The 55834-nt window shown below is 57.2% G+C and carries 63 protein-coding genes and 1 tRNA gene (1 of these 64 cut by a window edge); 34 read left to right on the top strand and 30 right to left on the bottom strand.

What is annotated here, in order from left to right; genetic code table 11:
* Positions 1-325: the 5' end (the start) of an amidohydrolase family protein gene (locus VMW85_00320; protein HUT26480.1), read on the bottom strand. It extends 737 nt beyond the left edge of the window; 325 of the gene's 1062 nt are visible here — the first part of the coding sequence; the start codon lies at positions 323-325; its stop codon lies beyond the left edge, outside the window.
* Between the two features lie 87 nt (positions 326-412).
* Between VMW85_00320 and VMW85_00315 the strand changes: the two genes are divergently transcribed.
* From VMW85_00315 to VMW85_00305, 3 genes are all read left to right on the top strand, one after another.
* Entirely contained in the window at positions 413-1534 is a 1122-nt protein-coding gene (locus VMW85_00315) for a cation:proton antiporter (GenBank protein ID HUT26479.1), read from the top strand.
* Positions 1516-1941, top strand: coding sequence for a universal stress protein (locus VMW85_00310; GenBank protein ID HUT26478.1), 426 nt, complete (start codon positions 1516-1518; stop codon positions 1939-1941). Before VMW85_00315 ends, VMW85_00310 begins: the two co-directional genes overlap by 19 nt.
* A gap of 70 nt (positions 1942-2011) precedes the next feature.
* The gene (locus VMW85_00305) at positions 2012-2179 is read left to right on the top strand and encodes a 4Fe-4S binding protein (protein ID HUT26477.1); all 168 of its coding nucleotides are present in this window, start codon (positions 2012-2014) and stop codon (positions 2177-2179) included.
* Positions 2180-2374: 195 nt separating this feature from the next.
* Here the strand turns inward: VMW85_00305 and VMW85_00300 are convergent, their stop codons facing one another.
* Genes VMW85_00300 through VMW85_00275 form a run of 6 tightly spaced genes read right to left on the bottom strand, consistent with a single transcriptional unit; the run spans position 2375 to position 8813 of the window.
* Positions 2375-2890, bottom strand: a complete 516-nt coding sequence (locus VMW85_00300; protein HUT26476.1) for a hydrogenase maturation protease — start codon at positions 2888-2890, stop codon at positions 2375-2377.
* A gap of 36 nt (positions 2891-2926) precedes the next feature.
* Positions 2927-4378 carry a Ni/Fe hydrogenase subunit alpha gene (locus VMW85_00295; GenBank protein HUT26475.1) on the bottom strand — a complete coding sequence of 484 codons (1452 nt, stop codon included), beginning with the start codon at positions 4376-4378 and terminating at the stop codon, positions 2927-2929.
* Positions 4375-5334: an oxidoreductase gene (locus VMW85_00290; protein HUT26474.1), complete on the bottom strand. Its 960-nt coding sequence runs from the start codon at positions 5332-5334 to the stop codon at positions 4375-4377. Before VMW85_00290 ends, VMW85_00295 begins: the two co-directional genes overlap by 4 nt.
* Positions 5335-5336: 2 nt before the next feature.
* A complete protein-coding gene (gene gltA / locus VMW85_00285) occupies positions 5337-6782 on the bottom strand; it encodes an NADPH-dependent glutamate synthase (GenBank protein HUT26473.1) in 1446 nt (481 codons plus the stop codon).
* Positions 6769-7608, bottom strand: a complete 840-nt coding sequence (locus tag VMW85_00280) for a sulfide/dihydroorotate dehydrogenase-like FAD/NAD-binding protein (GenBank protein HUT26472.1) — start codon at positions 7606-7608, stop codon at positions 6769-6771. Before VMW85_00280 ends, gltA begins: the two co-directional genes overlap by 14 nt.
* The gene (locus VMW85_00275) at positions 7608-8813 is read right to left on the bottom strand and encodes a hydrogenase iron-sulfur subunit (GenBank protein ID HUT26471.1); all 1206 of its coding nucleotides are present in this window, start codon (positions 8811-8813) and stop codon (positions 7608-7610) included. Before VMW85_00275 ends, VMW85_00280 begins: the two co-directional genes overlap by 1 nt.
* 322 nt (positions 8814-9135) lie before the next feature.
* Here VMW85_00275 and VMW85_00270 point away from each other — a divergent pair, with 322 nt between their 5' ends.
* Both VMW85_00270 and thpR read left to right on the top strand, forming a co-directional pair.
* A complete protein-coding gene (locus VMW85_00270; protein ID HUT26470.1) occupies positions 9136-9705 on the top strand; it encodes a flavodoxin family protein in 570 nt (189 codons plus the stop codon).
* On the top strand, positions 9702-10250 hold the full coding sequence (gene thpR, locus VMW85_00265; protein HUT26469.1) for an RNA 2',3'-cyclic phosphodiesterase: 549 nt from the start codon (positions 9702-9704) through the stop codon (positions 10248-10250). Before VMW85_00270 ends, thpR begins: the two co-directional genes overlap by 4 nt.
* Here thpR and VMW85_00260 read toward each other — a convergent pair.
* Complete coding sequence (locus tag VMW85_00260) at positions 10247-11638, bottom strand: biotin carboxylase N-terminal domain-containing protein (GenBank protein ID HUT26468.1); 1392 nt, start codon at positions 11636-11638, stop codon at positions 10247-10249. The genes thpR and VMW85_00260 overlap by 4 nt on opposite strands.
* Before the next feature lie 254 nt (positions 11639-11892).
* Between VMW85_00260 and VMW85_00255 the strand changes: the two genes are divergently transcribed.
* The 3 genes from VMW85_00255 to VMW85_00245 are packed head-to-tail and all read left to right on the top strand — an operon-like array spanning position 11893 to position 13260.
* Complete coding sequence (locus tag VMW85_00255; GenBank protein HUT26467.1) at positions 11893-12372, top strand: carboxypeptidase-like regulatory domain-containing protein; 480 nt, start codon at positions 11893-11895, stop codon at positions 12370-12372.
* 4 nt (positions 12373-12376) lie between these two features.
* Complete coding sequence (locus tag VMW85_00250) at positions 12377-12823, top strand: hypothetical protein (GenBank protein ID HUT26466.1); 447 nt, start codon at positions 12377-12379, stop codon at positions 12821-12823.
* Positions 12820-13260: a hypothetical protein gene (locus VMW85_00245; GenBank protein HUT26465.1), complete on the top strand. Its 441-nt coding sequence runs from the start codon at positions 12820-12822 to the stop codon at positions 13258-13260. Before VMW85_00250 ends, VMW85_00245 begins: the two co-directional genes overlap by 4 nt.
* Here VMW85_00245 and VMW85_00240 read toward each other — a convergent pair.
* Entirely contained in the window at positions 13229-14446 is a 1218-nt protein-coding gene (locus tag VMW85_00240; protein HUT26464.1) for a cysteine desulfurase, read from the bottom strand. The two genes, VMW85_00245 and VMW85_00240, sit on opposite strands and share 32 nt — an antisense overlap.
* Before the next feature lie 59 nt (positions 14447-14505).
* Positions 14506-14706, bottom strand: coding sequence for a hypothetical protein (locus VMW85_00235; protein ID HUT26463.1), 201 nt, complete (start codon positions 14704-14706; stop codon positions 14506-14508).
* Between the two features lie 88 nt (positions 14707-14794).
* Here VMW85_00235 and VMW85_00230 point away from each other — a divergent pair, with 88 nt between their 5' ends.
* From VMW85_00230 to VMW85_00220, 3 genes are read left to right on the top strand one after another with little or no spacing between them, the layout of a single operon-like run.
* Positions 14795-15427: a class I SAM-dependent methyltransferase gene (locus tag VMW85_00230; protein ID HUT26462.1), complete on the top strand. Its 633-nt coding sequence runs from the start codon at positions 14795-14797 to the stop codon at positions 15425-15427.
* Positions 15385-16362 carry a dihydroorotate dehydrogenase gene (locus tag VMW85_00225; GenBank protein ID HUT26461.1) on the top strand — a complete coding sequence of 326 codons (978 nt, stop codon included), beginning with the start codon at positions 15385-15387 and terminating at the stop codon, positions 16360-16362. Before VMW85_00230 ends, VMW85_00225 begins: the two co-directional genes overlap by 43 nt.
* A complete protein-coding gene (locus tag VMW85_00220) occupies positions 16355-17143 on the top strand; it encodes a dihydroorotate dehydrogenase electron transfer subunit (protein HUT26460.1) in 789 nt (262 codons plus the stop codon). Before VMW85_00225 ends, VMW85_00220 begins: the two co-directional genes overlap by 8 nt.
* On the opposite strand, the gene VMW85_00215 is transcribed toward VMW85_00220, so the two are convergent.
* Positions 17133-18344, bottom strand: a complete 1212-nt coding sequence (locus VMW85_00215; GenBank protein HUT26459.1) for a homocitrate synthase family protein — start codon at positions 18342-18344, stop codon at positions 17133-17135. The two genes, VMW85_00220 and VMW85_00215, sit on opposite strands and share 11 nt — an antisense overlap.
* 69 nt (positions 18345-18413) lie before the next feature.
* On the opposite strand from VMW85_00215, the gene VMW85_00210 reads away from it, so the two are divergent.
* Positions 18414-18863, top strand: coding sequence for a tetratricopeptide repeat protein (locus VMW85_00210; protein ID HUT26458.1), 450 nt, complete (start codon positions 18414-18416; stop codon positions 18861-18863).
* Positions 18864-18865: 2 nt separating this feature from the next.
* Here VMW85_00210 and VMW85_00205 read toward each other — a convergent pair whose 3' ends face one another.
* Positions 18866-19720 carry a hypothetical protein gene (locus tag VMW85_00205; protein HUT26457.1) on the bottom strand — a complete coding sequence of 285 codons (855 nt, stop codon included), beginning with the start codon at positions 19718-19720 and terminating at the stop codon, positions 18866-18868.
* Positions 19721-19859: 139 nt separating this feature from the next.
* Between VMW85_00205 and VMW85_00200 the strand changes: the two genes are divergently transcribed.
* Positions 19860-19947 (top strand) — tRNA-Cys (locus VMW85_00200).
* 36 nt (positions 19948-19983) lie between these two features.
* On the opposite strand, the gene VMW85_00195 is transcribed toward VMW85_00200, so the two are convergent.
* Positions 19984-21021, bottom strand: a complete 1038-nt coding sequence (locus VMW85_00195; protein ID HUT26456.1) for a uroporphyrinogen decarboxylase family protein — start codon at positions 21019-21021, stop codon at positions 19984-19986.
* Between the two features lie 158 nt (positions 21022-21179).
* Here VMW85_00195 and VMW85_00190 point away from each other — a divergent pair, with 158 nt between their 5' ends.
* The 3 genes from VMW85_00190 (at position 21180) to VMW85_00180 (ending at position 23300) form a co-directional block, all read left to right on the top strand.
* Positions 21180-21413, top strand: a complete 234-nt coding sequence (locus VMW85_00190) for a ribbon-helix-helix domain-containing protein (GenBank protein HUT26455.1) — start codon at positions 21180-21182, stop codon at positions 21411-21413.
* Positions 21414-21507: 94 nt separating this feature from the next.
* A complete protein-coding gene (locus VMW85_00185) occupies positions 21508-22104 on the top strand; it encodes a hypothetical protein (protein HUT26454.1) in 597 nt (198 codons plus the stop codon).
* 170 nt (positions 22105-22274) lie between these two features.
* A complete protein-coding gene (locus tag VMW85_00180) occupies positions 22275-23300 on the top strand; it encodes a uroporphyrinogen decarboxylase family protein (protein ID HUT26453.1) in 1026 nt (341 codons plus the stop codon).
* 233 nt (positions 23301-23533) lie between these two features.
* On the opposite strand, the gene VMW85_00175 is transcribed toward VMW85_00180, so the two are convergent.
* Positions 23534-24079 (bottom strand): nitroreductase family protein, encoded by a 546-nt coding sequence (locus VMW85_00175; protein HUT26452.1) that lies wholly within the window; start codon positions 24077-24079, stop codon positions 23534-23536.
* 98 nt (positions 24080-24177) lie between these two features.
* Here VMW85_00175 and cysK point away from each other — a divergent pair, with 98 nt between their 5' ends.
* The 7 genes from cysK to VMW85_00140 all read left to right on the top strand — a co-directional run bounded on the left by cysK (position 24178) and on the right by VMW85_00140 (position 31530).
* Positions 24178-25086, top strand: coding sequence for a cysteine synthase A (cysK, locus tag VMW85_00170; GenBank protein ID HUT26451.1), 909 nt, complete (start codon positions 24178-24180; stop codon positions 25084-25086).
* A gap of 4 nt (positions 25087-25090) precedes the next feature.
* Entirely contained in the window at positions 25091-25744 is a 654-nt protein-coding gene (cysE, locus tag VMW85_00165) for a serine O-acetyltransferase (GenBank protein HUT26450.1), read from the top strand.
* Positions 25745-25755: 11 nt separating this feature from the next.
* Positions 25756-27147: a cysteine--tRNA ligase gene (gene cysS, locus VMW85_00160; protein HUT26449.1), complete on the top strand. Its 1392-nt coding sequence runs from the start codon at positions 25756-25758 to the stop codon at positions 27145-27147.
* Positions 27132-28166: a radical SAM protein gene (locus VMW85_00155; GenBank protein ID HUT26448.1), complete on the top strand. Its 1035-nt coding sequence runs from the start codon at positions 27132-27134 to the stop codon at positions 28164-28166. Before cysS ends, VMW85_00155 begins: the two co-directional genes overlap by 16 nt.
* 89 nt (positions 28167-28255) lie before the next feature.
* A complete protein-coding gene (locus VMW85_00150; GenBank protein ID HUT26447.1) occupies positions 28256-28954 on the top strand; it encodes a metal-dependent transcriptional regulator in 699 nt (232 codons plus the stop codon).
* Between the two features lie 6 nt (positions 28955-28960).
* Entirely contained in the window at positions 28961-30871 is a 1911-nt protein-coding gene (feoB, locus tag VMW85_00145) for a ferrous iron transport protein B (protein HUT26446.1), read from the top strand.
* 38 nt (positions 30872-30909) lie between these two features.
* Positions 30910-31530, top strand: a complete 621-nt coding sequence (locus VMW85_00140) for a LysE family transporter (protein HUT26445.1) — start codon at positions 30910-30912, stop codon at positions 31528-31530.
* Here VMW85_00140 and VMW85_00135 read toward each other — a convergent pair whose 3' ends face one another.
* Positions 31531-33216 carry a glutamate--tRNA ligase gene (locus tag VMW85_00135; GenBank protein HUT26444.1) on the bottom strand — a complete coding sequence of 562 codons (1686 nt, stop codon included), beginning with the start codon at positions 33214-33216 and terminating at the stop codon, positions 31531-31533. It lies immediately after the preceding gene.
* A gap of 87 nt (positions 33217-33303) precedes the next feature.
* Here VMW85_00135 and VMW85_00130 point away from each other — a divergent pair, with 87 nt between their 5' ends.
* Positions 33304-34572: a UbiD family decarboxylase gene (locus tag VMW85_00130; GenBank protein ID HUT26443.1), complete on the top strand. Its 1269-nt coding sequence runs from the start codon at positions 33304-33306 to the stop codon at positions 34570-34572.
* 20 nt (positions 34573-34592) lie between these two features.
* On the opposite strand, the gene VMW85_00125 is transcribed toward VMW85_00130, so the two are convergent.
* Positions 34593-35396 (bottom strand): methyltransferase domain-containing protein, encoded by an 804-nt coding sequence (locus VMW85_00125; protein HUT26442.1) that lies wholly within the window; start codon positions 35394-35396, stop codon positions 34593-34595.
* A 148-nt stretch (positions 35397-35544) separates the two neighbouring features.
* Between VMW85_00125 and VMW85_00120 the strand changes: the two genes are divergently transcribed.
* Positions 35545-36171, top strand: a complete 627-nt coding sequence (locus VMW85_00120) for a hypothetical protein (protein ID HUT26441.1) — start codon at positions 35545-35547, stop codon at positions 36169-36171.
* Between the two features lie 498 nt (positions 36172-36669).
* Here VMW85_00120 and VMW85_00115 read toward each other — a convergent pair whose 3' ends face one another.
* Positions 36670-37959: an adenylosuccinate synthase gene (locus VMW85_00115; GenBank protein ID HUT26440.1), complete on the bottom strand. Its 1290-nt coding sequence runs from the start codon at positions 37957-37959 to the stop codon at positions 36670-36672.
* Between the two features lie 183 nt (positions 37960-38142).
* On the opposite strand from VMW85_00115, the gene VMW85_00110 reads away from it, so the two are divergent.
* Complete coding sequence (locus VMW85_00110; GenBank protein HUT26439.1) at positions 38143-38559, top strand: hypothetical protein; 417 nt, start codon at positions 38143-38145, stop codon at positions 38557-38559.
* Positions 38560-38562: 3 nt separating this feature from the next.
* Here VMW85_00110 and VMW85_00105 read toward each other — a convergent pair whose 3' ends face one another.
* The 3 genes from VMW85_00105 to VMW85_00095 form a co-directional block, all read right to left on the bottom strand.
* Positions 38563-39645 carry a tRNA (guanine(26)-N(2))-dimethyltransferase gene (locus VMW85_00105; GenBank protein ID HUT26438.1) on the bottom strand — a complete coding sequence of 361 codons (1083 nt, stop codon included), beginning with the start codon at positions 39643-39645 and terminating at the stop codon, positions 38563-38565.
* Entirely contained in the window at positions 39642-40184 is a 543-nt protein-coding gene (locus VMW85_00100) for an NTPase (GenBank protein ID HUT26437.1), read from the bottom strand. The genes VMW85_00105 and VMW85_00100 overlap by 4 nt, the downstream gene beginning before the upstream one ends.
* A 147-nt stretch (positions 40185-40331) precedes the next feature.
* Positions 40332-40712, bottom strand: a complete 381-nt coding sequence (locus VMW85_00095) for a dihydroneopterin aldolase family protein (GenBank protein HUT26436.1) — start codon at positions 40710-40712, stop codon at positions 40332-40334.
* A 96-nt stretch (positions 40713-40808) separates the two neighbouring features.
* On the opposite strand from VMW85_00095, the gene VMW85_00090 reads away from it, so the two are divergent.
* A complete protein-coding gene (locus VMW85_00090) occupies positions 40809-41420 on the top strand; it encodes a superoxide dismutase (GenBank protein HUT26435.1) in 612 nt (203 codons plus the stop codon).
* Here the strand turns inward: VMW85_00090 and VMW85_00085 are convergent, their stop codons facing one another.
* The gene (locus tag VMW85_00085; protein HUT26434.1) at positions 41421-42380 is read right to left on the bottom strand and encodes a hypothetical protein; all 960 of its coding nucleotides are present in this window, start codon (positions 42378-42380) and stop codon (positions 41421-41423) included.
* Between the two features lie 103 nt (positions 42381-42483).
* Here VMW85_00085 and nadA point away from each other — a divergent pair, with 103 nt between their 5' ends.
* On the top strand, positions 42484-43392 hold the full coding sequence (nadA, locus tag VMW85_00080; GenBank protein HUT26433.1) for a quinolinate synthase NadA: 909 nt from the start codon (positions 42484-42486) through the stop codon (positions 43390-43392).
* Between the two features lie 172 nt (positions 43393-43564).
* Here nadA and VMW85_00075 read toward each other — a convergent pair whose 3' ends face one another.
* A complete protein-coding gene (locus VMW85_00075) occupies positions 43565-45037 on the bottom strand; it encodes a hypothetical protein (protein HUT26432.1) in 1473 nt (490 codons plus the stop codon).
* Between the two features lie 114 nt (positions 45038-45151).
* Here VMW85_00075 and VMW85_00070 point away from each other — a divergent pair, with 114 nt between their 5' ends.
* Entirely contained in the window at positions 45152-45991 is an 840-nt protein-coding gene (locus tag VMW85_00070) for a hypothetical protein (protein ID HUT26431.1), read from the top strand.
* Here the strand turns inward: VMW85_00070 and VMW85_00065 are convergent.
* The 7 genes from VMW85_00065 to aspS form a co-directional block, all read right to left on the bottom strand.
* The gene (locus VMW85_00065; protein HUT26430.1) at positions 45964-46356 is read right to left on the bottom strand and encodes a hypothetical protein; all 393 of its coding nucleotides are present in this window, start codon (positions 46354-46356) and stop codon (positions 45964-45966) included. The two genes, VMW85_00070 and VMW85_00065, sit on opposite strands and share 28 nt — an antisense overlap.
* Before the next feature lie 44 nt (positions 46357-46400).
* Positions 46401-47027: a LysE family transporter gene (locus VMW85_00060; protein HUT26429.1), complete on the bottom strand. Its 627-nt coding sequence runs from the start codon at positions 47025-47027 to the stop codon at positions 46401-46403.
* 9 nt (positions 47028-47036) lie between these two features.
* Positions 47037-47672: a hypothetical protein gene (locus VMW85_00055; protein ID HUT26428.1), complete on the bottom strand. Its 636-nt coding sequence runs from the start codon at positions 47670-47672 to the stop codon at positions 47037-47039.
* 37 nt (positions 47673-47709) lie between these two features.
* On the bottom strand, positions 47710-47949 hold the full coding sequence (locus tag VMW85_00050; protein HUT26427.1) for an Lrp/AsnC ligand binding domain-containing protein: 240 nt from the start codon (positions 47947-47949) through the stop codon (positions 47710-47712).
* A 75-nt stretch (positions 47950-48024) separates the two neighbouring features.
* Entirely contained in the window at positions 48025-48186 is a 162-nt protein-coding gene (locus VMW85_00045; GenBank protein HUT26426.1) for a hypothetical protein, read from the bottom strand.
* A gap of 270 nt (positions 48187-48456) precedes the next feature.
* Positions 48457-48978 (bottom strand): RusA family crossover junction endodeoxyribonuclease, encoded by a 522-nt coding sequence (locus VMW85_00040; protein ID HUT26425.1) that lies wholly within the window; start codon positions 48976-48978, stop codon positions 48457-48459.
* An 85-nt stretch (positions 48979-49063) separates the two neighbouring features.
* On the bottom strand, positions 49064-50368 hold the full coding sequence (aspS, locus tag VMW85_00035) for an aspartate--tRNA(Asn) ligase (GenBank protein ID HUT26424.1): 1305 nt from the start codon (positions 50366-50368) through the stop codon (positions 49064-49066).
* Between the two features lie 132 nt (positions 50369-50500).
* Between aspS and VMW85_00030 the strand changes: the two genes are divergently transcribed.
* From VMW85_00030 to VMW85_00010, 5 genes are all read left to right on the top strand, one after another.
* A complete protein-coding gene (locus tag VMW85_00030) occupies positions 50501-50725 on the top strand; it encodes a ferredoxin (protein ID HUT26423.1) in 225 nt (74 codons plus the stop codon).
* Between the two features lie 123 nt (positions 50726-50848).
* Entirely contained in the window at positions 50849-51991 is a 1143-nt protein-coding gene (locus tag VMW85_00025; protein HUT26422.1) for a fructose-1,6-bisphosphatase, read from the top strand.
* A complete protein-coding gene (gene tpiA / locus VMW85_00020; GenBank protein HUT26421.1) occupies positions 51984-52661 on the top strand; it encodes a triose-phosphate isomerase in 678 nt (225 codons plus the stop codon). The genes VMW85_00025 and tpiA overlap by 8 nt, the downstream gene beginning before the upstream one ends.
* 51 nt (positions 52662-52712) lie before the next feature.
* Entirely contained in the window at positions 52713-54677 is a 1965-nt protein-coding gene (locus tag VMW85_00015; protein HUT26420.1) for a phospholipase D-like domain-containing protein, read from the top strand.
* Positions 54678-54702: 25 nt separating this feature from the next.
* Positions 54703-55137, top strand: coding sequence for an N-acetyltransferase (locus VMW85_00010; protein ID HUT26419.1), 435 nt, complete (start codon positions 54703-54705; stop codon positions 55135-55137).
* Here VMW85_00010 and VMW85_00005 read toward each other — a convergent pair.
* The coding region (locus VMW85_00005) for an ATP-binding protein (GenBank protein HUT26418.1) at positions 55134-55834 on the bottom strand (701 nt) is incomplete at its 5' end. The two genes, VMW85_00010 and VMW85_00005, sit on opposite strands and share 4 nt — an antisense overlap.

The following is a 55834-nucleotide window of genomic DNA, read 5'->3' as shown; positions in this document are numbered from 1 at the left end:
AATGGGAGACGCCTCTTCTCGCCATGAAGTTCTTCATCTCCCGCATGGAGCCGATGAGCTCCTCAGAGGAGGCGTTGTTCAGGCAGCGGTGCTTCAACCCGTCGGGCGGGGCCACCAGCTCCTCCAACGAGAGCGACGGGTCCACCGGCACCAGGTAATCGGCGATGTGAGTATGTGCGTTCACGAACGTCGGAACGATGAGGCCCTTGGCCTCGGCGTCGGGGCGTTCCCCCCGCCCCACTTCCATTATGGTGCCGCCCTCAAAGCCCACGTGCCCGGGGAAAAAGCCGTTCTGGCCGAGCACTAGGCCTGAGACGTAACGCATGATCACCTAATCAGGCTGAGAATATTTTAAGCGCGTGGTGGTAAAGACCAAATGTTCCCTCGGCGTTGAACCCCCGGAAGTGCGCCATTGAACGATCTGCTGACCTTAGCGCTATTGTTGTTCCTGGCGGTCACGGCCCAAATGGTGGCGGCGCGCTTCGGCCTTTCCGCGGCCATCTTCGAGATACTGCTGGGGCTGGCCATCGGCGAGGTCCTGGGCATAAGATCGTCGGAGATCCCCTGGTTCGCCTTCCTGGCGGTGCTGGCCGGTATCGGCCTGACCTTCCTGGCAGGAACGGAGATGGAGATCCAGAGGGTGAAGGCGCAATGGAGGAGCAGCCTCCCCCTGGCCCTGGCATCCTTCCTATCCGTGTTTTTAATATTGCCGCCGTTGCTGCACCTCTTCGCCGGATGGTCCTGGGATTCGTCATTGCTCGCGGGCGTCGCTCTCTCGGAAACATCGGTCGCCATCGTCTACGTGGTCCTGGTGGAAGGGGGGAAGGCCCGGACGGAGGTGGGATCGCTGGTGCTTGCCGCGTGCTTCCTGACCAATCTGCTGGCCTCCGTCGCCCTGGCGGTGCTCTTCGCCCCGCCGGGCAACGAGGTGCTGATATTGGTCCTCGTTTCCCTGCTGGTCATCCCGCTGAGCGCTAGATATCTCGGGCGAGCGCTGGACCGTTTCAAAGGCCGCCCCGGCGAACCGGAGGTGAAGATCATGCTGCTGCCGTTGCTGTTGCTTGGCGGTCTAGCTTCCCTCGCCGGCGTCGCCGCGGTGCTCCCCGCCTACCTTTTGGGATTCGCCTGCTCCTCCACCTTGGCCAAGCGGCAGGAGGCCTGGTCCAAGGTCCGCACGGTGTTCCTGGGTTTCATGGTCTCCCTGTTCTTCATCGCCGCCGGTTCCAACGTTTCCATGGAGGCCCTGTACGCCGGCATAGGCATCATACTGCTGCTTTCCCTGGCCCGCATATGCTTGAAGGTGGCCGCGGTGCTGCCGGTGACCTTTCTGACCATCAGGAAGGACCATGCCTACGTCTCCCTGCTAATGGCCACCTCGCTCACGTTCGGACTCGTTTTCCTGCAGTTCGGCGCCGATCAGGGATTGATCGATCAAGCGCAATTCTCAATATTGGTGGGAACAATCATCATAGGGGCATTGGCGCCTACGTTAGTTGCACAAAGGTGGTTCGACCCATGGAAGGACAGAAGCTGAGATTACTGGTGGCGGTGGACGGATCGGTCCACGGGGAAAAAGCGTTGCGGAAGGCGGCCTTGCTGGCGCTGGCCGCTCCGGCCTACGAGATCGCCGTCGTTTTCGTCGTGGAGGTCCGGGAGTACGCTTCATTGATGGCCGAGGTCACCACCAAGGAGATGGAGGTCCAGGGGAGCAAGGTCCTGCAGGAATCGCTGGAGATACTGGTCTCGGAAGGGGTCCAGGCGACCCCGCATATGCTGCACGGACCGCCGGTGAGCAAGATACTGGAGTTCGCCGAGGAGTTCCGTCCCGATATGATCGTCACCGGCAGCCGAGGCATGGGCGCCACCAAGGGAACGCTCATCGGCAGCGTGTCGGCCTCACTTTCCAAGAGGGCCAACACCTCGGTGCTCATCGTTAGGTGACCAACTGTCCAGATTTGGTAAAACATAAATACCATATCTTTTCTTCCACCCTCCCAAAGGTGCTTTACCAATGGTTGTAAAGGTTAACGCGGACGAGTGTGTTGGTTGCGGAGCTTGCGAGGATTCCTGCCCCAGTGGGGCCATTTCCGTCGACGATATAGCTGTCGTCGACGCTGCGAAGTGCACGGACTGTGGCACTTGCGTAGAAGAGTGTCCCAGCAGCGCCTTGGCCTTGTAAAGAAAGGGTGGTCCACGACCCCCATTAAAACCACTTTCCTCTTTGGTTCTCAAATTTTTTGTTCCGAGGGACAAAGGTCCCGAAGGAAACTGAACGGCCGCATCTGTTCCGTTATGGTCTTTGGATACCATCATGCGAACGTTCACCGCACCGAGGCAACGTTCCGTTCCCCTTAAGGTCCGTTGAACACCAGGCTCAAGGCAGATGGTCCTGAAGGGCGGCCTCTACCCTGGACGCGGCCGCTTCGATCTCAGGGGTCAGTCCCTCGCCGAAGTCCGTGTCCTTCGGTTCGATGAGCAGCAGGGCGATCCTCGCTCCCGTCAGCTTCACGACATACTCGCAGAACACCCTCAGCGGCAGAGTGTGCGTGGAGATGGTAGAGACGTTCATCACTTCCTCGGCGTCGTACAGGTGGGCCGTCCCCGGTCTCAATCCCAGAACGGCGGCGTCGACGAGCAGCACGTGGGAGGGACAGACCTCGATGATCTCGTCCACGAAGCTCTCCGGTACCGTCTCGCACTCGATGAGATGCACCTTCTCCGACACCTTGCCGTGCAGGTCCTCCACCACTCTTACCCCGATATAATCGTCCAGGCGGATGGCGTTCCCCACTCCGGCCACGACGACGCTGGTCGCGTCCCCCAGCCAGGTCCGCAGTTCATCTTCCAATTCCCGGGTGTGCTCTTTCAATTGGTGCGACCGCCTGAACATGATATGCGAACCAAGGAAAAAAGGTTGGCTATCCGCCTAGCGTGACGTCCTGCTAAGCAAATTTTCGTTCTTATCATAGACCAATACTTCCAGGGGCATCTGACCGACCGCGAAGTGGGTGGCGCAGCCGAAGCATGGGTCGTAGGCCCGGAAGGCCATCTCCACCTTGTTCAGTATCGCTTCGTCGACCTTTCCCTCATGGATCAGGCCTTTGGCGGCGTCGCGTATGCTCATGCAGATGGAGGGGTAGTTGTTGGTGGTGGCCACGATCATGTTGACGTTCTTGACCAGCGCGTTCTGGTCCAGTTTGTAATGGTGGAACAGCGTCCCTCTGGCCGCCTCTACGATGCCCACGCCCTCGCCCGGCTTCCCTGGCATGTTGCGAACGTCAGTGCTGGTTATCTCCGGATCGCTGGCCAGCTCCACCGCGCGCTCGGCGGCGTAGAGCAGTTCGATCAACCGCGCCCAATGGAACACCAGGGTGCCGTGGGCCGGCTTGCCCAGCATACCGAACATCCTCTCGTACTCCGCCTGGGCCAGAGGCGTGGCCATCCCGTCCGCGGCGTTGAGCCGCCCCAGGGGACCTACCCTGTAGATACCGTTGCCAGCTCCGTCGGTGAAACCCTTCCAGCCGATCTTCTTCAGGAAGGGGAACTTGGAGTATGTCCATTCCTCCGACCTTTCCTCGATGTGCTGGGCATAGTCCTCCGCCCTGAACTTGACGAACTCCTTCCCCGAAGGATCGACCACTCGGACCTCGCCGTCAAAGAAGTTGACCCGGTTCCTGGCGTCCACCATGCCCATATAATAGGTCCTCTGGGTGAAGGCCTCGCTCTTGATCATCTCCAGGTACTTGGAATTGTCAAGCACCAGGTCGTTGAAGAGCTGCAGGGAGAACTGGGCGAACTTGACCAAAGATCTCGACATCTCCAGGATGGAGACCCGGTCCTCCTCGCCGAGAGGCTTGCTCACTCCGCCCGGCAATCCGCTGACCGGATGGGTGGCCTTGCCCCCGATGATCTCGGTTATCTTTTGCCCGTAGGCGCGGTGCTTGATAACCTCCTTCGCCACGTCCAGACCCGCTTTCTCGATGACGCCCAGGATGTTCCGCTTCTCCGGCGGGGCGTCCGGACCCACGATGAAGTCCGGTCCCCCCAGATAATAGAAGTGCAGGGTGTGGTCATAGGAGATATAGCCCATGTACTGCAGCTCCCGCAGCTTCTTCGCCGCTGAAGGGGGTTCGACCTGGAAGGCCGCGTCCAAGGCCTTCACCGAAGCGTAATGATGGGCCACCGGGCATACCCCGCAGATACGGGTGGTGAGGATGGGCATAAGTTCGGCCGGGCGTCCGACGCAGAAGGCCTCGAAGCCTCTCAGCTCAGGGACCTTGAGGTAGGCGTTCTCCACCTCGCCTTGGTCATTGAGGAAGATGGACACGCTGCCGTGCCCTTCCAGTCTGGTGATAGGGTCGATCTTGATCTCCTTCATTTCTTCATCACCTTTCTTTGCAGGATGGACGACGGCAGGCTGTACATGTAGAAGATGCCCACCGGGTCCTTGATCTGCGATATGAGGTCCACCACTTCCTCTTCGGTGTAGGACCCCGGTTCCTTGTCCAGGTTCAATATGGAGGCCAGGGCCGTGATCATTCCCGTGCCCATGTCCGATTGGTTGGGTGTAGCCCCGCCGCAGCCGGTGCAGGGCATGTTCACCTTGAGGCATTGCGCTCCGCATCCGCTGCGGGTGGCCATCCCCATGCAGATGATCCCCTGCTCCATCAGGCAGCGCTCCGGGTCCGGGACCACCTCGTGCACGCGGTGGATGGTGGTGATCTTCTTGTTCTCCCGCTTGCGCGGGCATTCATCGCACACCGCCGGCAATGGCGCCAGGACGGAACCTTTGGGGGGCAGCTCGCCCTTCACGATAGCTTCCAATGCTTTGTTTATCAGGGAGACCGGCGGCGGGCAGCCAGGTAGGTAATAATCTACCTCCACGGTCTGAGCCAACGTTCTGACGGTGTCATAGAAGGTCGGTATGCTCAGTACCCCTTCCTTCACCTTCGATTCCGGTCTGGGAATGACCTTGTCCTTCGTTCCCTCTCCCAGGTCCTGGTAGACGAGCTTCAGTATGCTGTCAGCGTCACTCAGGTTCGCCAGCCCGGGTATGGAACCCTCGTTGGCGCATGAACCGAAGGCGATCAGGGTCCGGGATTTGGCGCGGAGGAGCTTGGCCATATGCTCCTGTTCGCTGTTGCGGATCGAGCCGTTGAAGAAGGTGACGTCGATGTGGCCGTCAGGCATCGCCTCGACGTCGTCATACTTGATGTCCATGGCCACCGGCCAGAAGACGATGTCCGCGTGCTCCACAAGATCGAGTATCTTCTCGTTCACGTCCAGAACGGCGATCTCGCAGCCGCCGCAGCTGGCGGCCCAGTAGAAAGCGATCCTCAGTTTCCGGTCGATGGTCGCTCCCCCCTCGGTCCTTCGTTCATGAGATACTCGTGCATGGCCTTAGCGGCACGTTTTCCGGCCCCCATGGCGCTGATGACCGTGGCCGCCCCGGTGGCCACGTCTCCGCCGGCGAACACTCCGTCCAGGTTGGTCCGTCCGTCCTCGTCGACGATGATGGTCCCGTTCCGGGGATCGGTCTTCAACCCGGCGGTGGTGCGCTGGATGATGGGATTGGGCGTCTGTCCGATGGCCACGATGATGGTGTCGGCATCCACCTCGAAATCGGAACAGGCGATGGGCTTGACCCCCTGTCGTCCTTTTTCATCCGATTCGGTCAGCTCCATGCAGGTGCACCTCATGGACCTGACCCAGCCCTTCTCGTCACCATAGAACTCGGCGGGGGCGTTGAGGAAGTTGCACATCAGCCCCTCCTCCTCGGCGTTCTCGATCTCCTCGCGCCTGGCCGGCAGCTCCGTCCGGGAGCGCCGGTAGTTCAAGCAGACCTTGGCCCCCAACCTCATCGAGATGCGGGCGCAGTCCATGGCCACGTTCCCTCCGCCGATGACCACGACGTGCTTGCCTATGCGGATGGGCGTGTCCTGCTCCGGGAAATTGTACGCTTTCATTAAATTGACCCGTATCAGGAACTCGTTGGCCGAGTAGATGCCGCCCAGGTTCTCGCCCGGGCAGCCGGTCCACTGCGGCAGCCCTGCCCCGCTGCTGATGAAGATGGCATGGTAGCCCTGTTCCATAAGCTCGGGTATGGTGTGGATCCGGCCGATGAGATTGCCCAGCCGAAGGTCCACGCCCAGCTTCTGGACGTACTCGATCTCCTTCTGCACGATGTCCTTGGGCAAACGGAACTCCGGTATGCCGTAGCTGAGAACGCCTCCGGCCACGTGCAGCGCTTCGAACAGGGTCACCGCATGACCCATTTTCACCAGGTCGGCAGCGGCCGTCAATCCCGCTGGACCTCCGCCGATCACCGCTATCTTCTTGCCGGTGGAAGGGGTTCTCTCCGGTATCTGGGCCCCATGTTCCCGCTCCCAATCCGCCAGGAACCGCTCCAATCGGCCGATGTTGACCGGGTCGCCCTTCTTGCCCCGGACGCAGTTCATCTGACACTGCCCTTCCTGGGGGCATACTCGCCCGCAAACGGCCGGCAGTGAGTTCTTGGTCTTGATGACAGCTATGCCCTCGGCATACTTGCCCTGTAAGATGCAGTCTATGAAACTGGGGATCGGTACGTCCACCGGACAGCCCTTTATGCACGGGGGGTTCTTGCACTGCATGCACCGCCGGGCCTCCTGGATCGCCATCTCTTCCGTGTAGCCCAGAGCGACCTCCTTGAAGTTCTTGACCCGTTCCTTGGGCCTCTGCCTGGGCATCTCCACGTCCACGTTCATGGGGTTGGATGCGGTCTTCTCCTCAGTTCCTTCCACACTTGCACCTCCCTTTGTTTTCCCAGAGGATGGAGCTCAATCGCTCCTCCGGGAGCATGGTGCGCTGGCGTTTGATGAGCTCGTCGAAGTTCGTCAGGTGTCCGTCGAACTCCGGGCCGTCCACGCAGCCGAACAGCATGTTCCCGCCCACCGTCACCCGGCAGACGCCGCACATGCCCATGCCGTCTATCATGATGGGGGTCAAGGACACTATGGTCGGTAGATTGAACGGTCTGGTGATCTCGCTCACCATCTTCATCATTACGACCGGTCCCATGACCACGCAGCGGTCGAACCTCTCCTTCTTCAGCAGGTCCGTCAGGAACTCCAATCCCTTCTCGCCCACCGAGCCATCGTCCGTGGCCAGGTGGACCTCGTCGCTTAATGACGCGGCCTTCTCCCTCATGAACAGGAACTCCTCGCTGCGGGAGCCCAGCACGGTCGTCACGTGGTTCCCGGCCGCCTTCATGGCCTTGGCCTGCAGCAGGACCGGAGCGATCATTATGCCTCCGCCCACGCACAGCACGCGCCCATATTTTCCGATCTGGGATGGATTGCCCAGCGGTCCGGTGACGTTGAAGAGGCGGTCGCCCTTCTCGAACGTCCCCAGCTCCTTGGTGGTCTTGCCCACCTCATGGAAGGCGAAGGACACCGTCCCCTTGTCCGCCTCATAATCACAGATGGTGAGGGGCACCCTCTCGCCTCCCTCGGTCGGGATGACGATCAGGAACTGCCCTGGCTGAGCTTTTGCCGCAATTTCCGGGGCCTCGACCTCGAACAGCGTCTGCTTGTGCGCCAGCCGTTCCTTGGACACTATCCGGTACATCACTGGACCTCCTTCGGGGACCCAGCGGCTGGCGTCATCGCGGCGATCTTCTGGCAGAACGCCTCGAACTTCACGGTGAACTCGCCCTCGCATCTCGGTGACAGTTCGTGGATCTCGAACCGATCGAGCAATCCTAGCTTCTTCAGGGCCACTTGTAGAACATCCAGCTGCCTTTCCGCGGTGTCCCTTCCGTTCTTTAGCTTGCAATCATCGGCCGAACATACCACGGCCATGACCCCATCGAACCCCTGTTGAAAGGCGTTGATCACGTGCACCGGGTCCATGCCCTTGAAGCAGGGGACCTCCAGGATCAAGGCGTTCTTGCCCTTGAGCAGCATCTCAGGGTTGTCCAGAGCGGAGAACTCCGACCATTGGCAGCTGAAGACCAGTAAGGTTGGCCGATCGCTTCGGGCCTTCAGTTTTACCGCCGTCTCACCGTAGGCGGCGAGCACGGTCTCGAACTCGTATCCCTTTACCTGGATGGCGTGCTGCGGACAGACCATCTGACACGCCCCGCAGCCCACGCATTTCTCGACGTCCACGGTGGGCGAGGAGAACGGTTCCGCTGTGATGGCGTCGTAGGGGCAGATGAAGACGCATTTGCCGCATCCGACGCAATCCTTGCTGATCCAGACGGCCTTCCGGGAATACTTCACCACCTTGAGCGAATCCTCCGGATAACCGAGCTGTCGCAGGACCGCCATGCCGAGAAGCATGCGCCTGGTCTCGATCATGGTCCCCTCCTTCATGCGGCAGAACCCGTCCTGGCATTGGATGGAGACGATGTGCTTTATGCCCGATCGCAGGGCGTTGAAGACGAAGTCGGTAGGCACCCGTCCGGCGCAGGGGATGCGCATGGAGATATGGTCCTCGGCGCTAAGTCCGTGGCTGGCAAGTATGTCCTCCACCTCACCGCTGCTAGGTGAGTTGCCCCTGCACATCATGACCAGCGTTTCCGCGTTAGCGTTCGTGGTGCGGGCAAGGTCCAGCAGACCCTCGTAATCGTAGTACGCCATCTCGATGGCCGTCACCGGACAGGCGCTGTAGCATATCCCGCAGACCTGGCACTTCTGAATGTCGATGCTCACCTGGCCGCCATCGGGCTGACGGTCGATGGCATCGAACGGACAGATGGAGTAACACACCCCGCATCGGCTGCATAGGTCCTGGTCAATTTTCACGGCGGCGAGGCATTTATCGTTCATCAATGATCCCCCAGGGTCCTAGGTGTCTACTGATCGGGTCATTCTCCTCAACATTTTTTTATATATGTTTTGCAGACGATGACGATCTTCATGGACCCTAGATGGCTTGCGTCTTTGACGCATTTGATTGCATAATAGGTGAATTATTTAATGCATATGGTCGATAGTTCGTAAGCCAACCGAGCACGATGACCCGACCAGATGAAAATCCTCATCGAGAACGGCGAGCTTTTCACACCTTCCCCAAACCAGCCATCCCAGACTGGCACTGGCCAATCTATTTATTTTCGTAGTTTCTCTGTGGTTCACCAGGTGAGACAAGATGAGGATATTGGCTTTGAACGGCAGTCCGCGCAAGGATGGGAACACCGCGAAGTTCCTGAAGGAACTGACCAAGGAACACAAGGACGTCGACCTGGATTACTTCGACCTGGGCGATCTGAAGATCAAGGACTGCATCAGTTGCTTCTATTGCAAGAAGAACGAGGGCTGTGCCATCAAGGATGACATGACCATGCTCTACCACAAGATACAGCGCGCCGAGGCATTGGTCATCGGCTCCCCGGTGTATTTCGGAGCCGAGACCGCCCCGACGAAAGCGTTCCTCGACCGCATGTACGCCATGCTGAACTTCGGCAGCGGACCGGGGATATACACGTCCAAGATCAAAGGCACCAAGAAGGCCATCATCGTGTTCACCTGCGGCAATGGCAAGGGGAACGAGCTCTACGCCAACCTCAAGGACCGCATGTACTCCGCCTACGGAACGCTGGGATTCACCGAGGTGCATCCCTACATCATTCCCGGGGTGAGACCAACGATCGACATCCTGGAACTGGAGGCGTCGCAGAAAGTGCTCCAGGAATGCCATGTGACCCTGGGTGAGGAATGAGCTTTCGAGCGTTCATAGCAGTGGACGTCCGATGCGGCGAGGAGCTTCGAAAGGCGATAGAAGAACTGAGGGGATACGGCAGGCCGCTGAAACCGGTCTCGCCCGACATCGTCCACATCACGCTGAAGTTCCTGGGGGATACGGATGAGAGGATCGTGCCTGAGATCGAGGCGGTCATGCGTCAGGCGGTCGCCGACGCTCCACCGTTCCATATAGGTCTGGTCGGCACCGGGGTGTTCCCGAACGCACGCAGCCCCCGGGTCATCTGGGCGGGGATGCAGGGGGCGGAACCGCTGGTCAAGCTGGCATCTTCATTGGACGAGGGATGTGGAACGCTCGGCTTCCCCCGGGAGAAGCGGGCCTTCTCTCCCCATCTTACATTGGCAAGGGTGCGTGAAGGCCACAAGCCGGACCTTTTAGGATTTCTGCAGGACCACCAGGGCAAGGAGTTCGGTTCCTTCACCGTGGACAGGATAAAACTGAAGAAGAGCGTGCTGACGCCCTCCGGACCGATATACTCCGACGTGATCGAGGCCGCCCTTTAACGTCCGATGCTCTCGAACAGGGAGAACTCGTTCATCTTCAGCAGGTCCGCCGGTGCGTGGTCCTTGACGTAATCGATGCTGTAGTTCCCGACGCGGAAGTCGGCGTTGCGGACGACCAGGCGGTGGTACGGTATGGTGGTCTTGATGCCGGTGACCGTATACCGGTCCAAGGCATCATGCGCCCGCCTGAGCACCTCTTCCCGGTTACGTCCGGAGATTATGAGCTTGGCCAGCAGGTTATCGAATTCCGTGGGGACCACGTATCCTTCATAGGCGTGGGAATCGACCCGCACGCCCTCGCCTGCCGGTTCCATGTACTTCTCTATGCGCCCGGGGGCTGGGAAGAAGTTATTGAAGGGGTTCTCCGCATTGATCCTGAACTCCATGGCGTGCCCTTTCGGCTTCAGGTCGGTGAGCTCCTCCTCCACCTCGCGGTCGGAACCTATCTTGAGCTGCAGTTCCACCAGGTCCAGCCCGGTCACCGATTCGGTTATGGGGTGCTCCACCTGAATACGGGTGTTCGCTTCCAGGAAGAACAGTTCTCCCTCGGCGCTCATGAGGAACTCGAACGTTCCCAGTGAGGTGTAGTTGGCCCTTTTTACCGCCGCCACGCACAGCTCGGACATCTTTTCCCTGAGCTCCGGGGAAACGGCGCAGGACGGCGTCTCCTCGATGATCTTCTGGTGCCGGCGCTGTACCGAGCATTCCCTCTCTCCCAGGCAATAGGCGTTCCCTCGGGAATCGCCCACCACCTGGAACTCGATGTGGCGCGCTTTCAGTAAGGCCCTTTCCAGATAGATGGTCGGGTTCTTGAAGGCCTTGTCCGCCTCGTTCTTAGCGGACGCAAGGGCGTTCTCCATCTCGTCGTCATTGTTCACCAATCGCATTCCCCGGCCGCCGCCGCCTCCGGAGGCCTTGAGCAGAACGGGGTAACCGATCTTGTTGGCGTGCTTGATCGCATCGTCAGGGGTCTCCAGCGCCTCGAGCGTCCCCGGCATGATGGGCACTCCCACCTTGGACATGAACTCTCGGGCCGAGAGCTTGCTTCCCAGCAGTTTCATGGCCCTTGGGCTGGGGCCCAGGAAGGCGATGCCCTCCTCTTCGCATCTCTCGGAAAATTCCGATTTCTCGGAAAGGAAACCGTAGCCAGGATGGATGGCGTCCACCCTCATCCGGTTGGCCACGTCGATGATCGCGTCGATGTCCAGATATCCGATGCCGGTGCCGTCGGTCTGAAGCTCCACACTTTTATCGGCCAGATGCACGTGCTTGCATTGTTTGTCCGATGGGGTGTAGATACCTACGGTGAGCACTCCGAGTCTTTTGCAGGTGTTGATCACCCGGATGGCGATCTCCCCTCTGTTTGCTATGAGCACTTTGTTGAACATCTTCAACCCTCAGACACATATGGAACAGGCATGTGACTGCGTGGCAGGGAATGTTCCAGGTTTTTATAATAATTTCGCCTGCGTTTGGCTAACGATTTCACTTGATTTCGAATGGAATATCCGATTTATGATAAGAATCAAGCGATATATCTTATAAAATCGTTTTTCGAATGCTAATTGCATTCCATGGAGTTAGTCTCATTGTAAACACGAACGCCTTGACCCCTTTCGTCCCTGGTCCTTTTGGAGATATCATGAGGTTCGTAAAGAGATCGATAAGTGGGGACAGGAAGGGTGGCATCGAGGGATTGCCGCTGCAACTGATGATAATGGTGCTGGTGGCCGGGCTCGGCACAGCAGTGCTCGTGGGATGGATGGGCGGTCTTTCAGCGCCTAGCGCGATCGCCACGGTGAACGGCGATCCGTCGGAGATAATGATCACCGATGGCAACATGGACGGCACCTTCGAGAACGATGCGGTCTCGATCACCATATTCGTCCGGGACCAGAACGGAGATGCGGTTCCCGGTGCCTCTGTGGTGTTGGACGGGTGTAACGTCTGTAATGCCGACGGTTCGGTCGTTTACGGTTCGACCGACGCTGAAGGGAAGGTTCGGTTCGATTCTCTCAGCGTCTCACGCTACGGGACGGGCATAGGCTTCGTCCAAGTGACGGTGGCCAAGGGCGGCATGGGGACCGATTCTTCGCTTCAGGTGCCGGTGATCTCCCGGTGAGGATATGAGGAATGACAAGAGGGGGATCGAGGGACTGCCGCTGCGTCTCATGCTGGTGGCGCTCCTCATCTCTTTGACCTTGCCGGCGGTCCTCTCCTCCCTGGGGCAGATGACCTCGGAGGTCGACGGTAATAGGTTGGCGGTTGCCGCCGAGGAGATCGCCCGCACCGTGGAGGAGATGGCCTCCGACGGTCCAGGCAACGTGAGGATAGTGAGGCTGCCCCTGGACCTCTCCGTTGACGGCGACATCCGGATGGGAGGTTCGGAAGGATCGGTGGAGAGCCTCAAACTGACCTGGAGCTCCGGGGGAAGGGAGATGGGGTGCCGGTATCTGAACGATGTCGCCGTTATCACCAGTGAAGGGGTGCCATTGACGCTGACCATGGGGGCGACTCTGCGGTTGAGCTCCCCGGACGGCGTCTGGGGGGAAGTGAGGGCGGAGATACTATGATGGAGTTCTTTCTTTCCAAGGTGTGGGTCTTCCTGGTGGGCATAGTTCTTTTGGGAGTGCTGTTGCAAGGGATGCAGTTGCAGACCCAGGCGGAACGTTCCTCCTCCCTGAAGGAAGTGGCCGAAAGCATTCAGGAGCTTCTGATGTCCATGGAGAGGATCGGTGACGGACTTGAAAGGGTGGTCGAACTTCAGGACGTACTGCCGAGCTCAGCGACGCTGACGATAAACGATAGCTACATGGTCCTGGAGGACCTGCACGACAGGCTCCTGCTGGAGATACCTTCGATGCGGATGTTCGAGAGGAACGATCAAGGACAGATGCAGGCTCTCAGTTCGATCGTCCTGCACCCCGGGGACATAATAAAGGTGATCGCCCGCGAGGGTGGACTAACCATCTACACCGTCAGTTCGCGAACTTCTCCGCCAGGTATCTGACGCCCTCGGCGAACTTCCTGACCTCTTCATCGGTGTTGTACAGGTAGAACGAGGCGCGGGCACACCCTTCCAATCCCAGGCTGGTGAAGTAGGGATGCACGCAATGCATGCCGGAGCGGATGAGGAACATGCCGATCTCGTCCAAGATCATGGCCACATCATGAGGCAGCATCCCTTTCAGATTAAAGGAGAAGATATCCCCTCTCCTGATGGGGTCCGCTGGTCCCAGCAAAGACAGCTGGGGAAGGCCGGACAGCTCCTTCGTGAGGAGCGTGTTCAAGTGCTGCTCGTGCTGCGCGATCTCCTCCATGCCTATCTGCTCCAGATATCGCACCGCCGCCCCGCTGCCGAGCATCCCGGCGTAGTTCTGCAGTCCGGACTCGAACTTGTCCGGTATCGGCAATATCTCCGCCTTATCGTAGGAGGTTATGGAGACGCCGCCGCCTCCGGTGATCAGCGGCTCGATCTGTTCCAGGACCTCCCGTTTCCCGTACAAAATGCCGGCGCCGGACGGACCGAGCATCTTGTGCATGGACCAGGCGTAGAGGTCCACGTCCAGCTTCTTCAGGTCCGTGGGGTTGTGCGGCACCCTCTGGCATCCGTCGGCCATGACCAATGCGCCATGGTCGTGGGCGATCTCCACCACGTCCTTCAAGGGTATGGAGCATCCGTCCACGTTGTTGGTGTGCACCACGCTGACCAGGCGGACGCCCTTCTCCACCGCCTCCTTCAGAGGCTCCAGATCTCCCGATTCCATTGCTTTGAAAGAGATGAACCCACGTTTCAGTCCGATCTTCTTTGAGAGCCGCAGCCAAGGGACATGGTTGCTGTTATGCTCCATATCGGTGGTGACCACCTTGTCACCTTTCATGAAGGGGAATCCCCTGGCCACCAGGTTCATCGCCTCGGTGGCGCTCTTGGTGAAGATTATGCATTCCGGGTCGGGGGCGCCGACGAACGAGGCGATGCCCTCCCGGGCCTGGTCTATGCGGATGGACACTTCCGTAGCCATTCTATGAACGCTGCGGCCGCTGCAGGCCGGAAAATCGTAATAATATTCGTTCATGGCCTCGACGACCTGCTTTGGGCGCAGGCTCTGACAGGCGCTGTCCAAGTAGATCGGCGGCTTCTCCTGCTGATACAGAGGGAAGTCCTTACGTAATTTTTGAACGTCCATTCCAGTCATGCTGGGAACGAAATAACGATTATTAACGCCTTTGGTACGAAGAAAAAATTTGGGAGAGGTCAGGCCATCATGACCTTGTCGATGTACCTCTCCACTTCCTTAACTAAGGCTGTAGACGCCTTCCCTCCGCCGAAGGCCTCCCTGTAATCCAGGAAATGACGTAGGACCTTCTTCTTGATATCCGTCTTCTTACCTGGATCCATGCTAAGGTTGGCCCTGACAGAGCGAGCTATCATTGCTTTTCCATCCTCGGTCAACAAGTTTCGAACCCCTGTCATTACTATTGTTGCAGCCTCTTATTAATGGTTCGTAAGGACATAAGGTATAACGTCCAGTCGAGGCATGAAAATGAATTTCTATGGTCAGGTTCGGAGACCGGCGGGGGTGCAGGGGATCATGATGGCGAGACGCATGAACCAGAACCACCGAGGGATGATGAAATGGGCCATGGGGCGAATGGACATCTCCTCCGTTGAAAGAATGCTCGACCTGGGCTGCGGCGGGGGCGGCCCGTTGTCCATGCTGAGCAAGCAGGCACCCGACGCCAAGTACGTGGCCCTGGACCTTTCCCGGGACATGCTGCGTATGACCTGCAAGGTGAACTGCGATCTCAATAAAGAACGGAGGCTGAGCCCGCTCCGGGGTTCGGTATCCTCCCTGCCGTTCAAGGACGGTTCTTTCGATGCGGTGCTCGCGTGCGAGACCACCTACTTCTGGCCGGACCTCGGTCAGGACCTCAAGGAATGCCGGCGCGTCCTCAGTGACGACGGCAGACTGTTCCTGGTCCAAGAGACCTGGGATGCGCCGCAGTGGCAGAAAAGGAACGAATCATGGCAGAAAGGGTTCAGGATGACCTTCCACAGCCTGGAAGGATACCAGGAGCTGCTGGTCAAGGCCGGCTTTCATGGCATAAGGACCTTTACAGAGGAGGACGAGGGATGGTTCGTGATGATCGCCTCGCCGAACGAGAGAGGAAATTAATAAGGATGGATGGCATGCGCTCGGTGATGACTTCCTTGAAGGTGGTCCTGGCCGGAATTGAGCTGAACAACCCTACCATGCTGGCATCCGGTATCATGGGTGAAACAGGAGGTTCCCTATTGGCCATGGCCAAGGGAGGGGCCGGAGCCCTGGTGACCAAGTCCATCGGCAGCGTTCCGCGGCAGGGGCACAAGAACCCCACACTGGTCGAGCTGGAGCACGGCTACATGAACGCCATGGGATTGCCCAACCCGGGCATAGATGCCTTCGGAGAGGAGATGGCCGAAGCGCTCAAAGGGGGTGTGCCCATCATCGGCAGCATCTTCGGTTCGTCAGCTGAGGAGTTCGCCTCCCTGGCCAAGAAGATGGAGGAATACGGCGCCAGAGCGGTGGAGCTCAACCTCAGCTGTCCCCACGCCAAAGGATACGGCATGGAGATGGGCGTCGACCCGGAGATCGTGGCCGGGATCATCAAGGCGGTGAAATGCGAGGTGAACGTACCGGTCTTCGCAAAACTGACCCCTAACACTCACAGGCTGATCGACGTGGCCATTTCCGCAGAGGAAGCCGGCGCCGACGCCATCGTGGCCATCAACACCTTGAAGGCGATGAAGATCGACGTGGACGTGAGGCGGCCGGTACTGTCGAACCGCTATGGCGGACTCTCCGGTCCGGCCATCCGCGCCGTGGGCGTCCGCTGCATATACGAGCTGTTCGAAAGCCTGAAGATACCGGTCATCGGTGTAGGCGGTGTCGAGGATTGGCGTTCCGCCCTGGAATACATCATGGCCGGTGCCGTTGCGGTGCAGATCGGCAGCGGCGTGGGGCGCAAGGGGTCCTCGATCTTCGGGGACGTTTGCTCCGGCATCAGCGGTTACATGTCAGAGAACGGTCTCAAGGACGTCTCGCAACTTGTGGGGGTAGCGCATGAGTGAGCGTTTCATGGTCAGCCAGACGACGGTATCGGTAGTCTCCCGTACGGAGGAGGCGGAAGGCGTCGTCACCCTGAGGTTCGATTGGGAGGCGCCCGCGGCCCCGGGGCAGTTCGTCATGGTCTGGATACCGGGCGTGGACGAGGTCCCCATGTCCTTATCGTATCTGGGGGAAAGGAAAGGCATCACGGTCAAGAACGTGGGAGAGGCCACGGAAGCGCTCACCTCCATGAAGGTCGGGGACGAGTTCGTCGTTCGCGGTCCATACGGCCGTGGCTATCACGTGCCCAAAGGCAGGATACTGGTGGTCGGCGGGGGGACTGGAATGGCCTCTTTGCTGCCGGCCATGGAACGCGTGGCGACCGACCAGGTGGACACCGCCATCGGCGCCAGGAACGTCAAGGAGCTATTGTTCGAGGAACGTGCTTCCAGAACCTCCTCCCTGGTGCGCGTGTCCACCGATGACGGCACCAAAGGGTTCGACGGCAACGCCGTGCAATTGGCCAAGGTGATGATGGAGGAACGGAACTACGACATGGTCCTGGCATGCGGTCCGGAAAAGATGCTGTACTTCCTGCACCAGCTGTGCCTGGAGAAAAACATCCCTTGCCAGATGTCCCTGGAACGCTACATGAAATGCGGCGCCGGTCTGTGCGGGTCCTGCGCCCTGGACGGAATGCGCGTCTGCAAGGAAGGGCCGGTGTTCAGCGGTGAGGAGCTGAAAGGGTTGAAGGAGTTCGGGAAGCAGCGCCGCGACGAATGCGGCCGCCGCGTCAGGTTGTGAACACCGAGCGTACTATCAGGGAGGCGATCTCCCGGAACTCGTGGTCGTTAACCCTTCCTTTCTTCTCGCCCAGTACCTTTACCTTATCAAGTATCTCGGCCAGCTGCTCGTCCGTGGCCATCAGCCCGAGGTCGTCCACCCGCTTGCGCACGTAATTGATGCCGGTGTGCTTGCCCATCAGGATGTGGCGTTGATTTCCCACCAGCTCCGGGGGGATGCTCTCGTAGGTGAGCGGGCAACATAGAACGGCGGCGACATGTATCCCCGACTCATGCGAGAAGGCGTTATGACCGACGATCGGTTGGTTGACCGGTTTACAGAGCCCGGAGAACGATTCCACCAGATCGGAGACCTCCTTCAGCTTGGTGCAGTCGATGCCCAGGTCCTTGCCGTAGATGAACTTCATGGCGGCCACGAACTGTTCCAGCGGAACGTTGCCGCAGCGTTCGCCTATGCCATTGACCGTGGTGGTTATGGCGGTAGCCCCAGCCTTCACCCCGGCTATGGCGTTGGCCAGCGCCAAACCGTAGTCGTTGTGCAGGTGCAATGATATGGGGATCTTCACGGTCTCCTTGGCCTTGCCGACCAGGAATGATATCGCTTCCGGGGAGGCGCAGCCCAGGGTGTCGGTCACCCCGATGCGGTCCGCTCCGGCCTCCTCCGCCGCTCGATATACCTGGAGAAGGAAGTCCAGGTCCGTTCTGGTGGTGTCTTCGGCGCTTAGGCTCACGCCCACGCCGCGTGACTTGGCGTACTCCACGCCCTCCACCACCTTGTCCAGGACGAACTGCCGGTCCTTCTTGAACTTGTATTGAATGTGAATGTCGGAGGTGGCGATGAACAGAAGCACCATGTCCACCCCGGCGTCGATGGAGGCGTCGATGTCCCCCTTGATTATGCGTGAGAGCACCAGTATGTCCGCGTCCAGCTTCTGGTCGCAGATCGCTTTCACAGAGGCCTGCTCCCGCTCCGAAACGGCGGGGAAGCCGGCCTCGATCTGCGGCACTCGCATCTCATCAAGCTTCCGGGCTATCGCCACCTTCTGCTCCAGGCTGAAGCATATGCCCGGTGTCTGTTCTCCATCACGCAAGGTAGAATCGTAAACGATGACCTCCCCCACCTCCAGTTTGGGATTGTAGGGGCTGAGGGCCACTTCGTACATGATGTCTGGAACCCCTGGTACCTTAAAAATGCTTTCCATGGGACGCCGATCGGGATCCGAGGGCTCATCATCGGCAGGTTTTTAAAAGGGACGGTATTTGCCAGCGGAGTGGCAAAGAAGAAAAAGGAAGTTGTGAAGGAGAACGAGAATCCCAATTTCATCGAGGTGTTCCACGGGCACCTGCGGGTGAACGTTCCCCTGTCGGCGTACGAGGGAAGCACCTTCCGCATGAGGCCGGAGGAGGCGGAGAAGCTGAAGAAGCTATTGGCATCCCGCTACCCCTGGCTCACCGTGAACGCTCTTACCGTTTTCATCGAAGAGGCCGAGCAGGCCATGTACGAACGGATACAGTCCAAACTGGGCTACATGGACAAGGCCAGGAACGCCCTGCGCGCCGGCAACAACGAGAGGGCCAGGAGGATGGCCGAGAGACAATTGAGACAGTTGCCCGACGATCCGGACGCCTGGTATATTCTAGGGGAGGCGCAATGCAAGCTGGGCAACACCGAAGAAGGTTTTTCCGCCATGGCCAAGGCCAGGTCCTTGTCGCAGAAATGATATCAGGGGAAAAGCGCCTGAAGCGCCTTGACCACGTCTAGCATGGTGGCGCCCCAGGGCACGGAGGCCACGTTCCCTTCGATGGCGCACCCTTCCTTCACCTTGCAGCATTTGACTATGGTGGGCATGTCGTCCTTGGGGGCCAGGTTCTGGGGGCAGATGTCCAGGCTCTCCACCGGTCTGCGGTAGATGTGGGCGAAGATGCGCTTGGACAGGTCGCAGCCTATGAGGGTCGATTCCACGTCGATCTCCGGTGTCTCGTCCAGGAAGAACATCTTCTTCTCCGATGTAAGTCCGGAGGCCCTGCAGGGGAAGATGACCCCCGGGGTCTTCACCTGCCGCTCCTTCTCCATGATGTCGATGTCCACGAAGTGCGGGACGATCGGCTTCTCGATGTGACCGGAGGACAGCGCCCTCTCCACAAGGACCGCCAGCTTGGAGGGCGTCGGCGGAACCACGTCCAATACGCGGAGGTCCAGGATATGATCGGTCTTCAGGAATGAGACGTGGGAGAACATGCCGTAGACCACCACGGTCCTTCCGTCGTTCTTTCTCACCAGTCGGGCCAGCTGAGAGACGTTGAGGACGTCGATCTCCTCATCGTGAACGAAGACCGTATCCTCCGGCAAGGAAATGATCTCCAGATCGGTGATCGATCGGAACAGGTCCTTGCCGTTCTTCTTGATGACCCGGACGGTGGCGGTCTCATCGCCGTGGCGCAGGACCATGAAATCGGTGCGAGTGTAGGCGATCTTGCCCTGGAACTCCTTCATGATGTTCTCGCGAGTGAGAGGGAAGTCCACTTGGCGCATGGAGACGTCCTTGCAGTGATCGGGGAGCATTGACACGACCGGCATTTAGGTACCAGGCGTATTTAATCGAATCGCTGTGTCCATTTCAGGTATCCAGTAAACCACATTCCTCAATAATCTCGATACAGGGTGGCAGGCCAGGACAAAAAGCTAATTATACGGGTTACAGAATCAACCTTTTAAGGCTGGGATGACAGAGCGGCCATGTGGCGGACTGCAGTCCACAAGGCGGTAATCCGCACACCCGAGTTCAAATCTCGGTCCCAGCTCCATTTTATTTTTTAATCCCTTGGGATCTATTTATTCGGTTAGGTACGATACTTAACAAAATCATCTCGTGCTTCTTGAAGCATAAGTAGGTTGTCAAAATTGGTCTCGGGTATCAATCCACAACCGGTGCCCAGTATGTAGCGGTAGCCATTCATTTCATTCAAGCATCTGAGACAATCATGGAGGATCTGCTCTTTCCCCCCATGGGTCAATGAACCGGACGGGTCAAGATTACCTAGGACGGTCTTTCCAGGCAGTTTCTTGGCCAATGCGGCCATCTTGACCGGGGTGTCTACGTTGAGTATGTCGACGTTAGTGGATATTAACGATTCAAATTGTTTTGTGGACCTGCCGCACATATGCAACGATGATACTTTGTGGTTAGTTTTTATTTGCGAGATCACCTGACTAACGGGCCGTAGTTCAAACCTCAGGTATTGGTCCTCGTTGGTCAATTCGCCTGAGGCGGTTGGATCGACAATGAATACTCCATCGATCTCATATTGGAGAATCTCATCGACCAGTTCTTTGATCAAACTTTCTGAGAACCTGACTACCTTATCAACGAAACCAGGCTCAACTATCATGTCGAAAAATAGTGAGGGCAGCCCTCTCAGTTCACCCGCCAAGGTCAACGGACCGCAAATCGTGCAATAGACGAACAGGTCATGTCCAGCATTATTGATGATGCCGTCTAAGAGTTTCATGGAATTATTATGACGATCGAAATCGGTCAAATTAGGGTATTCTAACAAATCGAAGTTCTCCACGCTCGAGAAGATCGGTTCGGTAACTGCCAAAGGTCCGTAATCTCGCATCTCTACCTTGGAACCACATGCCTCCGTCAGCAACAGAAAATCGAAGATCCCCTCGATTCCATCGAACCCACACATTTTGGTCAATGCAATCTGATTCTCTACAAGCTTGTCGATGGAAGAGTAAAGATTTGGGGTTTTTAGGTGCGAATGGGCACAAAAGAAATGCCCTGAATAAGGAGCTAGGATCGGAATTTGGTCGGGGTCCTCTCCGTTAATACAGGAAAATATGCGCTCCTTGCCTCGATTAGGGATGTTCATGAGGTTCTACCATATTGAAAACATCGGAAGAGGGTGGGAAAATTTAACATTTTCCAATAGAAATCGCAAGAGAATGCCCGCTCATCAAATCAATCCCGTATTGGAGATTCATCTCCATCAAAAAGTATACAAATAATGAACAAGCGTATAGCAAAACGATGCAAGAAGAATCGAACGAACACCGGACATCGATAGTAGATGTCTACCACAAGAAAAAGGAATCCATCATCATTAACGCTAGAGTTCCGCAGGGTATAGTCGCCAAGATCGATGATTTGGTTCAAAAGGAACTCTACAGGTCCCGATCGGAATTTATGGTGGCCGCCCTTAGAAACTATCTGGAAGGGATAGAGGAAAGGGAAAATAATCGTCCTGTAAATATACCACGGTGATACCCTATTGTAGACTGTTCGATAACTATTTGTATACTAAATGTATACTAATTATTTGGGACAATCCCAATATCAACGTCTTAGGAGGGTAAACGTGGAGGAAAATAGCAAGGATTATAATGTTTGCGTGAAAAGCGAAATGTGCGGAGGGGACGCCCTGGGATCCGTCATCCTGGGGTGGGTGCCTTTGGTCATGGCCCTGGCATTCTTTGGACTCTATCCATTGGGGTCTGCGGTATTGGCATTGACATTCATAGGCGGTATCGTCATGATGATGGTCACTGCGGTATCCTTCGCTAAAGGAAGTGTTTTCGGAACGTTCGTCTTTGGACCCGTTGGCATATTCGCGATGGCCTTCCCCCTGCTCAACTGGCTGCCAATCTTAGGATTGGCTCCACCGGTGAGCGGAAACGAGGCTGGAATATTCGTGATGATCGTAGGTCTGTTCCTGGGAGTGGCCGGAATAGTCACGACCTATATGCCGGTAAGGCTCTTGACCGCCGTGGCCTTCTCTGCATCGATCGCATTGACCTTGGTAGGACTGAGCAACATATTCCCTGGAGAGATGATGAACTACGTAGCCGGATTCTTCCTGATGATACTGGCCTTCCTATCCCTGTATCTCGGGGCTGCGTTGACCGTGAACGGTACAACGGGCAAGATGACCTGGCCGATATTTTTAAAGAAGTAAAATGAAAAGATATGGAGATGCAGAACGTGGTCAGAGCACGATCCAGGGGAGGCACTATATTGATCAACGAATTCCCTGGACGTTCTCATAATATTGATGCGAATCTCTCCCATAGAAGATCCCCGCATAAACCTCTTCCAAACATCTTTCATTAAAATGGAGGAATCTGAATGTTTACAGAAAGGGAAAGAATACATGCCGCACTCGATCTACAACCGATGGACCGTCCGGCGGTAACTGGATTCGGGATCATTACCGTGGAGGCAATAATGGGAACTGGGATCAACCCAGCTACCATGTTCCAGAGCGGGAAGGACATGGCGAATCTAGGAAAGTACGTACACGACAAGTTGGGGTTCGAAGACCTCAATCTTTTCCTGATATGGACGCACCTAGAGGCCATGGGGGCGACGATCAACTACAACGTGCCAATTCCGTACTGTCAGAAGAGCCCCTTGGAGTTCGGCGGTGAGTACACCATGCCGGACATGGACAAGTACCTGAAAGACCCCAATGTCATCAGGAGTTTGGAAGGTTTCAAGTACGCCCGACAGCTGGCAGGGAAGGACGGAGCCGTCACCGGGGTGACCAGCTGGGGTCCGTTGACCACCGCTGGACACCTTGTGGGTACTGAGAACCTGATGTTGAACATCGCCATCGAACCTGAGGAAGTACACCGTCTCTTGAAGTTCGTAGCCGAATATGACGCGCAGGCTTACAAGCTAGAGATGGAAGCTGGGATCAACGACGCGGATGTTTTCGGTCCTGGCGAACCGACCGCCTCCGGTGATCTAGTTTCCCCAGATATGTTCGCTGAGTTCTCGCTGCCCTATGTGCAAAAGGAGATCAAGGCGATAAGGTCCACTGGGACCAGGGTGCAATTGCACATATGCGGCGATACCACCGAGCAGCTGTACCTCATGGCGCAATCGGGAGCGAACAGCCTTTCCGTAGAGGAGAAGGTCGATCCCTTTGAAGCGATGAAACGCGTGCAGGGCAAGGTGGCCATGGTCGGCAGTGTGGGCCCCATCAAACCGTTGATGATGGGCACCGAGGAGGAAGTAGTGGAGGCGACCAAGCGCTACATTGACGCCGGCTACCGTATGATCCAGCCTGGCTGCGCCATCCCGCCTGAGGTTTCGTCCAAGAACCTCATAGCTATGACCAGCACGGTGAAGAACTACAAGAAGAATTGATGGAACACTCTTCGCCAAACCACTTTCAAACCTTTTAAACACACTTTATTTCAGTTTCATCACTCAAAAGGCCTCATCTACTGGCGTATTTTTCATGACCGCGCCCTCGATCTCCTTCATGTTGGAAAAATACGAACTTAACATTGATTTAATGATTAATATTGTATAAGGATGATGATCAAAAATACTTCTTCTATCTAATCATAACGATCTTACAGATCGCTATGGTCCGATCACCATTTTTCCCAGTGAGACACCTTTTCTATCGGTTCCCTGTTCGAACTTCTGAGGATGGCGCCCTTCATCTTGTCCCTCAATGTCTTCTTGTCCAACGGATATCCCAGAGGGGACATCGCCGCCACCCTGATATTGTCAGGTACTCCCAGGATCTCCTTGACCTTCATCTCGTCGTAGGCGCCCAGGTAGCACGTTCCCAGGCCCATGTCCGTGGCCATCAGCACCAGGTTGTGCATGGCCAAGGAAACGTCCATCATGAAATATTGCAGACCGTTCCAATCCCCGCTATCCTTGGGATCGGCGCAGGCCACGATCACCACCGGCGCGTCCTTGAGCCAGGAATTGAAGTTGGAATTGGCCTTGGTCAATTTTTCTATGGTCTCCTTCTCCGTCACCACTATGAAACGCCAGCACTGATTGTTCGTCCAGGACGGAGCTTGAACGGCCGCTTCCAGCAAGGCGTTCATCTTCTCCCTTTCCACCGGCCGGTCCTGAAATCGCCGCACGCTCTTCCGGGTCTTGATGGCATCCAAAGTTTCCATGATAATATCGTGCCGAGGGAGCAGAAAGTATTTTTCTCTTTCGCGATGACCACACACTTTTAACGCCAATAGTACATATCGCACCGTCGCTGAACAGGATGTTGCACAATAGCGTAACAAGTACCATCGGGCGCACCCCACTGGTGCGCCTCAATCACATCGTACCATCATCGATAGCTGAGGTCTATGTGAAGTTGGAAGGCTGCAATCCTGGAGGTTCGGTCAAGGACCGGGTCGCCCTTCACATGATCGAGAAGGCCGAGAGGGCGGGACTATTGACCAAGAAAATGAAGGTGGTCGAACCCACCTCCGGAAACACCGGCATCGGTCTGGCGATGGTATGCGCCGCCAAAGGCTACCAGATCGTTCTGACCATGCCCGAGGACATGAGCGTGGAGCGCGTCAAGCTGCTCAGGGCCCTGGGGGCGGAAGTGATTCTAACGCCGGCGAAGGAGGGCATGGCCGGGGCGGTGGCCTTCGCCAAGAACATGTGCTCCTCCGGTTCATACTGCATGCCCAATCAGTTCGAGAACCCCGCTAACCCCGAGGCTCATTATCTGAACACCGGTCCGGAGATATACAGGGACCTGCCCTCCATCGATGCCTTCGTGGCCGGAATAGGTACGGGCGGCACCATCACCGGGGTGGCCAAGTACTTGAGGGAGAGGAAGCGGGTAATGGTGGTCGGTGTGGAACCGGCCGGTTCCCCGGTACTGTCCGGGGGAAGCCCGGGAGCTCATGGCATACAAGGCATCGGGGCCGGTTTCGTCCCTAAGGTCCTGGACATGAAGCTGGTGGACCGCATCATCACCGTCACCGACGAGGATGCCATCGAGACCGCCAAGGCGCTCTCCACCAAGGAGGGGATCATGGCCGGCATATCGTCCGGGGCCGCGCTCTGGGCAGGTCTGCAAATGGCCAAGGAACTGGGTCGGGGAAAAAAGGTGGTCGTCCTACTACCAGACTCCTCAGAAAGATATATGAGCACTGCGTTGTTTCGAGAGTGAAGCTATGAACTGGAAGGATGACGTGAACACCGTCCTGGAGCGCGATCCAGCGGCCAAATCGTTCAATGAAGCGTTCTACTTCAGCCCCGGGCTGCACGCCATCATACTCCAACGTATCTCCCACCGTCAGTTCGTCAAAGGGAACGTGAAACTGGCTCGGGCGATCAACTACTTCGGCCGCTTCCTCACCGGTGCGGACATTCACCCCGGTGCTATCATAGGGAAGGGTTTCTTCATCGATCATGCCGTGGGCGTGGTCATCGGGGAGACGACCATCATCGGTGACAACGTTTCCATGTTCCAGGGCGTTACGTTAGGCGGCGTGAGCACCAGCAAGGGCAAGCGTCATCCTACCATAGGCGACAATGTTACCATCGGCGCCGGAGCTGTGGTCCTAGGCAACATTATGATCGGCGAGAACGTGAAGATAGGCGCTGGGTCCGTCGTCATCAAGGACGTCCCTCACAATTCCACCGTGGTCGGTGTGCCAGGACGCGTGGTGAAAAGAGAGGGCACCTGCATCAAGGTGGACCTCCGCCACGACGAGCTTCCCGATCCTTTGCGGGACGCCATCATGCAACTCACGCACAACATCTCCGAGCTGGACCACCGCTTGGAACGTTTGGAAAAGATGCTGAACGATAAGGATGAAAAATAGGGGTGTACCAATTGACTCTGCAGATCTATAACACCATGGCCAAGGCCAAGCAGGATTTCCGACCACTGGAGGAAGGCAAGGTCAAGATGTACGTGTGCGGCGTTACAGTTTATGACGATGTGCACATGGGGCACGCCCGTTTCATGGTGGTCTTCGACATGGTCTCAAGGTATCTCCGATACCGGGGCTACCAGGTCACCCAAGTAATGAACTTCACCGATGTGGACGATAAGATCATAAAGCGGGCGAACGAGGAGGGCGTGGACGCCCTGGAGATCTCCCGTCGCTACATCGAAGCGTTCTTCCGCGATTCCGACGCGCTGCGGGTGAAACGCGCCGACATCTATCCGAAAGCGAGCGAGACCATCTCCGAGATCATCGCCATGACGGAGGATATCATCAAGGCCGGTTTTGGTTACGTCACGCCCGATGGCAGCGTTTACTTCGACGTCAGCAATGTCCCCGATTACGGCAAGCTCTCCGGGAACAAGGTGGAGGAGATGTTGTCCGGTGCCCGCATAGAGGTGGACGAGATCAAACGCAACCCCATGGACTTCTGCCTGTGGAAGGCGGCGAAGCCCGGAGAGATATCCTGGCAGTCCCCCTGGGGGAAAGGACGTCCGGGCTGGCACATCGAATGCTCGGCCATGGTGCGCAAGCTTCTCGGTGAGACCATAGACATTCACGGTGGGGGCAACGACCTCATCTTCCCGCATCACGAGAACGAGATATTGCAATCGGAATCGGTCACCAAGAAGCCGCTGGCCAGCTACTGGATGCACAACGGCATGCTCCAGGTCGCCGACGCCAAGATGTCCAAGTCACTGAAGAACTTCTTCTCCGTCAAGGACGTTCTCGCCAAATACAGACCGGAGGAGGCGCGCTTCTACCTGCTCAATACCCATTACCGCGGACCTCTGGTATACAGCGAGGCCGCATTGGACGAGGCGGCAGTCTCCCTGAAGCGCATCCACAATGCATACGATTCATTGATAAGCTATACGGGCAAAGGCACTCACGGCGCCGAAGACCTGGTGGTCAAGGCCAAAACAGGGTTCCTCGCGGAGATGGAGGACGACCTCAATTCCCGAGGGGCGCTATCTTACCTCTTCGACCTGGCCCGCGAAGCGAACCGGCTCATGGATTCCGGTGAGCTCAGCGCCGATGGCGCATCGAGGATCCTGGCCTTCATGGAGGAAATGGATTCCATCTTCGACATACTGCCGGAGGAGAAGGAGGGCGAAAGCAAGCTGGAGGATGTGATGACCTTGCTCATCGACATCCGCAAGGAACTGCGCAAGCGCAAGGCGTACGATCTGTCCGACCTCATCCGTGACCGGCTGGCGGAGGCAGGTATCAAGATCGAGGACAATGCCGACGGTGCGAAATGGAAGCTGATCTGAGCGCGGTAGAGAAGAAAGCGATACTGATCTGCGGCGGAGCCGTCAAGGTATCTCAGGACTTCCGTCCTCCCTTCCGTCTGAGCAGGTCGACGGCGGGACCGGGCGCGGGTTCCGCATCCATCGTCCTATCGTTCGACGGACTGAGGGTCAAGAAAGGGATATCCCGCGAGGACGGGGATTTCGAGCTGGTCGAGGGGCCGGAAACCTATTCTCTCCTGAGGAAAGGAAAGCCTTTCATCGAGCGCCTGGAGCTGAAGCCAATACTGTATCATTCCCCGGAGCAGGCCTTCTTCAATCTCGGCCAGGAATGCATTTTCGATTGCATCTTCTGCACTTCCAAGAAGCTCAGCAAGGATGTCACCAAGGACCTGGACCCGGACCGGGTGGTGGAGCTCATACTCGAGGCTGAAGGCAGAGGCGGAATGAAGGGCGTGGCCTTCACCTCCGCGGTGGTCGGCTCCATACGCCAGACGATAGACCGCATGGTATACGTCATAGGAAAAGTGCGAACGGCACTGCCGGAAATCCCCATCGGCGTGGAACCTTACGTGGAATCTTTCGAGGACATCGACCGCCTCAAGGAAGCAGGCGCGGACGAGATCAAGATCAACATCGAGAGCTATGATCCCCGGATAATCGCCATGGCCTGCCCCAAGCTGGAGCTTGGTAGGCAATTGGAGTTCCTGCGCCATGCGGTGCAGGTGTTCGGTCGTGGAAAGGTCACCTCCAATATCATCATCGGCATGGGGGAGACGGACCGTAACGTGCTGGAAGGGGTGATGACCTTGGCGGGAATGGGCGTGGTGCCGACCATCAGGGCGCTGAAGATCAACCCCACCAACCGTCCCGCTTTGGAAAGAGCGTTGGGAAAGCTCACCGAGGTGACGCCAGAACGCTTGGTCCACCTGTCCCAGGAGGTAAAGATGATCCTCTCCCTGAACGGTCTGAGCACTCGGACCTATGGCACCATGTGCCACGAATGCACCTGCTGCGATATCGTACCTTTCAGAGACCTATGATTTTTTAGGTAAGGCATAATTAACTAGCATTGGCTACATTTAGGTAGTGTAAAAAAAGTTATATATTTCCAATTAGGTGACCCAAAATCATGGTGAGCGAGAACGTCGAGGAGTACCTGGAGTGCATATGGGAGCTCACCCAGGATGGCACTTCCGCCCGCACGACCGATATAGCGAAGCGCATGAAGTTCTCACCCGCCAGCGTAACCGAGATGATGCAGCGGTTGGACGCTTCCGGCTACATCGTCTACGAGAAGTACAAGGGCGTCACGCTGACCGAGGAGGGACGGCGCATCGGTTCTACCATCAAGCGGCGCCACCGCCTGCTGGAAAGGTTCCTGGTGGACATTCTGGGCATCGACAAGGAGAAGAGCCATGAGGAAGCCTGCCGTTTGGAACATATGTTGTCGGAGGAGAGCGAGCAGCGCATCTCCGAGATCATGAACCATCCCACGACCTGCCCGGACGGTGACCCGATACCGGCCATGGACCAGATATGCAAGGTGCGGCCCCAGAAGGAATCGGTGGCCCTGAGCGACCTGGCGGAGGGTTCCGAAGGCGTGATCTCTCACCTGCGTTGCGACGATTCCAGTAAGATCCGCCGCATAATCGCCATGGGCTTCGTGCCCAACCGATGCCTTTCCATAGAAGAGAGGCTGCCCAGGAACGGACCGGTGCTGGTCAAGGTGGGGGATTCCCGCGTCGCCTTGGCCAAGGACTACGCCGATCTGGTCTATGTGCATGTCCAGCCCGGATGCGGCAAACGACGCTGCCGCCGCGGACGGTGATGGAACTTGGAGATCCTACTGGTTGGCAACCCTAATGTAGGAAAGAGCGTCGTTTTCAATAGGCTCACCGGGATCGGCGCGATCTCTTCCAACTATCCCGGCACCACCGTGGAATTTCTCAAGGGGGAGGTGAAGATCGAAGGAAGCAACGTCACCGTGGTGGACCTCCCCGGTCTGTACTCCTTGAGCGCCGGAGCGGAGGACCAGATAGTGGCCTCGCGCATGCTCTTCGAGTCCGACCCGGACCTGGTGCTGGTGGTGGCCGACGCCACCCGTCTGGAACCGTCCCTGGTACTCATCGCTCAGCTCATCGAGCTGGGCTTTCCCGTGGTGGTGGCGCTCAATATGATGGACGTGGCCCGAAAACGGGGCGATATTGACGTTCCTGCCCTGTCAAGAGCACTGGGCGTCCCGGTGGTGCCCACCGTGGCCGTTACGGGGGAAGGCATCGACGAACTGTTGAAGACCATCGGCGGCTATGTTAAAGGACCGACCGACTTCCGGGTCCGCTACGATTCGCATATCGAGGCCTACCTTGAAGTGCTCATCCGAGGGATGGGCGAAGTAAAGCTGAAATACCCTCCCCGGGGGGCGTTCATCAAATTGCTGGAGGGGGATGGCAACTTCACCGAGGGCATCACCCCGGACACGCGCTCCAAGGTCAAGCGCCTACGGGAGGAGTTCAAGGCCGAGCACAACGAGGACATGGAGGTGCACATCAACCGCGATCGCTACGGCGAGGCCGGTCGAATAATATCTCAGGTGGTGACCTCCAGGCCGCAACCTCGTACTCGGGGGCAGAGGCTTTCCGACCTGACCTTGCGTCCGGCCACTGGCATACCTATCCTATTGTGTGTTCTGGCCGGGGTGCTGCTGACCATCATTCTGTTGGGGGCGTGGCTGGAGGCGAACCTGCTCTCATTGTACGCCGACCTGGTGGGCAACTTCTTCATCGAAATGGGGCAGACCATCGGCGGGGACTTCGGACCGGCGATAGCGTCCGGTCTGGACCTCAGCATCCAGGCGATCCTGGCCATCGTAATACCGTACATACTGCTGTTCTACCTGATCCTGGCGTTGCTGGAGGATTCCGGGTACCTTCCCCGGGTGGTGGTGCTCCTGGACAGCGTCATGCACAAGATCGGTCTGCACGGTCAGGCGATCATCCCCATGCTGGTGGGTATGGGCTGCAACGTGCCGGCAATACTGGCCACCAGGGTCATAGAGTCCCACCGGGAGAAATTGATCATCGCCACCATAATCGTCATGGCCGTTCCCTGCTCGGCACAGATGGCGGTCATCGTCGGAACGGTGGGCAACTATGGCGGTTTCATCTACGTGATGACGATACTCCTCATCCTTCTGGCATTGGTGCTTTTACTGGCGCTGCTCCTGCACAGGGCCATCAAGTTCGAACCAAGCAGCCTGATGATCGAGATACCCGACCTGGCGATGCCCCTGGCAAAGAACGTGGCTCGGAAGACCATCATGAGGCTCAAGGAGTTCTTCTTCATCGCCTTCCCCATACTGCTGGTCGGTTCCATCGCGTTGGAACTGCTTTCGGCCTACGGCATCCTGCAATCGATCGTGGACCCTCTGTCCTTCTTCACCGTGGGATTCCTAGGTCTGCCCGCGATCATCATCATCGCCCTGATATTCGGCATATTGAGGAAGGAAATGTCCTTTCAACTGCTCATCGTGCTCTTCGGCACAGCGGATCTGGCATCGGTGATGACCGTGGAACAGCTCTTCGTCTTCGCTTTGATAATGGCCACCTTCATGCCCTGCATGTCGGCCCTGGCCGTGATGATAAGGGAGTACGGGCTGAAGGATTCGCTTAAAGTGACCTTCGCCTCCATCACCCTGGCCTTCGCGCTGGGGGGAACGGCGCACTTCATTCTATCGTCCCTGCTCTGAGGAAAATGGATTTATGAAGTAACCATTACTGGGGGCAGATGTACGAAGTGCTCTTCTTCTCCGCCTTGGTGCTAAGCCTCATCTTCTGCGGCATGCCCGGGGCGGTCAACACCCAGGCGCTGCGCGTCGGTGTCACCGGCGGGTTCCACCGCGCCTTCAGGGTGGAGACCGGCTCGATAGTCGGGGACATGACCTGGGCGGTGATAGCACTGGTCGGGCTGGCGTTCGTCTGGGATAACGATGTCGCCCGGTACGTACTGGGAGCGTTGGGCGGGACCATACTCATCTACCTGGCCTACCACGGTTTTCAGGACGCCAGGCGGAAGGACATGCCGGAACCTCAGGTCCTCACAGGCAGATCGGACTTCATGACCGGGGTCGTGATATCTTTCGTCAACCCCTTTCAGATACCCTTCTGGATCGGCATCGGCAGCTCGGCCATCGCGGTGATCATCCTCGAGCCGCAGCTCATGGACTTCGTCATCTTCTACCTAGGTTACTTCACCGGGGCCGTGATATGGGGCATTGGTTATTCCGCGCTCATCGGCTATGGGCGCAGATACGTCACACCAAAGTTGTTCCGGGGCATAAGCTTCATCTGCGCCCTGGTGATGATGTACTTCGCGGTAAGCCTGCTCTGGAACACGTTCCTGGTCTGATCAGTGCGTGAAGTAGGCCACCAGCTTCGGCGCCACCTTCTCCACCTTGACGAAACCGAACCTCTCGAACTGCACGACCTTGCCCTCCTCACTTTTTGGCAAAGCCTCGACGAAACCGTCCTTGACCTCTCCCGTAGGCATGTGCACGGAGGCGGGGTAGCAGTTGTCCGGTACCCAGTGGATGATGCGAACGCCTTCCTTCAATATCGACAGGTCGTTCCCCAGATAGGTGGCCTTGCCGGAACGGAACTCCACGTTGCCCAGGTCCTTCAAGCGTACCCTGCCGGCCTCCATGCCGTTCTGGAGGTCCTTCTCCACCACGTTGATGATGATGGGGGAGGTCATGTGGAACTCCCTCATCCCCAGCTCGGGATGGTCGGGATGGAGCGGCACCTTGGCGCTCAGCTCCTGCGCTCCGCATACCTGCAACGGAACAGGGTCCCAAACGAAGAAGTAGCGGTTCGCGACCTTGTCCACTATCGCTTTGTTGTACGCGTAGATATTATCCCAAGAGAACTCGACGTCGGTCTCCTTGATCCCGCAGTCGACCCAATAGGCCCGGATGGCCTCTGCCTGGAAACCTCTTTTTGCCAGCGCGCGTACCGTTCCCAACCGCACGTCGTCCCAGCCGCTGTACTCCCCCGATCTTATGCCGATGCCGACCGTGGAGGTCTTCAGTATGGCGTCCGGAACGGAGACCAGCCCGTAGTGGGTGTAGTGGGGCTTCTCCCAACCCAGGTAGTTGAACATGTACGCCTGCCGCAGGGTGTTGTTCAAATGGTCCTTGCCGCGGAGCACGTGGGTGAGACCGAGAAGATGATCGTCCGTGGCCACGGAGAAGTTCATCATGGGGTAGACGCAGTACTTGCTTCCCTTCAGCGGATGAGGTTTGGAGGTCACGATGCGGAATCCGACGAAATCACGTATCGCCGGGTTCGGATGCTTGAGGTCGGTCTTGATGACCAGGATGGCCTTCCCCTCTTCGTAATGTCCGGCCAGCATCTTCTCGAACTTCTCCATGGTCGTCGCGACGTCCTCTTCGTGATGCGGGCAGGGCAGGCACTTCTCCTTGAGCCCTCTCCACTCCTCCGCCGAACAGGTGCACACGTAGGCCTTCCCCAGCTCGATGATCTGCCGGGCGACATCGTAGTATAGTTCGAACCGGTCGCTCTGGACCACGGTCTGATGGACCTTGACGCCCAGCCATTCCAGGTCCTCAGGTATCATGTCGTAAGCGTCAGGATCGATCTTTTCCGGATTGGTGTCCTCGATGCGGTTGATGAACTTTCCGTCGTATGTCCGGCAATAATCATCGTTGAGTATGGCGACGCGGGTGTGGCCCAGGTGCAAAGGGCCGGAAGGACCGGGGGCGAAGCGCATGACGACCTTCCCCTGAACGGCGTTGGGCAAAGGCGGCAGACCGACACGCCTCTCGCTCTTCTCCCGTACCAGCAGGGAGGAATCGATACCCTCCAGTTCGATGTGCTGAGCCTCCGGGGTCATGGAATTGACCTGTTCCACGATGGAGGCGATCAGAGGCAGCACCTCCTTGACGCGAGAACGGTATTCGGGAGATTCGGCCAGTACCTTTCCCTGAACCGCTTTGGGGTTGGCCTTTCCAGCGTATAACACCGCGTTCTGCAGGGCGTACTTCCTGACGGTCATCTCCAGGTCGTTCTCTGTCATCGTTCGCCGATATCCCCCTTCTATTTTTTAACTTTCGTTGCGACCCTGGGGCGCATTGGTTATATCGTGGTACGGTAATTCACGCCCATGGCGATCCAAAATCTCCTGGACCGGATGGTCGGGGTCAGGACCATCGACCGTACCGTGCCGCTGGAGATCGAGCCGACCCGCATCCTCATGGAGGAGCAGCGCTCCCCGGTGCTCTTCAAGGACCTGAACGGGCGAATGGCCGCCGGCAATCTATGGAGCGACCGGGACCGGGTGACCGATGCGCTGGGGCTGAAGAAGGGCGGTCTTACCAAGGCGCTCCTGCAAGCATTAGCATCCCCGCGGCCAGTGGAAGAGGTCAAGAAGGCCGGTTTCGAGGACATCGTCAAAGAGAAGTTCGACCTGATGGACCTGCCCATCCCCAAATATTTCCCGGAGGATGGCGGAAGGTACGTCACCGCCGGTGTAGCTATCGCCGAGTTCGAAGGCAAGCTGAACATCTCCTTCCACCGCCTGATGCTGATGGAAGGTAACAAGTTCGCCATTCGACTGGTCCCCCGTCATCTTTTCACCATGCACAAGCTGGCCAAGGAGAAGGGTGAGGAGCTGAAAGTGGCCTTCGTCATTGGCACCTGCCCCTCGGTCCTGTTGGCCGGAGCTACCTCCACCGATTTCGAGATGAACGAGCTGGAGATCGCCAGCGCTTTACGCTTCATCGGCCTCAAGGAGGGATTGAAGGTCCGACGCACCAAGACCGGAATCCCGGTCCCCGCGGACGCCGACTACGTTCTGGAAGGACGCCTCACCTCCGAGATGGTGGACGAGGGACCGTTCGTTGACATAACCGGCACCTACGACATCGTCCGCACACAGCCGGTGTTCCAGGTGGACCGCCTCTACCAGAGGAAGGACGCGGTCCTGCATCTCATACTCCCAGGAGGATTGGAGCATTATCTGTTGATGGGATTGCCCCGCGAACCGGTCATCTTCAAGACCGTGAGGCAGGTGGTGCCAAGGATACACGCCGTACGCCTTACCGAAGGAGGGTGCTGCTGGCTAAACGGGGTCATCTCCATCACCAAGAACAAGGAGGGCGACGCCATGAACGCCGCCATGGCCGCGTTCACTGGACACCCGTCCATGAAGCAGGTCATCGTCGTCGATCAGGACATCGATATCTACGACGATCGACAGGTGGAATGGGCGGTAGCGAGCCGCTTCCAGGCGTCACGCGGACTATTGGTCATCAATAACGCCGCCGGTTCCTCGCTCGACCCCAGCGCCGAAGGTACGACGTCTAAGTTGGCGATCGATGCCACGAAGCCTTTGGGCGACACCAAGGCGTTCGACAAGGCCACACTGCCATAGGGATGGTGTCAAAGATCGTATCAATTGGCCTTGGCTATGACGATGCGGTATGTGAAGGGACCGCGGAAGCGTTTGTCGCCGACCTCGAAGGTCCCACGGTCCAATCCGTATCTGCGCAGAGTGCCGCACAACCTTTCCAGATCGGTGTTCCCCAGGGCATAGCGTTCGGCAAGGTCCTCGGAGCATAGGTCCAGGGAAGGCGCGTTCAATATCTCCACCACCTTCCATCCGTTGCGCTCGTGCGCCGCACGCAGTTCATCCGGCGTCATGTAGAACTTGTCCACGCCCATCATGGGATAGAGCTCGTTCATGCATTCCTTCTCCTCCTTCGAGGCGAAGCATGCAGGCTGATGCACCAGCATCTCCCCTTCCTCCATGACCGATCGCAGCGAGGAGAGGAAGCGGTCCTGCCCCTCCCTGCCGAAATAATGCAGGACCGAACGTGAGATCAGCATGAGCCGTTCCACTTCGCCCAGGAGCATCTCGCGTCGCAGGTCCAGGGCGGAGCAGAATAAAGTGTCCAGCCCTCGTTCCCTGCAAACTTGGAGCTGCTCGTCCGAAATGTCCACATTGACCAGGCGTGGCCGGAGACCGTTCAAACGGTCCCCGAGATGCCTTAGTAGGAAACCTGTCCCTCCGCCTATATCGGCGATGACCTCCGGGCGACAGCGTTCAGCGGTCGAATGGGCCGCGTCCAACATGGGGGCGGCCTTGATCAGGTCGGAGAAATATGAGCCATGGGCGGTCGCCCACTTGCCACCATGATACTTCAGTTCTTTGGACACATTTTCTACGCAGATGTCCGTCTTAAGACCCAGTTCCATTGTAAAAACCCGATGTGGATGGCCATATTTGTATGGTGCGACCACCCACTGGTGAGATATGTGAATACAGGGTCTATCAAGATAAGAGCCATTGCCAGCAATCATTATTAAATCACAATTCTTATCCGTTTGAAAATGAGGATAGATCATGAGATGTAACAATTGTGGAATGGACTACATCATGGACAACAGTTCCAATTGTCCGAAGTGTGGCGCTTCCCTGGTACAGCCAGGGTACCAGCAGCCCCCTCAGCAATATCAACAGTACCCTGATCAGAATCAGCAACCGCCCCAGGGGCAATATCAGCAGCCCCCCCAGCAATATGGAGGGCAGCCACAGCAGTTCGGTCCGCCTCAGGGCGGGTACTATCAGCAGCAGCCGCCAATGCCATCACAGCAGAGGGTGCCGACCGTACGCAAGATCGACCTGACCGACAGCCTGTTCATCATCTCCGCGCTCCTCTTGGTGGCCGCGGGATTCCAGAACCTGGATGCCCTGACCTGGTGGGGACCTGTGCAGTTCGCACCGGTGCTCCTGGGGTTCGCAGCCTTGGTCGTGGGCGTTCTCGCTGTGGTCATGGTCGTTATGCCGGCCATGATGAAGGCCTTAGGTCAGGTCATGGACATGCTGGTGCTGGTGTTCGGTATCGTCTTCATCCTCTGGGGACTGGCCGCCACCTTCGGCGACACCATCGGGATGCAAGGCGGTTTGATCACAGCCGCTGGCCTCGGCATGCTCTTCGCAGGCATGCTCCGCATGGGTCTGGTGAAGTGAGGTACGCCAACCATCTTTAGAACAAACCTCTTCCATTCATTTTTATAACATGTTCCATCGACCGGGAACTGTCGATCGATCGTCAGGTCCTATCCCGATCAACATTGTGATGAACAATGGCGCCAAAGTTCCGATGTTAAACGCCCAATGAGGGACCCTCCATTTCTTTGGCCAGTAGGGTATGTCCATTCCGTTGATCATGCTCAGAACGGCGTATTATGCGCCGGTAACATGATGCTCACCGCCCATTCTCTAGGAATTAAAAGTTGCTGGATAGATCTCGCCTCATCCCTAGGTTAGGACCCCGGGGTCCTAAAGGACCTAGAGATGCCAGAAGGTCACAGGTTGATCGCCCCCTGATCTTCGGATACCCAAAGAAGGCTGACGGAACTGCTACGCCCAGGAACGACCCCGTCATCTTGAAATGGGTAAAAGATCAGTGAAGCATCAGGACATGGTCTATTCAGAAAGCTCCCAAAGCCTACGACATCGGAGAACCTACCGTCTTATGGTCTCTTCACGGCCCTTTCCGATACTGATGATCTTGACCGGGACCTTGGACCTGTCCTCGATATAACCTATGTACTGGCGCATCTCCTTTGGAAGGGCATCGTAACCCCCGCGCACGATCTCCATGGTCTCCTCGGCCTTCCAGCCCTGCCAACCGTCCAGTTCCTCGTAGACGGGGACGGCCCTTTCAAGCTTCATGAAATTTCCTGGAACGTGCTCCACGTGCTTGCCGTCGATCTCATAGGCCGTGGCGACCTTGAGCTTCTTCATATCATTGAGCACGTCCAGCTTGGTGACGGCGAACTGTGTCAATCCGTTCAACCGGGCGGCGTGCTCCACGATGAGCAGGTCCAACCAGCCGCATCTGCGGGGACGTCCCGTGGTCGTTCCGAACTCTCCGCCGACGTTCATCAGCAGCTCACCGGTGGCGTCGTTCAACTCCGTAGGGAAAGGGCCAGCGCCCACTCGGGTGGTGTAGGCCTTCAGTATCCCCATGATCTCGTCCACCCTCTTCGGTCCCACACCCGCACCGGTGCAGATCGCGCCAGCGACGCAGTTGGAGGAAGTGACGAAAGGATAGGTGCCGTGATCGATGTCCAGCATAGTGCCCTGGGCCCCCTCGAACAGAACGTTCTTTCCGTGGTCCAAAGCATCGTTCACCAGCACCGAGGTGTCGGTGATATATCTTCCATACTTCTTGCCGTAGGTGAGGAGATCGGAGAGCAGCTCGTCCTTGGTCTGGGCCAGCCGCACCTCCAGCATCTCCATTGTCTTGAGCTTCATCGGCATCACCGTGTCGAGGCGCTCCTTCAACAGCTCCGCGTCCAGCAGGTCGCCCATGCGAATACCGCTACGAGAGATCTTGTCCGAGTAACAGGGGCCGATCCCCTTGCCGGTCGTTCCCACGACCTTCTTCCCGCGCAATCGCTCCTCCGCCCCGTCCAGCAGACGGTGCCAATTGAGGATGATGTTCGCCCGGTCTGAGATCCTCAGGCCGTCCACTGACCGCCCCCGGTCCTGTATCTCGGCGATCTCCTTGTCCAGGCTGATGAGGTCGACGATGACCCCGTTGCCGATGACGTTGATGACCCCCGGGCGAACAATGCCCGAAGGAAGAACATGAAGGGCGAACACTTCCTCGCCCACCTTGATGGTATGTCCGGCGTTGGAACCGCCCTGATAGCGGACCACCATATCAGCCCTGTCGGCCTCAAAATCCGTGATCTTGCCCTTGCCCTCATCTCCCCATTGGGCCCCGATGACCGCTATGCTCGGCAATTTCTCACCGGTTCGCAAAAAGGGCCAACATAGATAAAACCTTCTTCATCGGCGCTTTGGCCCAGCCGGATGTCGCTTACGAAATGAGAATGCTCTCATCACCCTTTAATACCGAGAAAAGGGCTGTAATTATTTGGAACAAGGGGACCCGGGCGGGCTCGGACCAAGGGAGGGAACGGACACTTGGCGTTCAAATGGTTCAAAATCACCCCACAGGAGCGAGAGGCGAGCGCGGTCGGAGCGATCATTTGGGTGATCTGGTTCATAGGCGTGAGCATACTGATGTCCATGGCGGTGCATGATCAGGAGACGAGCGATCTATTCTCCTCCCCTCTCTTCGGGTGGGTGGCCATCGGTCCTTTGTTCACGTTCCAGTTCGTAGGTAGGTACATCATGCGCTTCGAGACAAGGATGGCCTCGGGCTCCTTGAGCAACACGAGCAACGCCGTCACCTCCACCATCTCCTTACTGGCCTGGGGATTGGTACTGCTGGCCTGGGACTCTTTCTTCGGCGGCATATCCACCATCCCCGCCGTGGTCCTCGGCCTGACGTTCACCTATCTGGTGCTGCTGATCGCCAATCGCAGGTGGAACTTCTGATCGTCAACAGATGGACCTGAACGTTTCCAGCACTTCCTCCAAAGGACGGTCGGTGCGGAACCCGGTGGGCGAGAAGTTGGTCCGGGAGACCTTGCCTATGCCGCCCATGGCCGCCAGCAGTTCGTCCCTTCCCGGCGGCGACAGTTTCAGCATGGAGGCGATCTCGTTCGTCTCATAGTAGAACGGCACGTCCAGTTCCTCCTTCCAGATATCGAAGTGCTGCTTGGTGCGCTCGGCGCAGGCCAATCCTTCCGGGACCTCCGCCTCGTTCACGGCCTCATGGTCCATGAGCGGACCGAGCCACATCGGCCCCATCTTCCCTTCGCCGATCTTTCTCTCCCCGGTGTCCCGATCGTAGGACATCATTCCCAGCTGCTCCAGCGAACGGTCGGCGACCCCAGCGCCGTCCTTGATGCTGAGGAACAATCGGAAATAATGATCTGCATAATAGCAGAGCAACGGGGTAACGCCCTTGTCCAGTTGGGCGGCCATTCTGACCACCGTACCGATCATTATGCGCAATCCGCTCTCATGCAGGAAAGGATTGCGTTGACTGTTGGCCATGTATCGCCGGCGGCATTTTCCCGGGTGCGTTCCCGATAACGACGCCGTATCCGTGGCGGTCACCGCCAGTATTCCCTTCCGGGATAATCCCTGCAGCGCCGAGGGAACGAAAGGTATCGGCGTACCGAAGGGATCGAGGTCCACGTAATCGAACACCTGGTCCGCCAGAAGGCAGCGCAGGTCGGCGTTGGTGACCTCGGCGTTATCCAACCCGTTCCTCCTTATGTTCTCCTCTATGTACTCGCAGGCCAGGGAATCCCTGTCGTTGATGACGAAGTGAAAATCCCCCTTCGCCTCCTTGCATAAGCGTATACCCCGGGCACCGGTGGCCGCCATGGCGTCGAGGCACTTGCGCGGACGGATGACCGAATGGAACATGGCCACGGAGACGTCGCGGTTGAAGGCCATCTGCCGATTGAAGAACACTCGTCCCTGGACCTTCCCCGGTCCCTTCTCAGAAATGACAAGGGGCACCAACAGTTCGGTGCTCCCTTCGACAATGCTCGTTCCTTCCAGATTCACAACAGCTCGCCCTTCATCAGCTTCATGATCTTGTAGGGCAAAAGGTTTCGGTTGATCGGCGTAACTTCCAAAATACGCACGTCGTCCCGCCGTCTGATGTCCTGCAACAAGGGATTGCGGGACTTCTTGTGAAGGGTGAGCAGCATTGGTTTTTCAACCTCCAACGCGTCCTCGACCGCCTTGACGAACTTCTTGCTCTCCACCTCGATCTTGCCCACTTCATCGATGACGATGACATCCGCATCGGCGCAGGCGTTAGTGAGCGCTTGAACGCCGATATCCTCCAGGACCTGGATATCGATACCATACTTCCCCACGGTGAACTTGCTCTCTATGTCCGTAGCGGCCAGAACAGCCTTCTTCTTGGTTATCCAGTCGATGACGTAAAGACCGGTTCGCTTCTTATCGTCCAAAATCGGCTCAGTGATCATGCCGCCAACCTTAAATCCCTCCGCCTCCAGCATTTTTATGACCTGAATGAGAGTGTTGGTCTTACCCGCGCTGGGAAGCCCAGTAATGCCGATTTTAATATTATTCATTAATTTCACCGATTAAATTGCATCGACAGAGGTCGGCGCAATAGGTTCCCTGTATGTGAATCCTAGCTTAATTACCTTTGCTGATTCACGGGCGACTGGGTACAATCGGAAAATATTCAGATTAATATCAATAAAAATATAATTACATCACATTATTTCTTTGACGTACATCAGAGGGTAACGCAGGTCGGGCTTGAAGTCCATGCCCGCGATGACGGTCGTCCGATCGATGGAGATGGTCAGTTCCACGTTGAGCATATTGCCGGTCAGGGTCTGATAGTCGAACTCGTCCTTCTTCAGGCGAAGGGCCTCACGGGAGATGTTGACCTTCACGTCCTTGACGAACGGTTGCACGCGTACGCCATCCTCGATGGCCCTCTCCAGAATATCAACGTTGGCCGCTGCGACGGGGGTCCCAACGAACTGATGATAGATCGTACCCAATTTAATGCCGGCCTCGAACACCGCCCTCTCCCTCTCGGTGCAATTGAAATATCTCGAAGCGAGTTCTTCGCGCCTGCTCGTCATCTAGTTTTACTCGAACACGTCCGGGCAATTAATAACTTGTTCGACCAAAATCGTTATGTTGTACTAGCTACGTGATAAAACATCGGAGGATTTTCGATGGAACAAGTCAAGAGATACGAACTGCCAAAGCTCGCCTACGGATACAAGGACCTAACCCCTTTCCTGAGCGAGGAGCAGTTGACCGTTCACCATACCAAGCACCACGCCGCCTACGTCAACTCGGCCAACGCCATTCTGGATAAGATGGACAAGGCCCGGCAGGACAATGTCGACCTGGATTGGAAGGCTATCATGAAGGACCTGTCGTTCCAGATCGGGGGTCACATACTGCACAAGTACATGTGGGAGAATTTGGCCCCCGCGGGCAAGGGCGGTGTACCTGCAGGAAAGCTGCTGGAGGAACTGACCAAGGAGTTCGGTTCGATCGAGCGCTTCAAGAAGGAGTTCAGCGCGGTGGCCGGTAGCGCCGAGGGCTCTGGGTGGGCTGTGTTGGTGTATTGTCTGGGGACGCATAAACCGCTGCTGATGCAGGTGGAGAAGCACAACGTCAACGCCATTCCCGGTTTCCGAATCCTAATGGTGTTGGACGTCTGGGAGCACGCCTATTACATCGACTACAAGAATCTCAGAGCCAAGTACGTGGAAGCGTTCTGGAACCACGTGAACTGGGACACCGTAGGAAAGAGGTTGGAAGCGATCCTGAAGTGATCACTCACCTTTTCCGACCCTCCGGTCAAGGCGTTCCACCGTGAACGTCACCCACCGCGAGGGTTCCTTCTTCTGCCCGAAATCCCAGTCCTTCCAGGCGGTCCAAATCGACTCGGCCTTGAACCGTCGGTCGTCAATACGTTTGGAATCGATGACCGCCAGCATGTTCAGGAAACGAGGGTCTCTATGTGCCCAAGGGCAATGGCTCAGCGCCTCGGTCACGCTCAGGACATCGTACCACACGAACGGCAATTTCAGTTTTCGGAAATCAGTGCCCATGTAGAACATGTATGGGTGTCGCTCCCGGCTCGCCTGCCATAGTGTCAGCAGTTCGTCGGTGATGATCTTCGCCATACCTTCGTGTCCTTCCAGATCGATCTGGGTGATGGCCTTCAACGTGTAAAGGTTGGCTAACGGGCAAGGGTCGTCCTTCCTCCCCGGACCGCGGAACTTACCCAGTTCCGGTGATACGACACAGGGCATGCCGTTCTCCCTGTTCATGGTGGACAAGGTGCGAAGCCCCTCTTTACCATCGAAGGAGGGATAGCATTTGGATAGGGAATAGAGCAGCAATGGCGTGTCGCACAGAGACCAGGCCAGTTCCGTCCTTCCCGAACCTCCGAACCTTTCCGGCGTCTTGGTGGGCAGACGAGGCAGCCCGTTCACCAGCGTCCCCTCCAATGAAGCGAGCAGATCGGGACCCAAGGCCTTTTCGACATCGATCCCCAGGTCGGCCAGGAAGGCGAACTTATGCAGAGGATGGTCGGCGGTCTTGTGACCGGTGATCGCCGGCCAAGGCCAGGAGGACACCTCCTTGACGATCCTCTGGAGTCGTGGGTCCTGAAGGGCGGCGACGTCGTCCGGCTCATCGTCCAAAAGGTCCCGGTTGATCAGATGCTGTAAAACGGCGTCCCCTTCCAATAGCCAATCTAAGTTCCCCTGGGTGTTCATCACCATCATATCGAACACTGACCAGCTAGGAGAAATAATTTGGGCCCTGTGACCTTTGCTTTTTACGCTGGTCAAGTAAATATTTATACGGACCTATACATGAGTTGCCGAAATGAACGCCGCGGAGCGTATCCAGGAGCTCAAGGCACAGCGGAAGGCCATCATATTGGCCCATAACTACCAGCCGCCGGAAGTGCAGGACATCGCTGATTTCGTAGGCGACTCCCTCGGACTGTCCCAGAAGGCGGCCAGCACCGACGCGGAGGTCATCATCTTTTGCGGAGTGGACTTCATGGCCGAGAGCGCTAAGATACTCTCCCCTCAAAAGAAAGTGATCCTGCCCGAATCGGACGCCATGTGCCCCATGTCCGCCATGTGCACCGATCTGGAACTGGGACCGATGAAGGAGAAGTATCCTGAAGCCGCTGTCGTAGCCTATGTCAACACCTCCGCTGCGGTGAAGGCGTTGGCGGACGTATGCTGCACATCGTCCAACGCCGTCAAGGTCGTTGGCAGCGTTCCGCAGAAGCGTATCATATTCGTCCCGGACCGTAATCTTGGGGCCTATGTGCAGAGATTCCACCCCGACAAGGAGATATTGCTATGGCCAGGCTATTGCCCGACCCACCACGACATCTCCGTGCAGGAGATCAAGGAGCTTCAGTGCCAACACCCCAGGGCCAAGCTCATGGTGCATCCGGAATGCATCCCGGATGTGATCGACCTTGCCGATAACGTCTCATCCACCGAGGGCATGATCAAGTACGCCCGGACGAACGAGGCCAGGGAGTTCATCGTTGGAACCGAGGTCGATATGACCTACCGCCTTAGCAAGGAGGTGCCGGACAAGAAGTTCATCCCGGTGCCGAGCGCCATCTGCCCGAACATGAAACGTACTACGGTCTCATCTTTGATCAGGGCATTGGAGACCATGTCTCCGGAGATCACTCTGGCACCAGGGATAATCGAGGCAGCCAGGAAACCGCTGGAGCGCATGATGGAGATCGGCCGCGGGGACTAAGTGGCCTTACTTTTCAAGGAAGGGCGATGCCCCAGTTTCTAAACGGCCAAAGGATTCGGCCATCTCGATGCCATACAGCCACGTAACTATTACGTGTGGGGATCGAACTAGGACGATAGGATCAGGTTGCTTAGCATCGATAAAAAATAATAAAAGGGGTTTGAGGGGAGGATCACCGGAACGGCGGGGGCACCTGCATCCGGCCGCGCTTCTTCCTTTCCGAGTAGAGAAGTATGGCCACGACCAATACCAGTGCCAGGCATATCGCCACCGCTATGGCGATTATGATCGCCAGGACGAACGGGACCGATGGTACCATGTCCATCTCCATGCCGGAGATGGCCACCGTGGGGTCGTGCATGATGCTCTCTCCCACAGGGTAGATGTAACCGCCAAGGATCACGATGGAGCGCACCTGTCCGTCCTTGACATCCTTGGGCAGCATGTCTCGGGAGCCTGCGTGCACCTGATAGACGACCAGTTCATCCTGACCGTCCACCGTCACGTTGCTGACCCAGGTGAGCATGCCGGTCCGCTGCCAGTTGTCACGGAACGCTATACGGTCCCTGGTCAGCAGTGTGGCCTTCTCCGGAAGTTCTCCGGTGTCGCGGATGGTCTCCTCGCCGTCCTCGGTCTCGAGCTCGGCTACACCCGAGCCATCCTGGACCTCATTTTTCACGAACTGGGCGGAGTACCATTTCTCGACGATGTCCGGTATGAACACCGCGTGGATGATGCCGTTCTCCAGCATAAGGCGCGGATCGGACGCGTTCTCATACGGGTCCCAGCCTTCGACGATATGGTCGTACTTGAACTCGGTGTCGGTGGTCACTCCTGTGAAATTACGCGGGGCGATCTGCTCCGAATCGCGTATGATGCCATCACCGTCGTTGGTTCCAACGGTCACCTTGTAGAAGGGTATCTGCACCTCCGATCCCGTTGCCGTCGCGGTCACGTGGAAAGCGAACTCGATACGGTCGACGATCCCGTCGTCCACGGTGCCGTTGCGGTACTGTTGCAGCTCGCCGTCCCACAATTGGGTGTAGAGAACGTTCTCCGCGTACACGGAGAAGTCATAGTGTTTGCTCTGGTTCTGGGCATCGATGCTGGTCACTATCTCCGATAGGTTCCAGGCCCTTTCCAGGCTCACGTACTTGTAGACAGGTTCGAAGCTGCCGTTCGGATCATCGAACAGGCGCCGGTCGCTGTTGAAGTCGAACAGTCCGTTGTCGGCACCGTAGTTCAGACCGAAGGCGGTCTGATAACCGACGTCATCGAACTCCAGTAGAGCGAACAGGCTCTGGCCGAAAACGGTGACCACCGGGATCGGCACCTGGTCAAGGATGACCGTACCGTCCTGGGTGACCACTTGCGCCCCGCCAAGGTAGCGCAGGTTGGCCCCGATGATGCTTATGGGCGCTGGGTCCGCCTCGGTTCCGTAGACCACGGCGAACCAGGCCATGGATAGGCCTTGCGACATGTTGATCGCTACATAGCTTCCACCGCCATACTCGGCGGTGGTGCCCATCTCCAACCTGATGCGGTCCATGGGGTTGGCGTCCGCGGCACTGGTGTTCAAGCTGATGGCGCTGAGCATCAGCACGGCCACCAGGGCCACGGCGATTGTGCTTGTGAATTTGAGCATTTTTAGCCTCCTAGGTCTCCGAGCGTCTAAGGATATCAAATAACACCAAGCAGAACTGTTACTGACGATTGTTTCCTACTATTTTATATACTCAAAATCCCGAACGAGGAAGGAATGAGCGCACCTGATCCACGAGCGGTTGACAACCCCATTTCCGCCATCTTCGACCTGGCGGAGGACGTGAACCGGGAGGCGCCCCGATTAAGGAAGCTGGTATGGTATGCCGGCGTCTTCGTAGGGATATGGCTCCTTCTTGATTTCGTGCTCATACTGCAGAACATCATTCAAAACTTTGTGCTGGGGACCATTCTCATCGCCCTCTTCGCCCTGGGCACATGGACCATGTTCACCCTGCGGCGGCTCAACGATTTTCTGAACTATTACACTCTCAGGCACTCGGTCATCCTGAGCATTCGGCAGGACGATCCGGTGGTTTTCGCCCCTCAGGGAAGCAACGCCGTGGAACGGCTGCGGTCCCACCTGGCAAGCAGGAACCCCTCCATGACCGTGGCTCTAAAGACCGACGGCCGATCGCAGGCGGTGCTGAAGGGCAAGGGTGGTATGCTCTACAGCTTCGATTATTACCTGAGGTCGCGCTCCGGACCGCTGTGGCGATCCTTCGGCCTGGGGTACCCAGGTTATCAGCTGTTCATCAAGCAGATCGACCAGACACCGACCGCGGAGACCTTCTGGTCCATGGTGCGGGCGGTGGAAGAGGTGTGCCGGCAGAACAAGCTCCCCCCGTCCCGGGCGATCGTACTGTGGAAGAGGACCGAGGACCAGGACCTGCAGGACGAGGCCTACGACATACTGCAGCGCTCCTCGATGAGCTTCCAGCACCGTACCCGCCGTTACAACTCCTCATTGGAACTGATAATCGAGAACCAGGACGGCAGCTATGAGTTCATACCGTACATCGCCGACACCTACCTTTCGGCATCCCGGGCCCAGTGAGGCAGACCGCGGTAACGGTAATGGTCCTTGATCTGCTCGTCATAGATGCTCAGGAAGAACTCGTTGTATCTGCGGATATAAATGACCCCTTCGCGGGTGATGCGCACCTGGTAACGCCCCTCTTCCTTCAACACCGTCACCAGTCCGTCCTCCGCCAGCTTCTCGATGACCTTGTTGGTCATGAAGTGGTTGGATCGGATCTCGTGCTTCACCTCCTCCTTGGAGATGCCGTACGAATCGCTCGCCAGGATCTTATCCAACTTCGATTCAAGGTCCTGCTGGTAAAGGTCTATACCGAGTTCGGCCACCAGCCGGTTTAGTGTGAAGCAGCAGTAGATCTTGTGATCCTTGTAGGCCCTGGACATCTTCAAGTGGCAAATGGTCTGGAGAGATTTTAAAAGGTGTTGGTTCACAGAAGTATGTTCACACCGTTAACGATGAAAACGATGGCGAACACTATCATCAAGACCCCGGACCCGGCTATCATATACTGGTGCCACCGGTTGTCCCACTTCTCCTTGGTGTCGAACACCGTGATGGCGATCAATCCCTCCCAGATCAGATCACAGCTGATGTGAACTACGACGAACATGGGGAGCATCCACAGCCCGAAGGTGATGGCCGTCGTGATCAAAGCCGCGCCGACCGTGGCCCACCACAGCAGCCAACCCGGGTTCGACACCGTCGTCATGACGCCGGCCATGAAAGGGTCCTTGTATCTGGTATCGCAGCTGGTCACGATCTCCTTGCGCTTACGTACCATGTCCCAGCCCATGTAGATCAATAGCCCTCCGCCCAACAATCCGATGAGGGCGAAGATGAAATCGTTCCTGAGGAAGATGCTCAGTCCGAAGAATATGCCGATGATCAGCGGTACCTCGACGAGGGTGTGTCCCAGCGCTATCTTCCAACCCGCCCGCCGGTCGTTGTACCCGCAGGCGATGGTCACCGCGAACACCGGCCCGGGCATGAGCACGCCCGAGAGCGAGATGATGGCCACGGAACCAAGGAACAGTAATGCCGTCTCGATGCTCATCTCATCACCTCACAGGTACCAATCAACGGTCAGGTTGATGTAGTCGTCTGGGGCCATATCGCGCAATGCAGCATTTTCCACGTCGATGATGGAGACGCTGTGGATACGGGAGTTCATGATCTCATCGATGCTCACTGGTGGGCTCTTGTAATACATGTCGCAGTAGTGCTTCACCAGCTCCGCGTCCTTGGCGGAACGGTCCCGCGGTGGGCGGGTGAAGAACGGCATAACCGGCATCACGTAGTGTGGCGGTGCTGCCAACGAGAATTTATGACAGTGATTGCTGTATCGGGCTATCTTGGAAGCTATCCTGGCCCGGATATAGTCCATGGGATCGAGCGCGTGTGCCGGCGGAACATATCCGGTCTCCACCTCCACGATGAGCACCCCATCCCCCTTGCGGGCGTGGACATCGCAGCTTAGCCCGGAATCGATCATGTGCTCCAGGTCGACCTCATATCCGTCCAGTATGAGATATTTGGCCACGATCATTTCCAGAACGGAGTGATTGATCTTGAGCAGGTTCTTCTCCCGTAGATCGATCAAACGTTGCTCCAGAACGCGCAGAGCTTCCTCTCCTGCGCCATCGGTGCCCTTGATGAGCTTGTTCATCAATACTACCAGGTCCTTGGAGAACTTATCCAACTGGGGAACCTCTGCTGGGTAAACGGAAACCTAATGCTTACTTTTTGTGCTCTTTGCACACGACCAGGGTCAATGTGGAACGTACCCCGGGCAGATCCCGGATCGAAGCGATGGTAATTTTCAGTTCCTCCTCGTTCGACGCCTGCACCCTGGCCACGACGTCGTAGACCCCATACACCATGTAGCATTCCCGTACCGCCGGGATATTGGACATGGATTCCATGACCTTTCCTTCGGCACCAATGTCGTTGGTTATTGCTACGATGGCGCTGTTCATAGGGGACAATTGATCTTACTACAAATCAAACTTACCGCCGTCTACTGAAGAATGTGGACGGCAGGACCATTTCACTCACTCCTCCACGCCGGACGGATGGAACACGTCGGTGACGGTCCCGGTCTCGCAGGACACACAGAAGCCATATCCTTCGGAGGTTATCTCATGCGCTACGCACAGGGAGTATGGCACTCCCACGAAACTGCTCTTCATCGATTCAAGAGGCTGTTGGTTCATTATCTTCCCTCGCTTTATCTTGCGGTATCGATGATCATGACCGAATAGGACATAACAATGCTGTTCGGCAATCTGCAACATGGTGGCAGGCATGTCTAAAATACGACATATGAACAAATTCAACACGGTCTGCTAGGAAACGTTTATTGCCTGACAGACGGTAACCGATTCAGTCATTGGACTGCTTATAGGATCGATGAAGAGAAGAGGGTCAGCTGATCCCCCGGGAGATGATGAACCCTATGAGTGCAGAGATCCTGGTCCAGGACCTCATTCCATCCTTCTGACGGATATCTGAAGGCCGGGCACGTGATCGGCATCGCCGTAACATTTGCCGGCGGTGATGCGCACCACCTGCGAATCGTCCGGTATCAATATGTTGGTGATGGCGTCCAACGCCGCCCTGACCAATTTATCCAGGTCCGGCCGCTTGGTGTTCATCTTCCACTTCTTCGGCTGGCTCTTTGGCCGGGTGAACACGAAGTCCAGAGTGATCTCGTAACCTTGGCGACGATCGCTGGAGAAGAAGTTGGCCGGCCTAAGCTCGTTCGCCCTTTGGGCCTCGGTGGCGATGCGGTGCCTCCACTGGTCAGTGTTGGCGTTGGTATGGGTGGTCACCACCCGTTCCAGCTTCTTGATGTAGAAGGCCTTGGTGCTGCCCTGCGGCACAGGTTCCCCGGCCACGAAGAACTCGATCAGATCCTGGTCGAAGCGGTCCTCTCGATAGCCTACGTATTCCATTGGTCCGGACTCGTAGTCTTCAGCTTCCGCTCCTTCAAAACTCAAGCGCATCCCAAAATAGATATGAATCCCCTGGGTAATATAATTTTAGTAGCTGAAAGCTACCTTTTCGTCCCTTATATGGGATGAAAAAGTTTCATGGGACCAATCGATTGCGGTCCCTCGGGAACAGGATGGTCTCCCTGATGTTCGGCAATCCCAACATCTTTTGCACCAGGCGCTCCACTCCCAGTCCCCAACCGCCGTGCGCCGGCATTCCGTAGGCGAAGGAGTTGAGGTAGAACTCGAAGGAGGACGGCTCCAATCCCTTCTTTTCCATCCTCTGCACCAGACGGTCGTGGCGGTGTTCCCGCTGCCCACCGGACGATATCTCCTGACCTTTGTAGTCCAGATCGAACGAGTATGAGTACGGCGTGCCATCCTTCTCCATGATGTAGAATGGTTTGGCCTCTTCCGGGTACTCCGCGATCCAGTACATCTCGTTCCCGTCCTGGGCCATCAGATCGCCCAGCAGCTTCTCCCCTTCGGTGCCCAGGTCCTCTCCCAGCTCGATCTTGAACCCAGCCCCCTGGACCATTCCTATGGCCTTCTCATAGGACAGGGTAGGATACGGCGCCTTGGGCAGAACGACCTCGCTGCCTATGATCTCCAGGGCTCTCGCTCCCCGTTCCTTGACCCCGGAGATGACGAACTGCGTGCAACCCTCGATCATGGCCATGACGTCCTCCTGCGAGTCGATATGGGCCATCTCCCCATCGAAGCTGATGAACTCCGATACGTGACGCGCCGTGTCCGAAGGCTCAGCACGGAAGGCCGGGCCGATCTCATACACTCGGTCCAGGCCGGTGGACATGAGCATCTGCTTGTACAGTTGCGGCGATTGCGCCAGGTATGCCACCTTTCCGAAGTAGTCGACCTTGAACAGGGTGGAACCGCCTTCGGCGCCGGAGGCCACCAGCTTAGGGGTGAAGATCTCCACGAAGTCATTGTCCGCCAAGTACTCGTCGATGAGGCGCATGGTCAGGGACTTGATCTCGAAGACGGAGCGCACCTCCGGTTTCCTCAGATCCATGTAGCGATGGTTGAAGCGAGTGTCCATTTCGACATCTACCTTGTCGACCACGCCCATGGGCAGCGGGGTGGCCGACGGGCTTTGAACGATCAAAGCGGAGGGAATGATCTCGTAACCGCTCTTCACCTGGGCGCTGGCCTTGACGGTGCCGGTCACCCGGACCACGGATTCCCGGGAAAGGGACGTGATGGCATGCATGACCTCGGGGGTGATCTTCTTCTTAGGGGCGGTGATCTGCACCACGCCGTAGCGGTCGCGCAGGATAAGGAACGATATCCCGCCAAGGTTGCGCACCTCCTGGGCCCAGCCCTCTACCGTGACCTCCTTCTCGTAATCGTTTGTTGTGATCGATCTGGAATCGTGCAACATGTGAACACCTTAAAACTGAATGAACTCGATATTACCGCTTTTTTTATATAAGAATTGGTGGCCACCGCGACAACGCCGAACAAGAGGATCCGACCGAAACCTTAATCACTTGTAGGATGAGATTCCACTCTTATGCCTGTTAATGTATCGATCGATCAGAGCGAATGCACTGGCTGCGGAATATGCTATAACGACGAATGCCCTGATGTTTTCATGGAAGGGGATGACGGCAACTCCAACCTCAAGCCTATGTACCAAAAGGACGACAAGGCCAAAGGGGAGATCCCGGACAACCTCAAGGGATGCGCCAAGAACGCTGAGGACGCCTGTCCGGTATCGGCCATCAAGGTAGAGTGAGCCAGGCTCACCCCTTTTTATTTTCTTTTTTATCCGTCGTAAGCGTCGTCATTCAGCGAAGTCAGGGTATCAATCATTATATATGGATGCAGTAATTCTCAGAATCCAAGGTATGGGAATATTATGTCACAGAAGGTTACTGTATCTGTCATTAAGGCTGACGTAGGTTCGGTCGCCGGTCACTCCAAACCGCACCCAAAAATGATGAAGAAGTGTGAGGAGACCCTTAAGGAAGGGGTCAGGTCCGGTACCATCAATGATTTCTATGTTACCCGTGTCGGGGACGATATCAACTTGTTCATGACCCACTACAAGGGCGAGAACAACAAGGACGTTCACGCTCTGGCCTGGACGGCCTTCATGGCGGCCTCAAAGCTGGCCAAGGAAATGAAGATGTACGCCGCCGGACAGGACCTCCTGTCGGACGCCTTCAGCGGCAACATTCGCGGCATGGGCCCCGGAGCCGCCGAGGTGGAGTTCGTGGAGAGGGCCGCCGAGCCCATGGTGTTCTTCATGGCCGACAAGACCGAACCGTCCGCATACTCCATGCCCATATCCCGTGTCTTCATGGACCCGTTCACCACCACTGGTCTGGTCATAGACCCCCGTGCTCACGAAGGGTTCCGCTTCGAGATCGTGGATGTCATGGACTCCAAGAGCATCACCATGTCCGCACCCGAGGAGTCTTACGACATCCTCAGTCTTCTGGGGGACACCAGCCGTTACGCCATCAAGCGCGTGATGAGCAAGGACAAGAACCTGGGCACCAGCTGTGTGATAAGCACTGAGAAGCTGAACATCTGCGCCGGTAAGTACGTGGGCAAGGATGACCCCGTGGCGGTCGTGCGCTGCCAGAGCGGTTTCCCCGCCGTGGGCGAGGTCCTGCAGCCATTCATGTTCCCCGGATTGGTAGCCGGCTGGATGCGCGGTTCCCACTACGGTGCCTGGTACCCCTGTTCGGTGGCGGATTCCGATCCCACCTATTTCGACGGACCACCGCGAATATGCGCACTGGGATTCCAGATAAGCAACGGCCGTCTGCAAGGATGCGAGGACCCGGAGGCGCCGCTGGGCGTCAAGGAACCGGTAGACTATTTCTCCGGCAGCGTATGGGACGAGGCTCGGAGGAAGGCGGTTCGCGCCAGCATCTACATGCGCCAACATGGTCCGTTCATGCCCGGTATACTCGGTCCAGAAGAGATGGAGTACACCACCAGGCCGGCCGTGCTCGCCCGGTTGAAGGACAGGATGGAGAAGATTGAATAAGTTCAATTCGCCCATCATCGTCGTGAATTTCAAGGTCTACTCCGAAGTGGAGGGACCGGGGGCGATGCGTCTTGCCAAGGAATGCGAGGCCGCGGCCCGCGAGAGCGGCATAGGCTTCGTGGTCTGCCCCCCCATGGTCGAACTTTCCACGGTGGCCTGCGCGGTCACCGTCCCGGTATTTTCCCAACATGTTGACGCCAAGGGACCGGGGTCCATCACCGGCTACATATCCCCACAGAGCGTCAGGGCCGCCGGGGCCAAGGGTACGCTCATCAATCATTCCGAGCACCGCATGGTCATGGACGACATCGCCGCCGCGGTCAAGACCTGCAGGGACCTGGGCCTGATAAGCATCGTCTGCACAGATTCGACAGAGACCTCCATCGCCGTGGCGGCCTATTCTCCAGATTACATCGCCATCGAACCCCCGGAATTGATCGGAGGGGACATATCGGTCACCACTGCCGACCCCCAGATAGTCAGTAGGACGGTGGACATGGTCAGGAAGGTCGACCCGACGATCAAAGTGCTTTGCGGTGCAGGGGTGAAGAACGGAGCGGACGTCAAGGCGGCTCTAGATCTGGGGGCGTCCGGAGTGCTTCTCGCTTCAGGCGTGGTCAAGGCCAAGGACGTAAAGGCGGTACTGCGCGACCTGGTAAGTGGCCTCTGAAGCCTGATTGCATAACCTTCGATTATTTGGCACCATCAATATCTTTTTCAGGTGCGAAAGCTCCTGACCGTTCTATCTGTTCTTTCCATTATACTGATATCCATGTTCGCCCCCACGGCCGAGGCCGCGGATGCTCCGGACGTTCATTGCGCGTCGGGCGTTTTCATCAAACGGTTCTGTCCGACCTATCCCGGGGAGTTCATCACCATCAGCAATGACGGCCCACAGATCGATCTGGAAGGATGGATGTTGAGCGACGGGGAGGGAAGCGTCACCTTCAACGGGTCCTTATCGCTGCCGACCGCGACCGATATCACGTGGGGCGATTGTCCGGAGAGATATCTCTCCCTATACCCCGGCGAGGTGGTGTATCACAAGGGTTCGAACGGTACCATCACCAAGGGGAGTCTCAAGCTGGCCGATACAGGTGACCAGGTGTTCCTTTTCGACCCGAATGGGAATCTGATCGACGTCGTCTATTACGGGACGTCCGAACCTTCTCCCCCATGGAACGGTCCGGCAGTTCCCTGCAGGAAGGGTGAGATGCTGCGAAGAACGGCCGAACCTTCGGAATACGGCTCCTGGTCATTGGAGGTCCCCGGTTCGTTCTCCCTGCTATCACCCTGGTCTATCGCTTCAGCCTCTCCGGTCCTGTACCCGGACGACGGTCTGGAGGTCATGGTCCAGCAGGTGGACCTGGCTCTGGCAGAGATATGCGTGTCCACCTACATACTTGAGAACTGGACCTTGGCCCGCCACCTGGCCATGGCCGCCGTCAGGGGCGTGGACGTCACTCTTCTGCTGGAGGGACAGCCGGTCGGAGGTGTCAGCGAGAACGGGGCGGCATTGGCATACTATCTTCAGGAGAACGGGGTGGACGTGTGGGTCATGCGGTCCAGTGAATCGTTCCGTAGGTACGACTACCTGCATGCCAAGTACATGGTGTTCGACGGGGAGCGTCTTTTGGTAAGTTCCGAGAACATGGCCGACTCCAGCTTCACCTCCAACCGCGGATGGGCCATACTGGTCCGGTCGTCATCCATCGCTCGGGACGCGCTCACGGTCTTCCAGAAGGACCTGGGGGGAAAGGGTCTGGACGTATTCCCTCTCGACATCAGTCTTCCGTTTCACGAAGGAGGTCCGGGGAGAATGCTCAACTACGATCGCCAGAAGGCTTGCATAGAGGTCACCTCCTCCGTCCTCCTATCAACATCGCCTTTTACGATAGAGGATACGCTGGTGAACGCCCTGGGTGGGTCACAGGAACGTATCCTGGTGCAACAGATGAACTTCGAGGAGGACTGGTTGAATGGCGGCCAGATCATGGACGCTTTGTCCCGGGCGGCGGACCGCGGTGTTACCGTGCGCATACTCCTGGATTCCGGATTTGGTACCAAGGAACCGAACCAGAGGGTCGCGGAAGCTTTGAACGCCAAAGCTTCGGAAAGAGGCTGGGACCTGGAGTGCCGACTGCCCGGTCTGGCTTCTCCGTTCGAACGATTGCACAACAAGGGCGTCATCATCGATGATCAGGTTCTGGTGGGCAGCGCCAACTGGGTGGACAATTCCATGCGATGCAATCGGGAGATGGCCCTTTTGGTACGTTCAACGGAGTTGGCGGATCATTTCACCGGTCTGTTCGAGAACGACTGGAAAGGGGATGCCGTTCCCCCGGTGATATCCCTGCCCTGGCATTTTCTGGAGGTGTCCCAGCAACAGCTCGTGCTCCTGGACGCCACCGCCTGTCATGACACCTCCAACATAGCGGAGTTCGCCTGGGACCTGGATGGCGACGGAGCATCGGACCTTTTCGGACCTATCCATGCCGTCGCATTGATACCCGGGGAGCATAACGTCACCTTGCGGGTCACGGACACGGTGGGGAACATGGCATACGAGAACGTGACCGTCAGGGTATCTGAAGGTCAGGCATCGATCCCCGGGCTTCTTCTGTACGCCCCCTTGCCGGTCATCGCCCTGCTCCTGCTCATCCGGCGCAACAAGAGAAGGATTTAGTAATGGGCAGTGATATTGGCCGCCGTTGCAGCTCCGATACTTCCTCGGCAGGGACCTGACCGACATCTGTCAGGTCGCTTCGACCTCTCTGCGTGAGATGTACGACCCCAGTCTCTTCCTACAGCTGGTGCCCTTCTGGCCTGAAGGCCTCATAGTCATCGAGGACATGGGACGGGTGATCGGTTTCGTGTTCGGGGTCATGAGCGGGCACCAGCAGGCTCGCATACTCATGTTGGCCGTCAACCAGCGTTACCGGGGGGCGGGGTTGGGCACCATGCTCTGCCAGGAGTTCTTCCGCGAGTGCGGTAAGCGGGGCATAAGGCAGATCTCGTTGGAGGTCCGGGTCAGCAATCTTTCGGCCATGCGTTTCTATCAACGTCTCGGCTTCTTCAACGTACGGATGGCATCGTGCTATTACTCGGACGGCGAGGACGGCATATTCCTGATGCGGTACCTCTAATGGAACATGGAGTCCTTGGTCTCGTTCCAGAAATAGTAAGGTGATTTCTCCTTCTGAGCCGAGGAAATGTCCGTACCGAGGCCTTTGGTGTAGGAACCGTAACGGTCCTTTATCTGCTCCTCGGCGGTCTTGCTGCGCACCACCGCCTTGGCGATGTGCTCTGCGCTCATCAGTTCCGCGTCCTCGACCACTGCCAGATCACCGGCGGCACGGATCAGGCCGCCCAGCTCCCTCAACCTCAGTGTCAGAGAGGAGCCGATGTTGTCCACCTTATTGGCGCGCACCTTGGCCTCCTTGATTATAGCCTTGATGGCCGAGGCGTCGGCGTGAGGTATGCGCCCGTCGGAGATGATCTCCTGAGCGATGAACTGCACAAGTGAATTTCGGTTATCGGGGGTGTCGGGCATGGCGGTGTTGACCAGAACTTCGTATCCATTGCCGCAGACCCGAGAACGCAATGGCGACAATACCTGCTCCAGGTCCTGGATGTTGCAGGCACCGACAAAAATGAAGTTGCAGGGGACGTTTTCGACCTTGACGCTCGCTCCAGCGCTCTGAGGGTTGCGGCCGGAAATGGGGAAACGACGCTCCTGCATGGCGGTAAGTATGAACCTCTGCAGATGGCCGAGGTGCGGTAGTTCATCCAGGAAGAGCACTCCCTCATGGGCCTCATGTATGGCCCCTGGCACGACACGGT

It is taken from the genome of Methanomassiliicoccales archaeon, from assembly GCA_035527755.1.
Taxonomy (GTDB): domain Archaea; phylum Thermoplasmatota; class Thermoplasmata; order Methanomassiliicoccales; family UBA472; genus UBA472.
Note: the sequence above shows the minus strand (reverse complement) of the source record. Positions and strands in the feature narration are given on the sequence as shown.

What these genes read in the sequence shown, in the direction of transcription:
- VMW85_00310 (HUT26478.1), top strand. Translation starts at nt 1,516, where the DNA reads ATGGAAGGACAGAAGCTGAGATTACTGGTGGCGGTGGACGGATCGGTC.
- VMW85_00305 (HUT26477.1), top strand. Translation starts at nt 2,012, where the DNA reads ATGGTTGTAAAGGTTAACGCGGACGAGTGTGTTGGTTGCGGAGCTTGC.
- VMW85_00300 (HUT26476.1), bottom strand. Translation starts at nt 2,890, where the DNA reads ATGTTCAGGCGGTCGCACCAATTGAAAGAGCACACCCGGGAATTGGAA.
- VMW85_00295 (HUT26475.1), bottom strand. Translation starts at nt 4,378, where the DNA reads ATGAAGGAGATCAAGATCGACCCTATCACCAGACTGGAAGGGCACGGC.
- VMW85_00280 (HUT26472.1), bottom strand. Translation starts at nt 7,608, where the DNA reads ATGTACCGGATAGTGTCCAAGGAACGGCTGGCGCACAAGCAGACGCTG.
- VMW85_00275 (HUT26471.1), bottom strand. Translation starts at nt 8,813, where the DNA reads ATGAACGATAAATGCCTCGCCGCCGTGAAAATTGACCAGGACCTATGC.
- VMW85_00270 (HUT26470.1), top strand. Translation starts at nt 9,136, where the DNA reads ATGAGGATATTGGCTTTGAACGGCAGTCCGCGCAAGGATGGGAACACC.
- thpR (HUT26469.1), top strand. Translation starts at nt 9,702, where the DNA reads ATGAGCTTTCGAGCGTTCATAGCAGTGGACGTCCGATGCGGCGAGGAG.
- VMW85_00260 (HUT26468.1), bottom strand. Translation starts at nt 11,638, where the DNA reads ATGTTCAACAAAGTGCTCATAGCAAACAGAGGGGAGATCGCCATCCGG.
- VMW85_00255 (HUT26467.1), top strand. Translation starts at nt 11,893, where the DNA reads ATGAGGTTCGTAAAGAGATCGATAAGTGGGGACAGGAAGGGTGGCATC.
- VMW85_00250 (HUT26466.1), top strand. Translation starts at nt 12,377, where the DNA reads ATGAGGAATGACAAGAGGGGGATCGAGGGACTGCCGCTGCGTCTCATG.
- VMW85_00245 (HUT26465.1), top strand. Translation starts at nt 12,820, where the DNA reads ATGATGGAGTTCTTTCTTTCCAAGGTGTGGGTCTTCCTGGTGGGCATA.
- VMW85_00240 (HUT26464.1), bottom strand. Translation starts at nt 14,446, where the DNA reads ATGACTGGAATGGACGTTCAAAAATTACGTAAGGACTTCCCTCTGTAT.
- VMW85_00230 (HUT26462.1), top strand. Translation starts at nt 14,795, where the DNA reads ATGAATTTCTATGGTCAGGTTCGGAGACCGGCGGGGGTGCAGGGGATC.
- VMW85_00225 (HUT26461.1), top strand. Translation starts at nt 15,385, where the DNA reads ATGGTTCGTGATGATCGCCTCGCCGAACGAGAGAGGAAATTAATAAGG.
- VMW85_00220 (HUT26460.1), top strand. Translation starts at nt 16,355, where the DNA reads ATGAGTGAGCGTTTCATGGTCAGCCAGACGACGGTATCGGTAGTCTCC.
- VMW85_00215 (HUT26459.1), bottom strand. Translation starts at nt 18,344, where the DNA reads ATGGAAAGCATTTTTAAGGTACCAGGGGTTCCAGACATCATGTACGAA.
- VMW85_00205 (HUT26457.1), bottom strand. Translation starts at nt 19,720, where the DNA reads ATGCCGGTCGTGTCAATGCTCCCCGATCACTGCAAGGACGTCTCCATG.
- VMW85_00195 (HUT26456.1), bottom strand. Translation starts at nt 21,021, where the DNA reads ATGAACATCCCTAATCGAGGCAAGGAGCGCATATTTTCCTGTATTAAC.
- VMW85_00190 (HUT26455.1), top strand. Translation starts at nt 21,180, where the DNA reads ATGCAAGAAGAATCGAACGAACACCGGACATCGATAGTAGATGTCTAC.
- VMW85_00180 (HUT26453.1), top strand. Translation starts at nt 22,275, where the DNA reads ATGTTTACAGAAAGGGAAAGAATACATGCCGCACTCGATCTACAACCG.
- VMW85_00175 (HUT26452.1), bottom strand. Translation starts at nt 24,079, where the DNA reads ATGGAAACTTTGGATGCCATCAAGACCCGGAAGAGCGTGCGGCGATTT.
- cysK (HUT26451.1), top strand. Translation starts at nt 24,178, where the DNA reads ATGTTGCACAATAGCGTAACAAGTACCATCGGGCGCACCCCACTGGTG.
- cysE (HUT26450.1), top strand. Translation starts at nt 25,091, where the DNA reads ATGAACTGGAAGGATGACGTGAACACCGTCCTGGAGCGCGATCCAGCG.
- VMW85_00155 (HUT26448.1), top strand. Translation starts at nt 27,132, where the DNA reads ATGGAAGCTGATCTGAGCGCGGTAGAGAAGAAAGCGATACTGATCTGC.
- VMW85_00150 (HUT26447.1), top strand. Translation starts at nt 28,256, where the DNA reads ATGGTGAGCGAGAACGTCGAGGAGTACCTGGAGTGCATATGGGAGCTC.
- VMW85_00140 (HUT26445.1), top strand. Translation starts at nt 30,910, where the DNA reads ATGTACGAAGTGCTCTTCTTCTCCGCCTTGGTGCTAAGCCTCATCTTC.
- VMW85_00135 (HUT26444.1), bottom strand. Translation starts at nt 33,216, where the DNA reads ATGACAGAGAACGACCTGGAGATGACCGTCAGGAAGTACGCCCTGCAG.
- VMW85_00130 (HUT26443.1), top strand. Translation starts at nt 33,304, where the DNA reads ATGGCGATCCAAAATCTCCTGGACCGGATGGTCGGGGTCAGGACCATC.
- VMW85_00125 (HUT26442.1), bottom strand. Translation starts at nt 35,396, where the DNA reads ATGGAACTGGGTCTTAAGACGGACATCTGCGTAGAAAATGTGTCCAAA.
- VMW85_00120 (HUT26441.1), top strand. Translation starts at nt 35,545, where the DNA reads ATGAGATGTAACAATTGTGGAATGGACTACATCATGGACAACAGTTCC.
- VMW85_00100 (HUT26437.1), bottom strand. Translation starts at nt 40,184, where the DNA reads ATGAATAATATTAAAATCGGCATTACTGGGCTTCCCAGCGCGGGTAAG.
- VMW85_00095 (HUT26436.1), bottom strand. Translation starts at nt 40,712, where the DNA reads ATGACGAGCAGGCGCGAAGAACTCGCTTCGAGATATTTCAATTGCACC.
- VMW85_00090 (HUT26435.1), top strand. Translation starts at nt 40,809, where the DNA reads ATGGAACAAGTCAAGAGATACGAACTGCCAAAGCTCGCCTACGGATAC.
- VMW85_00085 (HUT26434.1), bottom strand. Translation starts at nt 42,380, where the DNA reads ATGATGGTGATGAACACCCAGGGGAACTTAGATTGGCTATTGGAAGGG.
- nadA (HUT26433.1), top strand. Translation starts at nt 42,484, where the DNA reads ATGAACGCCGCGGAGCGTATCCAGGAGCTCAAGGCACAGCGGAAGGCC.
- VMW85_00075 (HUT26432.1), bottom strand. Translation starts at nt 45,037, where the DNA reads ATGCTCAAATTCACAAGCACAATCGCCGTGGCCCTGGTGGCCGTGCTG.
- VMW85_00070 (HUT26431.1), top strand. Translation starts at nt 45,152, where the DNA reads ATGAGCGCACCTGATCCACGAGCGGTTGACAACCCCATTTCCGCCATC.
- VMW85_00065 (HUT26430.1), bottom strand. Translation starts at nt 46,356, where the DNA reads ATGTCCAGGGCCTACAAGGATCACAAGATCTACTGCTGCTTCACACTA.
- VMW85_00060 (HUT26429.1), bottom strand. Translation starts at nt 47,027, where the DNA reads ATGAGCATCGAGACGGCATTACTGTTCCTTGGTTCCGTGGCCATCATC.
- VMW85_00050 (HUT26427.1), bottom strand. Translation starts at nt 47,949, where the DNA reads ATGAACAGCGCCATCGTAGCAATAACCAACGACATTGGTGCCGAAGGA.
- VMW85_00045 (HUT26426.1), bottom strand. Translation starts at nt 48,186, where the DNA reads ATGAACCAACAGCCTCTTGAATCGATGAAGAGCAGTTTCGTGGGAGTG.
- VMW85_00040 (HUT26425.1), bottom strand. Translation starts at nt 48,978, where the DNA reads ATGCGCTTGAGTTTTGAAGGAGCGGAAGCTGAAGACTACGAGTCCGGA.
- aspS (HUT26424.1), bottom strand. Translation starts at nt 50,368, where the DNA reads ATGTTGCACGATTCCAGATCGATCACAACAAACGATTACGAGAAGGAG.
- VMW85_00030 (HUT26423.1), top strand. Translation starts at nt 50,501, where the DNA reads ATGCCTGTTAATGTATCGATCGATCAGAGCGAATGCACTGGCTGCGGA.
- VMW85_00025 (HUT26422.1), top strand. Translation starts at nt 50,849, where the DNA reads ATGTCACAGAAGGTTACTGTATCTGTCATTAAGGCTGACGTAGGTTCG.